Annotated in this window: 47 protein-coding genes and 4 pseudogenes (1 of these 51 only partly in view); 19 read left to right on the plus strand and 32 right to left on the minus strand. The window is 69.7% G+C overall.

Annotation, left to right across the window (positions count from 1 at the left end):
- On the plus strand, positions 1–440 hold the 3' portion of the coding sequence (locus ACF1B9_RS06310) for a peptidoglycan recognition protein (protein WP_391739391.1). It extends 250 nt beyond the left edge of the window; the window shows 440 of its 690 coding nt (coding positions 251–690); the start codon falls outside the window, past its left edge; the stop codon is at positions 438–440.
- 313 nt (positions 441–753) lie between these two features.
- Here ACF1B9_RS06310 and ACF1B9_RS06315 read toward each other — a convergent pair.
- Positions 754–1212, minus strand: a pseudogene (locus ACF1B9_RS06315) (TNT domain-containing protein); the annotation flags it as partial.
- A 588-nt stretch (positions 1213–1800) separates the two neighbouring features.
- Here ACF1B9_RS06315 and ACF1B9_RS06320 point away from each other — a divergent pair.
- Together ACF1B9_RS06320 and ACF1B9_RS06325 are read left to right on the plus strand one after the other, a co-directional pair.
- Positions 1801–2358: a hypothetical protein gene (locus tag ACF1B9_RS06320; RefSeq protein WP_391739392.1), complete on the plus strand. Its 558-nt coding sequence runs from the start codon at positions 1801–1803 to the stop codon at positions 2356–2358.
- Positions 2359–3200: 842 nt separating this feature from the next.
- A complete protein-coding gene (locus ACF1B9_RS06325; protein ID WP_391739393.1) occupies positions 3201–3938 on the plus strand; it encodes an SAM-dependent methyltransferase in 738 nt (245 codons plus the stop codon).
- A 177-nt stretch (positions 3939–4115) separates the two neighbouring features.
- Here ACF1B9_RS06325 and ACF1B9_RS06330 read toward each other — a convergent pair whose 3' ends face one another.
- The gene (locus tag ACF1B9_RS06330; RefSeq protein WP_376277279.1) at positions 4116–4631 is read right to left on the minus strand and encodes a lytic polysaccharide monooxygenase auxiliary activity family 9 protein; all 516 of its coding nucleotides are present in this window, start codon (positions 4629–4631) and stop codon (positions 4116–4118) included.
- A 313-nt stretch (positions 4632–4944) separates the two neighbouring features.
- Between ACF1B9_RS06330 and ACF1B9_RS06335 the strand changes: the two genes are divergently transcribed.
- Positions 4945–5412: a DUF1348 family protein gene (locus ACF1B9_RS06335; RefSeq protein WP_391739394.1), complete on the plus strand. Its 468-nt coding sequence runs from the start codon at positions 4945–4947 to the stop codon at positions 5410–5412.
- Positions 5413–5578: 166 nt separating this feature from the next.
- Here ACF1B9_RS06335 and ACF1B9_RS06340 read toward each other — a convergent pair whose 3' ends face one another.
- Positions 5579–6094, minus strand: coding sequence for a DinB family protein (locus tag ACF1B9_RS06340; protein ID WP_391739395.1), 516 nt, complete (start codon positions 6092–6094; stop codon positions 5579–5581).
- A gap of 174 nt (positions 6095–6268) precedes the next feature.
- Positions 6269–7048, minus strand: a complete 780-nt coding sequence (locus ACF1B9_RS06345; protein ID WP_391739747.1) for a tyrosine-protein phosphatase — start codon at positions 7046–7048, stop codon at positions 6269–6271.
- A 158-nt stretch (positions 7049–7206) separates the two neighbouring features.
- On the opposite strand from ACF1B9_RS06345, the gene ACF1B9_RS06350 reads away from it, so the two are divergent.
- Positions 7207–7860 carry a YoaK family protein gene (locus ACF1B9_RS06350; RefSeq protein WP_391739396.1) on the plus strand — a complete coding sequence of 218 codons (654 nt, stop codon included), beginning with the start codon at positions 7207–7209 and terminating at the stop codon, positions 7858–7860.
- 351 nt (positions 7861–8211) lie between these two features.
- Here ACF1B9_RS06350 and ACF1B9_RS06355 read toward each other — a convergent pair.
- Both ACF1B9_RS06355 and rpmG read right to left on the minus strand, forming a co-directional pair.
- A pseudogene (locus tag ACF1B9_RS06355) lies at positions 8212–8415 on the minus strand (50S ribosomal protein L31); the annotation flags it as partial.
- Between the two features lie 69 nt (positions 8416–8484).
- Positions 8485–8649 carry a 50S ribosomal protein L33 gene (gene rpmG / locus ACF1B9_RS06360; RefSeq protein ID WP_326763837.1) on the minus strand — a complete coding sequence of 55 codons (165 nt, stop codon included), beginning with the start codon at positions 8647–8649 and terminating at the stop codon, positions 8485–8487.
- Between the two features lie 523 nt (positions 8650–9172).
- Here rpmG and ACF1B9_RS06365 point away from each other — a divergent pair.
- A complete protein-coding gene (locus ACF1B9_RS06365) occupies positions 9173–10609 on the plus strand; it encodes a PP2C family protein-serine/threonine phosphatase (RefSeq protein ID WP_391739397.1) in 1437 nt (478 codons plus the stop codon).
- A 173-nt stretch (positions 10610–10782) separates the two neighbouring features.
- Here ACF1B9_RS06365 and ACF1B9_RS06370 read toward each other — a convergent pair whose 3' ends face one another.
- Complete coding sequence (locus ACF1B9_RS06370) at positions 10783–12282, minus strand: hypothetical protein (RefSeq protein ID WP_391739398.1); 1500 nt, start codon at positions 12280–12282, stop codon at positions 10783–10785.
- Between the two features lie 230 nt (positions 12283–12512).
- Here ACF1B9_RS06370 and ACF1B9_RS06375 point away from each other — a divergent pair, with 230 nt between their 5' ends.
- The gene (locus ACF1B9_RS06375; protein WP_391739399.1) at positions 12513–13649 is read left to right on the plus strand and encodes an aminoglycoside phosphotransferase family protein; all 1137 of its coding nucleotides are present in this window, start codon (positions 12513–12515) and stop codon (positions 13647–13649) included.
- Between the two features lie 71 nt (positions 13650–13720).
- Here ACF1B9_RS06375 and ACF1B9_RS06380 read toward each other — a convergent pair.
- The 5 genes and pseudogenes from ACF1B9_RS06380 to ACF1B9_RS06400 all read right to left on the minus strand — a co-directional run.
- Positions 13721–15007, minus strand: a pseudogene (locus ACF1B9_RS06380) (ThuA domain-containing protein); the annotation flags it as partial.
- Positions 15008–15673 (minus strand): ABC transporter permease, encoded by a 666-nt coding sequence (locus ACF1B9_RS06385; protein WP_391739400.1) that lies wholly within the window; start codon positions 15671–15673, stop codon positions 15008–15010.
- Positions 15670–16686 (minus strand): ABC transporter permease, encoded by a 1017-nt coding sequence (locus tag ACF1B9_RS06390; protein WP_391739401.1) that lies wholly within the window; start codon positions 16684–16686, stop codon positions 15670–15672. The genes ACF1B9_RS06385 and ACF1B9_RS06390 overlap by 4 nt, the downstream gene beginning before the upstream one ends.
- Positions 16683–16808, minus strand: coding sequence for a hypothetical protein (locus ACF1B9_RS06395; protein WP_391739402.1), 126 nt, complete (start codon positions 16806–16808; stop codon positions 16683–16685). The genes ACF1B9_RS06390 and ACF1B9_RS06395 overlap by 4 nt, the downstream gene beginning before the upstream one ends.
- Positions 16809–16813: 5 nt before the next feature.
- A complete protein-coding gene (locus ACF1B9_RS06400; protein WP_391739403.1) occupies positions 16814–17773 on the minus strand; it encodes a sugar ABC transporter ATP-binding protein in 960 nt (319 codons plus the stop codon).
- A 165-nt stretch (positions 17774–17938) separates the two neighbouring features.
- On the opposite strand from ACF1B9_RS06400, the gene ACF1B9_RS06405 reads away from it, so the two are divergent.
- The gene (locus tag ACF1B9_RS06405; protein ID WP_391739404.1) at positions 17939–19126 is read left to right on the plus strand and encodes an ROK family protein; all 1188 of its coding nucleotides are present in this window, start codon (positions 17939–17941) and stop codon (positions 19124–19126) included.
- An 83-nt stretch (positions 19127–19209) separates the two neighbouring features.
- Here ACF1B9_RS06405 and ACF1B9_RS06410 read toward each other — a convergent pair whose 3' ends face one another.
- Positions 19210–20541 (minus strand): N-acetylmuramoyl-L-alanine amidase, encoded by a 1332-nt coding sequence (locus ACF1B9_RS06410; protein WP_391739405.1) that lies wholly within the window; start codon positions 20539–20541, stop codon positions 19210–19212.
- A 387-nt stretch (positions 20542–20928) separates the two neighbouring features.
- Between ACF1B9_RS06410 and ACF1B9_RS06415 the strand changes: the two genes are divergently transcribed.
- Positions 20929–23142: a germacradienol/geosmin synthase gene (locus tag ACF1B9_RS06415; protein ID WP_391739406.1), complete on the plus strand. Its 2214-nt coding sequence runs from the start codon at positions 20929–20931 to the stop codon at positions 23140–23142.
- On the opposite strand, the gene ACF1B9_RS06420 is transcribed toward ACF1B9_RS06415, so the two are convergent.
- The 9 genes and pseudogenes from ACF1B9_RS06420 to ACF1B9_RS06460 all read right to left on the minus strand — a co-directional run bounded on the left by ACF1B9_RS06420 (position 23118) and on the right by ACF1B9_RS06460 (position 31318).
- Positions 23118–25520 (minus strand): glycoside hydrolase N-terminal domain-containing protein, encoded by a 2403-nt coding sequence (locus ACF1B9_RS06420; RefSeq protein WP_391739407.1) that lies wholly within the window; start codon positions 25518–25520, stop codon positions 23118–23120. The two genes, ACF1B9_RS06415 and ACF1B9_RS06420, sit on opposite strands and share 25 nt — an antisense overlap.
- A gap of 150 nt (positions 25521–25670) precedes the next feature.
- Entirely contained in the window at positions 25671–26171 is a 501-nt protein-coding gene (locus ACF1B9_RS06425; RefSeq protein ID WP_018550733.1) for a hypothetical protein, read from the minus strand.
- A gap of 112 nt (positions 26172–26283) precedes the next feature.
- Positions 26284–26685: an ACT domain-containing protein gene (locus tag ACF1B9_RS06430; protein ID WP_391739408.1), complete on the minus strand. Its 402-nt coding sequence runs from the start codon at positions 26683–26685 to the stop codon at positions 26284–26286.
- A 10-nt stretch (positions 26686–26695) separates the two neighbouring features.
- Positions 26696–26889, minus strand: a pseudogene (locus ACF1B9_RS06435) (hypothetical protein); the annotation flags it as partial.
- Between the two features lie 106 nt (positions 26890–26995).
- Entirely contained in the window at positions 26996–27238 is a 243-nt protein-coding gene (locus ACF1B9_RS06440) for a DUF397 domain-containing protein (protein WP_391739409.1), read from the minus strand.
- 110 nt (positions 27239–27348) lie between these two features.
- On the minus strand, positions 27349–28515 hold the full coding sequence (locus ACF1B9_RS06445) for a thiolase domain-containing protein (RefSeq protein WP_391739410.1): 1167 nt from the start codon (positions 28513–28515) through the stop codon (positions 27349–27351).
- On the minus strand, positions 28508–29560 hold the full coding sequence (locus ACF1B9_RS06450; protein WP_391739411.1) for a thiolase domain-containing protein: 1053 nt from the start codon (positions 29558–29560) through the stop codon (positions 28508–28510). Before ACF1B9_RS06450 ends, ACF1B9_RS06445 begins: the two co-directional genes overlap by 8 nt.
- On the minus strand, positions 29561–30502 hold the full coding sequence (locus ACF1B9_RS06455; protein ID WP_391739412.1) for a Zn-ribbon domain-containing OB-fold protein: 942 nt from the start codon (positions 30500–30502) through the stop codon (positions 29561–29563). It lies immediately after the preceding gene.
- A 15-nt stretch (positions 30503–30517) separates the two neighbouring features.
- Positions 30518–31318 carry a crotonase/enoyl-CoA hydratase family protein gene (locus ACF1B9_RS06460; RefSeq protein WP_391739413.1) on the minus strand — a complete coding sequence of 267 codons (801 nt, stop codon included), beginning with the start codon at positions 31316–31318 and terminating at the stop codon, positions 30518–30520.
- Between the two features lie 166 nt (positions 31319–31484).
- On the opposite strand from ACF1B9_RS06460, the gene ACF1B9_RS06465 reads away from it, so the two are divergent.
- The 3 genes from ACF1B9_RS06465 to ACF1B9_RS06475 all read left to right on the plus strand — a co-directional run bounded on the left by ACF1B9_RS06465 (position 31485) and on the right by ACF1B9_RS06475 (position 35563).
- Positions 31485–33113 (plus strand): acyl-CoA synthetase, encoded by a 1629-nt coding sequence (locus tag ACF1B9_RS06465; RefSeq protein WP_391739414.1) that lies wholly within the window; start codon positions 31485–31487, stop codon positions 33111–33113.
- Positions 33114–33371: 258 nt separating this feature from the next.
- A complete protein-coding gene (locus ACF1B9_RS06470) occupies positions 33372–34439 on the plus strand; it encodes a nitrous oxide reductase family maturation protein NosD (RefSeq protein ID WP_391739415.1) in 1068 nt (355 codons plus the stop codon).
- 35 nt (positions 34440–34474) lie between these two features.
- Complete coding sequence (locus ACF1B9_RS06475) at positions 34475–35563, plus strand: methyltransferase (protein WP_391739416.1); 1089 nt, start codon at positions 34475–34477, stop codon at positions 35561–35563.
- Between the two features lie 88 nt (positions 35564–35651).
- On the opposite strand, the gene ACF1B9_RS06480 is transcribed toward ACF1B9_RS06475, so the two are convergent.
- The 7 genes from ACF1B9_RS06480 to ACF1B9_RS06510 form a co-directional block, all read right to left on the minus strand.
- Positions 35652–35984 (minus strand): TcmI family type II polyketide cyclase, encoded by a 333-nt coding sequence (locus ACF1B9_RS06480; RefSeq protein ID WP_351085860.1) that lies wholly within the window; start codon positions 35982–35984, stop codon positions 35652–35654.
- Between the two features lie 74 nt (positions 35985–36058).
- Positions 36059–36538, minus strand: coding sequence for an SRPBCC family protein (locus ACF1B9_RS06485; RefSeq protein ID WP_391739417.1), 480 nt, complete (start codon positions 36536–36538; stop codon positions 36059–36061).
- 1 nt (position 36539) lies between these two features.
- On the minus strand, positions 36540–36797 hold the full coding sequence (locus ACF1B9_RS06490) for an acyl carrier protein (protein WP_361451372.1): 258 nt from the start codon (positions 36795–36797) through the stop codon (positions 36540–36542).
- A 15-nt stretch (positions 36798–36812) separates the two neighbouring features.
- Positions 36813–38063, minus strand: a complete 1251-nt coding sequence (locus ACF1B9_RS06495) for a ketosynthase chain-length factor (protein WP_391739418.1) — start codon at positions 38061–38063, stop codon at positions 36813–36815.
- Complete coding sequence (locus tag ACF1B9_RS06500; RefSeq protein WP_351085868.1) at positions 38060–39328, minus strand: beta-ketoacyl-[acyl-carrier-protein] synthase family protein; 1269 nt, start codon at positions 39326–39328, stop codon at positions 38060–38062. The genes ACF1B9_RS06495 and ACF1B9_RS06500 overlap by 4 nt, the downstream gene beginning before the upstream one ends.
- The gene (locus tag ACF1B9_RS06505) at positions 39325–39759 is read right to left on the minus strand and encodes a cupin domain-containing protein (protein ID WP_351085870.1); all 435 of its coding nucleotides are present in this window, start codon (positions 39757–39759) and stop codon (positions 39325–39327) included. Before ACF1B9_RS06505 ends, ACF1B9_RS06500 begins: the two co-directional genes overlap by 4 nt.
- 74 nt (positions 39760–39833) lie before the next feature.
- Complete coding sequence (locus ACF1B9_RS06510) at positions 39834–40955, minus strand: SchA/CurD-like domain-containing protein (protein ID WP_391739419.1); 1122 nt, start codon at positions 40953–40955, stop codon at positions 39834–39836.
- Positions 40956–41224: 269 nt separating this feature from the next.
- Here ACF1B9_RS06510 and ACF1B9_RS06515 point away from each other — a divergent pair, with 269 nt between their 5' ends.
- Both ACF1B9_RS06515 and paaK read left to right on the plus strand, forming a co-directional pair.
- Positions 41225–42853, plus strand: a complete 1629-nt coding sequence (locus tag ACF1B9_RS06515) for an FAD-dependent oxidoreductase (protein WP_391739748.1) — start codon at positions 41225–41227, stop codon at positions 42851–42853.
- Positions 42854–43232: 379 nt separating this feature from the next.
- A complete protein-coding gene (gene paaK / locus ACF1B9_RS06520) occupies positions 43233–44522 on the plus strand; it encodes a phenylacetate--CoA ligase PaaK (RefSeq protein ID WP_391739420.1) in 1290 nt (429 codons plus the stop codon).
- A gap of 126 nt (positions 44523–44648) precedes the next feature.
- Here the strand turns inward: paaK and ACF1B9_RS06525 are convergent, their stop codons facing one another.
- Positions 44649–46148 carry an acyl-CoA synthetase gene (locus tag ACF1B9_RS06525; protein ID WP_391739421.1) on the minus strand — a complete coding sequence of 500 codons (1500 nt, stop codon included), beginning with the start codon at positions 46146–46148 and terminating at the stop codon, positions 44649–44651.
- 150 nt (positions 46149–46298) lie between these two features.
- Between ACF1B9_RS06525 and ACF1B9_RS06530 the strand changes: the two genes are divergently transcribed.
- A complete protein-coding gene (locus ACF1B9_RS06530; RefSeq protein WP_391739422.1) occupies positions 46299–48713 on the plus strand; it encodes a penicillin acylase family protein in 2415 nt (804 codons plus the stop codon).
- Positions 48714–48978: 265 nt separating this feature from the next.
- On the opposite strand, the gene ACF1B9_RS06535 is transcribed toward ACF1B9_RS06530, so the two are convergent.
- Entirely contained in the window at positions 48979–50529 is a 1551-nt protein-coding gene (locus ACF1B9_RS06535) for an acyl-CoA synthetase (protein WP_391739423.1), read from the minus strand.
- Complete coding sequence (locus ACF1B9_RS06540) at positions 50526–51635, minus strand: NAD(P)H-dependent flavin oxidoreductase (protein ID WP_391739424.1); 1110 nt, start codon at positions 51633–51635, stop codon at positions 50526–50528. Before ACF1B9_RS06540 ends, ACF1B9_RS06535 begins: the two co-directional genes overlap by 4 nt.
- Positions 51636–51817: 182 nt before the next feature.
- On the opposite strand from ACF1B9_RS06540, the gene ACF1B9_RS06545 reads away from it, so the two are divergent.
- The 4 genes from ACF1B9_RS06545 (at position 51818) to ACF1B9_RS06560 (ending at position 56817) form a co-directional block, all read left to right on the plus strand.
- Positions 51818–53668 (plus strand): serine hydrolase, encoded by a 1851-nt coding sequence (locus tag ACF1B9_RS06545; protein ID WP_391739425.1) that lies wholly within the window; start codon positions 51818–51820, stop codon positions 53666–53668.
- A 314-nt stretch (positions 53669–53982) separates the two neighbouring features.
- Complete coding sequence (locus ACF1B9_RS06550) at positions 53983–54864, plus strand: phosphotransferase (protein WP_391739426.1); 882 nt, start codon at positions 53983–53985, stop codon at positions 54862–54864.
- Between the two features lie 256 nt (positions 54865–55120).
- Positions 55121–56341 (plus strand): MFS transporter, encoded by a 1221-nt coding sequence (locus ACF1B9_RS06555; RefSeq protein ID WP_391739427.1) that lies wholly within the window; start codon positions 55121–55123, stop codon positions 56339–56341.
- A gap of 110 nt (positions 56342–56451) precedes the next feature.
- Entirely contained in the window at positions 56452–56817 is a 366-nt protein-coding gene (locus tag ACF1B9_RS06560; protein WP_391739428.1) for an EamA family transporter, read from the plus strand.
- Positions 56818–56882 lie beyond the last annotated feature (65 nt).

Genomic DNA, 56882 nt, shown 5'->3' on the forward strand with positions numbered 1-56882 from the left:
GAACCATCTACGAAGGTCGCGCCGGTGGTGCCGATCGACCCGTCATCGGATCCCACACCCTCGGGTTCAACCAGGGCACGGCGGGAATCGCCGCGATCGGCACTTTCGGGCCGGGGACGCCGGTACCGGCGGCCATGGAGCACGCGATCGCTGCCCTCGCCGCCTGGAAGCTCGGCTTGAGCGGCGTCGACCCCACCGGCAAGGTGCGGCTTACATCCACCAATGACGAGAGCCGCTACGCCAGAGGAACTTCAGCGGAGTTCGACGCCATCTCAGGACATCGTGACGGCTTTGCCACCAACTGCCCTGGGGAAGCGCTGTTCGCGCGGCTACCCGCGATCCGGGACATTGCTGCCGGCCTGCAGGGGAGGTCTCTTCGAGCGCGCTCGGGCACCGGCCTGCCCGCGAACCTACGGAGTGTTCGTCACGGCGGTCGCTGACGACCATCACGTCGTGGTACGGCACGAGCGCGGGTCCGAGCCCTGCGCAGCGGCGTGAGAACCGAGGTCCGATTCAGAGGAGAAGGCGGAGCAGACACGCGCAGGCCGTGTGTTCACTCGGGTGGCGGGCGATGACCCCGTACGCACGCCGTTCGTACACACCGGTCTCCCCCATCCCATCGGATGCCTGCCGCAGGAACAGGAAATCCGTGCGGGTGGGATCGGTGCGTGAACGCCCTCGATGCGGCAGTAGCCGTCGGCTACTCCTGCCGCGCTCAGCGCCGCGTACAGTTCCCGGCGTTCCACGCTGACGCTACGCGCCGACGAGCGTGAGGCAGGAGTGCTCCAGCAGCCACTCGACGTTCAGCCGCTGCCCCTGGCCCGGATCGAGAAAGACCGCGTCGAGCTTGCTCTGCCGACCGTCTCCCGGCTGCTCGAACCACGGGGCGATACTGCCCTGCCACACCCGGCACGGCTTGGCAACCTGGTAGAAGCGGTTGTCGCAAGCGACTTCCGCCTCACGGGTGTTGAGGCTCTGCGGCGGCAGCGCACACTCTGCGTACGAGTCACCGACGGGCGCCAGGCAGCCGTCGTGCTCAGAACCGAATCGGTCCAGACGCCGCCCCCGGCACAGCTTGGTCGGATCCTTGCCGATCCGGCCGTTGACCTCAACGAAGCCGTCATTGGTCGAGTACTTCCAGCTGCCGGAGTCGGCGGGACCTTCCCAGTACTTCCTCAGGAACACCTGCGGGGACGCCGCTCCGCTCCGCCGACGGCTCCCGGCCTCCCCCACTCACAGCACCAGCACGACCTGACCTGGATCAAAAGGAGGGACGGCGCGTGGCTTCCGCACGCGCCCGCTCCCACTCGGGCCCGTCGCAGTCTCACGCATGCGCGGCATGTCACGGTTCATGCCGCCGAAGTCGGCCGTGGATCGCCGCGGGTGACGGCCCGGCGTCCGCCCAGCCTGGCGCCTGCGCCGGGGCGGTCGGGGGGCGAGCCCGCCGAAGCTGCGCTTCATCAGCACCGTTGTTGCAGGTCGGGGCGTGGGTGGTGGGCGTTCGGAAGTGTTGGTGTGACGCGGTTTCGGCGGGTGTCAAAGACAGACACGCTGGCGCCAGGGTGACCCGGAATCAGGAAGTCGCCCGGACAGACCAACCAATCAGCAACTCGCTGATTTTTCAGTCAAGTTGGACATTAATAATATTATCCGGAAATAGCATTTGGCGTACTCCTTGTCCCTCAATAGGAGATCCACCCCCCTTCACCAATGCATCCGATATGACAGGTATGTGGACCGTCAGTACGTTCAATCACGGGTCGACTGCTCAGTCGGCCTCTCTGAGACAGGAGAAGTGACATGGTTACCCGTTCCACCGTTGTTACTGCCGCGGTAGCGGCAGCCGCGGCCCTGGCCGCCACCGGCATCACCTACGCGTCGGCCGCCACTTCCGAGCCGGCTCAGGCCGCCCCCGTCGTCCAGCAGGCCGCCGCCCCCGTTTCGGCCCTCACCGGCGGCGACGCCGGCAAGGGCAACGAGGGCAAGGGCAACGAAGGCAGGGGCGAGGAAGGCAGGGGCGAGGAGGGCCGTGGCTTCGAGCGCCGTGGCCACGAGGAGGAGCGCTTCGAGGGCCGGATCCACATCAACGAGCGCACCTACTCCGACGAGCGCGGTGGCTGCATCACCGTGGTCAGCGGCCTCGGCTCCAAGAGCCTCAACATCCGCAACGACAGCCGCCGGACCGTCGAGGTCTTCCGCGGGGCCACCTGCGACAACGGTGCCCCCATCGCCACCGTCGGACCTCACAGCTCCAGCGACGGCGTCTTCCCGGGCCACGTCCGGGGCGGCGTCCACGTCCGCGACGGTGTCGTGGGCAGTTTCCGGGTGATCGACCACCGCCACGGGGGCAAGTGGTAACCGAGTCACTCGCCTGACACGGAACCCCGGCCCGCCGGAATCGGGCCGGGGTTCCCGCCCGGACACCTCTGTTCGGCCCCCCACACCTGACCAGCGCTCGCGAGCCCATTCGCCCACCGGGCCGGACCGGACGGCAAGGCGTTTCCTGCCAGGCCACATCAGCCGGACCGTACACGGCCGGCGACCACGGGTCACCGGCTTTCGGCATGCGGCATGCGGCAGGCCCCCTCGGCAGGGTCCGGCCATCGGGGCGGCACGACATGGCACCGGCGTGGCAGACGCCGTCCACGTCCCGGCCGCCCCGGAATCCGGTCACCTCACGACCGCTCACCCCGCGGGCCCTCCCGAGCCGGAGCACGAACTCGCACCCCCGGCACCTGTTACGATCCGGGGGTCCACGCCCCGGAAATCCCATCCCGCAAGCAGGCGCCGCGTGTTCATCGCTGCCTGCAGGGAAGGCCGCTGCCGATGCGCCCGCCGACGATGCTGATCGCACTCTCCGGAGCGGTACGGCTGGTGGCAGCCTTGCTTCCTGACCGTAAGCCCATGGAGCCGGTACCGGAGCCGGCCGGCCTCCCGGAGTCGGCCGCTCTGTGACCGGGGCGGACGGACTTCGCTCGCCCGAGGAATCGGCCGCCCCGGAAGTACGCTGTGGTCCGTCGGCTCCGGGAAGATCGACCACCGTACGGCCGCCGGACCCCGTCCGCTCCCGCTCCGGCATCGCCGGGCTTTTCAACGCCGCGTCCGTCGCCGGTCGCTGTGATTCGGTTGCTGTGCGGCAGGGGCCCGGTCCACGGGAGAAATGGCATGCGTGCGGCCCATCCTGCTGTCAGGCTGTGCCGGTGAACCGTGAACGGATTTCCAGACTTGCCCATGCCGGCCACCCCATCAAATCCCCACTCGATGACGACTCCGTGAGGCAACTGCTGGCACACGGCGTCCCGCACGGCGACGCGCGCGTACTCGACCTGGGCTGCGGCAGCGGGGAATGGCTGCTGCGCGCCATGACCACGCACCCCAACCTGACGGCCGAGGGCGTCGACGTCTCCGAGGACGCCCTTCGCCAGGCCCACGATTCCGCCGTCCGCCTCGGCGTCCAGGCCCGTCTCGCACTGCATCACCAGGAGGCGGCCGACTTCCGTTCTGCGCACTCGTACGACCTGGTGACCAGCGTAGGGGCCACCCATGCGTTCGGCGGCCTGCTGCCTACCCTCGCGGCCGCTCGCAAGCACCTGGCTCCGGGGGGACGTGTCCTGATCGGTGACGGATTTTGGGAGCATGAGCCCACACCGGAAGCCGTCGAGATGCTCGGGGACTTCACCGACCTCGCGACCACCATGGACCGCGTCGTCGCCGACGGGTGGACTCCCGTCCACGGGCATGTCAGCTCGCGCCGTGAGCTGGACGACTACGAGTGGGCCTGCTGGGGGTCGCTGGCCTCCTGGGCCCTGGACCATCCGGCCGACCCGGACAGCGTGCAGGTACTGGAGACCGCCTCGGCCCGTCGCACCGAATGGTTGCGCGTCTACCGGAACACATGGGGCTTCGTCAGCCTGGTCCTGCGTCGGACCTCCGACTGACCCTGGACAAGTACGACGTTCGGCCGCGCTCGAAAGGGACTCGGCCACGGCCGCCACGGTCGACCAGCAGCCCCCGGGCGAGGAGTGGTCACCGCAACGCTTTCCGGCGGCAGACGTCCAATCGGGCCAGGGGACGGTACCGGCACCCGTTCCGGGGCACCGGTACCGTCTCGTCGGTCAGCCGATGTTCACGTCGATGCAGGCGTAGAAGGCATTGGCGGTGTCGGCGATGTTCCAGACAGCGAGGACCTTCTGCTTGCCCGTCAGTCCGCCGAAGTTCACCTGGTGAGTGACGGTGGCACCGGGCTGTGCCCCGTTGTCGTTGAACTCGGCGACCTTCCGGCCGCCCGCGAAGTACTGCCACGTGCTCGTGGCGTGCCGAGCGGTCAGGACCCACTGGAAGGACGTGGTCCCGCTCACCGGGGTGACCTTCCACCCCTTGGAGTCGTTGTCGAGTTCGGCGAACCGGCTGTTGCCTCCGCTGCAGCTGGTGAGCCCCTTGGGGCCTTCCACGCTCTGCGGCTCGTACTTGATGTCACCGCAGCTCACGGTCCCGGCAGCACACTGGGCCTGGCGACTCGGAGGTGACGAGATGTATCCATGGGCATCGGCGGAACCGGCCGGAAGGCTCAGGGCCAGTACAGGTGCGAGCAAGGCACCGATGGCTGCGGCTGTCTTCCTTTTCGCGTGCATGCTTCTCCTTCACATGAGGCGTCGCTGCGCACGATCGGGCTGTGGGGACCCGACCGGTGGCAGGCCGGCCTCTCCAGTGTGGGGGCCAAGAGGCGCGAAGGGCTCGGCAAGATCCACCACCGCGTACGCCGTGAAGCAGGAGGTGCACGGAAGGCGGCCTTGCGCTTGGACCAGACCATAGCCACCGACGCGCACGCGTCAAGGGCGTCGGCTCGGCGGGCGTCGACAGCCACAGCGACTTTCGGACGGCGCGCATCGGGCCCACACTCTAGGGTCGGGACCGGCACCGAGATCAGGAATCACAGGAGAGACCATGACAGTACGTCCCCCGGTCCCGCCGTTCACGCGTGAGTCGGCTGCCGAGAAGGTCCGGCTGGCGGAAGACGGCTGGAACTCCCGGACACCGGAGAAGGTGGCACTCGCCTACACCGAGGACTCCCGGTGGAGAAATCGCGCGGAGTGGGTCACCGGACGTGAGGAAATCATCGCGTTCCTCGCCCGGAAGTGGGCCAAGGAGCTCGACTACCGGCTCATCAAGGAACTCTGGGCGTTCGAGGACAACCGGATCGCGGTGCGGTTCGCGTACGAGTGGCATGACGACTCGGGCAACTGGTACCGCTCGTACGGCAATGAGAACTGGGAGTTCGACGCGAGCGGGCTCATGAGCGTACGGCACGCCTCCATCAACGACGTACCGATCCGGGAAGCCGACCGGAAGTACCACTGGCCGATGGGCCGGCGACCGGACGGTCATCCCGGACTCGGTGACCTCGGCCTCTGATCGGCCCCGCTCCCCCGGTGACCCGTCGACCGGCCGCCTCGGAGCGTCCGGCGAGCCGTCGGCCCCCGCGCCGGGCCGGGAGCGTTCGCCTGGATCCGGCCGGGTCCGGGTGCCGCGCTCGCCGATCCGGCCTGATCCGGACGGAACGCCCTGGCTCAGTGGCGCATCACGCTCCCGTCACACCGTCGGTGCGCTCGCGCAGAAGATCGGCGTGGCCGATGTGGCGCGCGTACTCCCCGATCATGTGGACGTGGACCATGCGGAGCGAGTACACCTCGTCGGCGTGGGTGAAGGTGTCGTCCAACGAGGCGTCGGCGACGATCGTGTCCGCCAGCCGGCATTCCTCGACGAGGCGCGCGTAGTCCTCGGAGGCGCGGGCCGGGTCCAGGTCCTCGAAGTCCGCGTCCTTGCCCTTCCCCGGGTCGTACATCGGATCGAGCGTCTGACCGGCGAACCGCTGCCGGAACCAGACGCGTTCGACCTTCGCCATGTGGCGGATCAGGCCGAGGAGCGTGAGGTTGGACGGCGGTACGGTCTGTTCGGCCAGCTGTTCCCCGGTCAGGCCGGCGCATTTGCGCAAGAGGCTGCTGCGGAACCACGCAAGGTAGCCCGTGAGCATCTCCCGCTCACCCGCCACGAGTGAACCGGGTGTGCGCTCTACATCAGGTGCTGTCCATGTCATCCCATGATCTTGCCTGGCGCGCATCGGATCGGGCCAGGCATTTCACATGTCGGCGACGGGCTCCGCCGGCCGGGGGCGTAACGGTGTGGTGATCCCGACGGCCGCTTCGGTGAGCGGCACGCAAGCCGGTCTGCGCGGACGTACATCACCCCATGCGGACCGGCGTGCGCCGGTTCAGTCGCTCCGGACCGTCGTGCCGCTCCCGCCCGGCCCGTCTTCGTCGACGGACACGAGGAGGTTTCTGCGCAACGCCGCCACCAGTTCCCCGTCGACCCCCAGGAGTTCGGTGGCATAGCCGTGGACGGAGCCGTGGGTCGCGGCGAGATCGGCCAGGAAGAGGCGCATGACGTCGGCGGGAGCCCTGCCGAACCCGGGCCAGTCCGGTTCCTGGCCGGCGTGGTCCGCCCGCCAGTCGGCCAGGAGCCGTTCGGTGACGAGCTCGGTGAGGGTGAAGTCGGCGACGACGTCGTCCTCGGACACGCCGAGCAGGGACAGAACGAGCGCGGCGAGCAGCCCGGTGCGGTCCTTGCCGGACGCGCAGTGGAAGACGGCGGGTGCGCTGTCCTCTGTGGCGATCACGTCCAGTGCGCGGCGGAGTTCAGCGACTCCGTCATGGGCCACTTCCGTGTACCGATCGGCGAGGAAGCGTCCGGTCTCCACCCCCGGCCCCAGGGCCGCCTGGTCGTAGGGCCGGTGCTCGATGCTGAGGTGGTGGTACCGCAGTCCCGGTGCGTGGGGTACGCGCCCCTTGGCGGCGATCTCCCAGTCGTAGCGCAGATCGATGACCGTGCGGACGCCGAGGCCGAGGAAGCGGTCCCAGTCCTCGTCGCGGAGCTTGCCCAGCGAGTCGGAACGGTAGAGCCGTCCCCAGCGGACCTGACGGCCGCCGTCCGCCCGATACCCGCCCATGTCACGGAAGTTGTGCAGTCGCTCGAAGGCTATGTGTCTGTTCACCATGCAGAACCTACGCCGACGACGATCTGCGCGTCGGTGTGGTGCGAATGCTCCGCCGTGCGGATCCACAGGAGTGACGATGCCCGGTCGTGCCTGACTCGCCGCGCCGGGCAGGCGGTGTGCACCTGCTTCGGCGGGGCTGAGTCGAGAATGCAGACGTGTCTACTCCTGTTCTCCCCGCCATCGGGCGCGACCCGTGGAGCGAATGGGCTCTGCTGCTTCTCTCGGCCGCTTCCGGGGCCGCGGATGCGTTCGTCTTCATCTGTGTCGGCCAGGTCTTCGCCGGGGTGATGACCGGGAACCTGGTGCTGCTGGGCGCTTCTGCCGCCGGTGTCGGGGAGCACGGGGTGGCCCTGCGGGTGATCACCGCGCTCGTCGCGTACGGCATCGGCGTCATGTGCGGTGCGTGGATGAGCGAGCGGTGGCGGTGGCCTCTGCCGTGGATGCTGCTGATCGAGGTGGCGCTGCTCACCGCGGGAGCCGTGCTGTGGTGGCTGGGCCTGATCACCTCCGTAGGGGACCTGCTGGGGCTGCTGGTGCTCATCGCCGTGGCCATGGGCATTCAGGGCCGCATCCGGGCTACGCCCACCAACTACTTCACCGGCACGCTCACGTCCTTCGTCAGCCGCCTGGCGCTGCGATCGTGGGACCGGGGGGACCGCTGGGTGGCCGGCCGGCTGACCGCGGTCGTGGCGGGTGCGGCCGTGACCGCCCTGGCGGTACGGCTCTGGCCGGGCGCCGCGGCCACGGTGGCCGTGCTGCCGGCGGCGGGTGCGTTACTGATCGAGGCGGTGCCCAGGAAGCTGCCGTGAGGCTGGCCGCAGTCCGGGCCGGTCCATCACTGCATGGTCACGGGGGCACGTTCCGCGACGCAATCCCGTACGTGGGCTGCGGCCTCCACCTGGCGGCGGTGTCGATTCCGCGTACGTGGCTCAGGACCAGCCCCTCGACGTGGGGCCCGGCGTGATCCGACCACCGTCCATGGGACAAACAAAAGAATGCCCCGGCCGGATCGGGGGAATCCAGCCGGGGCGGTTCGGGTGTGGGCGCGATACACGACATCCACATATAGGTGAACGATAAACCATCGCGCCGCGTTCCCAGGACCTCGCGCCCAGCACTGTGATGCAGAGCACGGAATCACCACTTCAGGGTGGCGCCGATCAGCCTGCCACGGGCGTCCGGCCGCCGTAGCGACGGGTGAACCGTTCGATGCGGCCGGACCTACCCAGCACCTGCTTGGTCCCGGTGCAGAACGGGTGACTCGCCGACGAGGTCTCCACGCCGACGACGGGACGGCTCAGGCCGTCCTCCCACGTCACCCGCACATCCGAGCTCACGGGCACGGTCGAGCGGACCAGAAAGGCCGCCCCGCGGCGTGGTCACTTCACGCGTGTTCCTTTCCTGGTGCCGCGAGAGGGCCGGACGAGCCGGGGTCAGCGTTCCTCACGGAAGAGGACGTGCCGCCCCACGGCGGGATCGAACTTGCGCAGGACCAGCCGGTCAGGGTTGTTCCGGCGGCTCTTGCGCGTCACATAGCTCTGCCCCGTTCCGGCCGTCGACCGGAGTGTCACCACGGGGCGGGCCTCACTGCGGGCCATGTACGCCTCCAGACTCTTCCTCGACCCCGATTCCCCCGGTGGGAATGGGTGTCGTTTTCGTTCTGGTGTCGTAACGCGAGAGAGGCAGGCCGCATTCCCTTCCCGCCGGGCCGGCCCAAGACCACACCACCCGCCGGGGCGTTCGAGGGCGATCCGACCGGGATCCGCACCCGAGCCCACCGCGCCCGCGCCGCCACCAACCGACGCATCCGGGCCGGATGCCGCGACCACCACCCCCGAAGGGGGCTCCTTCGCGTACGCCCCCCGCCTCGGCCGGACGCGCCGTTCGGGGACTGCGCGCGCGGGCGCGCGACCATCCGCGCGCGCCGGGCGACTTGCATCAACTCCCCGCGACAGCAAGGCTGTTCGACGGATCGAAGCCCCGCACCGCCTGTGGCATATGCCAGAAGCAACACCGTATCGAGTGTTGCCAAATCCCTTACGAGCCCCCGCGGCCTGTGCGACAGTCGTCTACGGTCCACTTTCCAGACCTGGTCGCGCCGCGCCTGTATCGGAGTACGAGATGCCGTCCCATCTGTCCGCGGACCGCCCTGCCCCCCAGCCGCCCGAACGACATGCCGTCGACGCGTTGATCAGCCGGACCCGTCGGCTGCGTGGCGACGTGGATGCCGTGCGGCGGGACACGGTACTGATCGACGAGGAAGACGCGCAGATGCGCTGGCAGCGTGCGCTCTGTGACCTGGCGGTCCATCACCTCGACGACCTCGGCACGCATCTGGGACAGCTCAGAGAGGGCCTTCCGCCGGAACAGACCGCGGACGCTCCGGCACTCGACACCTCGGACGAGACCCTCGGCCGGTCGGAGCACGGTTCCCTCATCGGCAGGGTGGGAAGCGCCGAGTGGAATCTACTGACCGACGAGGTCACCTGGTCCGAGGAGCTGTTCCAGATCTTCGGCAGATCCCCGGAGATGGGGTCGCTCTCGCTGGACGAGCTCCCCTCCCTGCTCCTTCCCGAGGACCAGCCCCTGCTCACCGCCATGGTGACGGACTGCCTGGTCGACGGAAGGCCGATAGACGGTGAATTCCGCGTCCTGCGGACCGACGGTCGGATGCGCACGCTCCACATGATGGGTGAGCCCGTCCTCGACGCGGACGGCTGCACAGCCTCCATGTGGGCGGTCCTGCGCGATGTCAGCGATCTGCGGCGCAGCCAGCAAGCAGTGCGCACGAACCACGACTCGCTACGACGTCGACAGCACAGGGCACAGACCGAGCACCGGATGGCGGTCGAACTGCAGGAAACCGTGCTGCCGCCGTGGCGCGACTCGCTGCGGCTCCCTTCGCAGGGGGTGGGCGCGCTGGATGTCGCGGCCCACTACCTCCCTTCTCGGTCCAGCTCGCTGATCGGCGGAGATTGGTACGACGCGCTGGAACTGCCGGACGGCCGGACCGTCCTCACGGTCGGTGATCTGACCGGCCACGGCATCCAGGCCACCTCGGCCATGGCGATGCTGCTGGGTGCGCTGCGTGGGATGGCTGTGGCCGGCATCGAGCCGGGGGCCCTGATGGGACATCTCAATCAGTTACTGGAATCCTCCGTCCAGCCCGCCCTCGGCAGCGCGGTGTGCTGCCGTTTCGAGCCGTCCACCGGCGTCCTGACCTGGGCGCAGGCGGGGCACCCCGCACCGTTGCTGTTCCGCGACGGAAAGGGGCGCCCGCTGCTGCCACCGAACGGGGTCCTGCTCGGCGCAACCTCCGGTGTCGCGTACGAGCAGGACGAAGTGCACCTGCTGCCCGGTGACGTGCTGGTCCTGCACACCGACGGACTGAACCGCCACAGCGACCGGGATGCGGGGCCGGACGCCCTGCTCGCACTCGCCCCCCGCTTCGCACAGGCCCGTACGGCACGGGAGTGCGTACGGTCGGTCGTCACGCAGTTCGGTGGCACCGAGCGCCTGGACGACGCGTGTGTGCTGATCGCCCGCATCGAGGCATAGGGAACAGCCGCACCTGCGCGAGGACAGCGGGCACACGGAACACCCGACACGACACGGTCCGCAGCCGACGAGCCGCGAGTACCGTACTCGACAATGCGACGGCCGGACTGTGATCGGTCGATCAGTCGGTGGTCGGACGTGATCAGCGCCCCCTCATCGCGGGGCCCGCATGTTCAGATCTCCGACGAGCGCCTGGGCTGCCTGATGATAGAGCTCTGCGGCAGGGCGAGCTTGATCTCCTCGCGCAGGTCCTCGATCTTGGCGTAGCCCGCGAACTGGCCCGTCAGCCGGTACATCTCGCGCAGCCGGTCCCAGGTACGGTGCGAGGAGGTCTCCCCCATCGTCACCAGGGCGAGCCGCGCATAGCGGTCGGCCTGCTCGGGGTCGTCCGCGATGAAGCATGCCGAGGCGAGTGAGATGTAGTCGAAGATCTTGGAGCGCTGGCGTCCGTTGGCCCGGAGCTCCAGAGCCTGTTTGGCATGGCGCTGGGCCACGATCGCCGCCGACGGGTCGTGTTCGGCGAGCGTACGGAACGCCAGGGCCTGCATGCCGTGCAGATCCGCCTCGTCGAACAGCTGCATCCAACTGGGCGGCGGCACATCGCTCTTGTCCGATACGAAGAGCTCCTCGGCCTTGCCCAGTGTGCGGCGCATCGCCTGGCCGCGGCCCATGGACGCCTGCGCCCAGGCCTCGATGGTGTGCAGCATCGCCTGAGTGCGTGGCAGAACCATGTCACCGGAACCGGACTTGGCGAGCTTCATCAGGTCCAGGGCGTCGTCGGGGCGGCCCAGGTGGATCATCTGCCGGGCCGCCCTGGAGAGTGCCTCACCCGCTCGCGGGCGGTCGCCGCCCTCGCGCGCCGCGTGGGCGGCGATGACGAAGTACTTCTGGGCGGTGGGTTCGAGGCCGATGTCGTGGGACATCCATCCCGCGAGCACCGCGAGGTTGGCGGCGACGCCCCAGAGGCGGCGCTGAAGATGGTCGGGGTGACGGTAGGCGAGCATGCCGCCCACCTCGTTGAGCTGGCCCACCACGGCCTTGCGCTGGAGTCCGCCGCCTCGGGACGCGTCCCAGGCGCGGAACACCTCGACAGACCGTTCGAGCGCCTCGATCTCCTCCGACCCGATGGGCGCGGCCTCGTACCGGTCGAAGCCGGCGGGATCCGCGTACAACGGGTCGTTGGTCCGTGGGGCATCGGCCGCCAGCACAGGGTCGGTGTGCAGCCAGTCGTGCATGGGGCCGGTGATGGTCGATCCTGCGGCGAGCGCGGCGCCCGCGCTCACCAAGCCGCGTCGGTTGAGCATGAGGTCCATTCCCGTGAATTCGGTGAGGACCGCTGCCGTCCGCTCGGGCGCCCACGGCAGTCCGTCGGGATTGTGCTGCGTCCCGACCTCTCGCCGTTTCCCCACACGCCCGCGTCGGCCGAACCCGAGGTCCTCGATGGTCACGACACGACCGAGCCGCTCGGTGAACAGGGCAGCCAGCACCTTGGGCACAGGATCGCGGGGGGACTCCCCCATGTCGATCCAACGCCTCACCCGCGAGGTGTCGGTGGCCAGTTGCGGGTGGCCCATGGCCGCCGCCTGCCGGTTCACCATTCTCGCGAGTTCGCCCTTGGACCAGCCGGCAAGGCCGAACAGGTCGGACAGGCGGGTGTTGGGTTCTCCGGTCACGTCAAGCCCCCAGGTTCTCGGCTGTGTCGACAGTAACCCCTGTCAGATGCCTTGCGACTATTCGCCAGGGTTCGCCAGGGTCCGCCAGATGGTCTGCCACCCGCGCGCCGGTGTCAGGTAGGAAAGCGCCACCCCGCCCGGCAGCCCTAGGTACTCCCCAGGGTGCCGAACGGCCGCCGGCCGGGGCGGTGCACGCAACTTGTCGGCGTGCGAAGGGATCTGTCTCGCCCATGTACACAGCATCGTCCTCCGTGACCGCCCCGCCCCGGCCGCTTCGTCCCCTGGGGGCGGGCGGCGGACCGTACCTCGCTCCGCATGCCGCTCCCCCGGCACCCGGCACGGTTCGGCCGCGGCGGCCGGCGGGACTGGGCGGCCCGCCGCTCAGCGGCCGGCTGGACCTTTCCGGTCCGCAGGGCGCTCAGCTGAGGATGGTGATCGCCTCGGTGCACCGCATCTGTCCGGAGTTCAACCCGGTGCAGGTGCTCCGCCGCAGCGGCCGTTCGGTGCTCCTCGTCGGGTCCACCGGACGCACGACCGCGGTCGCCAAGTGTTTACTGGACCACTCGCCCGCGTGGTCGGAACGCTTCCAGCACGAAATAGCTGCATATCGGGCGTTCGTCCGGCACCGCCCGCCGGTGCGGGTGCCTCGGCTCATCGCGGCCGACCCGGAGAACTGCACCCTGGTGATCGAGCGCATGCCCGGCCGGGTGGCGGCGCTGACCCGGCATCCGTCGGAGGCTCCGCCCCGTGCCGATGTACGGGCCGCGCTCGGTGCGATCGGTCGGATCAACGCCTGGCGGCCGGCTCCGGGTCTCTTCGACGCACCGCTGGACTACGCCTCGCGGGTCGCCCGCTATCACGAGCTGGGGCTGTTCACCGACCGCGATCTGGGCGACCTGCAGAAGCTGCTGCACGGTCTGGCCCATGCGGGCGGCCGTCAGGGCATGGGGCAGTTCTGTCACGGTGACGCATTGCTCTCCAACATCCTGCTGTCGCCCACGGGTCCGGTGCTGGTGGACTGGGAGCACGCGGGCTGGTACCTGCCGGGCTACGACCTCGCGACGCTCTGGGCGGTCCTGGGCGACGCACCGGCGGCGCGGCGGCAGATCAGTCAGCTGGCGCAGGCCAAGGGGCCTGCGGCGCGGGACGCGTTCCTGGTGAACCTGATGCTGGTGCTGACGCGGGAGATCCGTACGTACGAGACGGCTGTCCAGCGGGCGATGCGGGAACCGGTGCCGGCGGGCACCGGTCAGGACCGGCCGAGTGGCCTCTCGTCGAGCGAGGAGCAGCGGCTGCTGCTGCGCCGCCTGCACGACGACTGCGCGATGGCCCGCCGGGCCGTACGTGCCGCGGTCGGCACACGCTGACCCTACCGAGAAGGGACACGCGCTACGGGTCCGGTGCCGACACACCGGCCCCGTAGCGCGTCGATGTGGTGTCAGGGACTCTTGAAGGCGACCGCGTCCACGTCGAACGCGTTGTTCTGCGGTGACGTGAAGACGAGATACAGCTTGTGCGTGCCCTTCAGCTCCTGGACGGGCACGGCCGGGGTCTCCTGATAGTTGTCCCATCCTCCGGTGTTGGGGACGGGGGTGGTGGCGAGCAGAGGACCGTCGGGCGCGTCCGCGCGCAGTTCGATCGCGCCCACCCCGTACGGCGAGGACAGCCGATAGCCGACCGAGCCGATGCCTTCGACGCTCATCGGGTCGAAGGCGACCCAGTCGCCGTTCGAGACGTCTCCGATCCGTTTGCCGTTCTCGGCGCCTTCCTGGGCGACGAAGCGGGAAAGCCGGTTGACGTCCTCGGTCGCGCCCGCCAGGGCGTAGTAGAGGTAGATCCAGTGGTTCTTCTTGAAGTCGGGGTCGAGTTCCATGCCGACGAGCCCGTCCTCACCGCCGGCGTAGACGTCGAGCTTGCCCGCGGTGGTGGTGGCGTGGGTCGCGGGGTCGTAGACGTTCACCTCGCCGCTGCGCTGGATGTAGAAGACCCGGCCGTCCTCGGCGACGTCGAGCTCCATCGGGTCGGCGGTGTTGTCGTCGAGGGTGACCTTCTCGTAGCCGCTCCAGACGGTGCCGCCGCAGTCGCCGGGCTTGTTGCCCGCGGCCCACTTGACACCTCCGACGACATGGGCGCGGAAGGCGGCTTCGCTGTACGAGGGGGTGTCGTGGCCCATGGCGGTCGCCCAGACCCTGCCGCCCTCGGTGGTGCGGCACCAGGAGATGGGGTGGTCCGCGCCCCTGGCGGAACCGCCGGGGTTGTAGGTGGTTTCGTCGGCGGTGACCAGCACGTGGACATCGCCGCGGGGGTTCCTGTCGAAGTTGTACCACTCCTCCGGCCGCTCCCAGCGCTCCGGGAGTCCCGCGGTGGAGGGGTGGACGCGGTCGGCGACCTTGGCGGTACCCCGGAGCACTCCGGGCGAGTGTGCGGGCATGTGGACGCCGCCGTTGATGGCCTCGTCCCACCAGGGGAAGGTGTCCTCGATGCCCATGTCGAGGGTGTTGTGGATGGCGACGACGCCACCGCCGTCGCGCACGTATGTCCGCATCGCTTCGCGCTGGGCTTCGGTGTCCCAGACCATGCCGGAGTTCTGCAGCATGACGATGACGTCGAAGTCCTTGAGCTTGGCTTCGTCGAAGACGGCGGGGTCGGCGGTCTCGACGAGTGCGAAGTTGTTGGCGGCCGCCTCCTCCTTGAACATCTGGATGCCTGCGGGGATGGAGGCGTGCTAGGCGATGGTGCGGGCGCGCGCGACCCGGACCCCGGCCAGGGCCGCGACGCGTTCGCTGTCACCGGTGGCGAGGAGCGTACGGCCGAAGTCGGAACGCATCAGCCGGACGGCGAGGAGACCCGCGACGACGCAGACGAGGACGGCCCAGGGCAGCCAGCCGAAGGCCGTGCCGCGCCCGAGCCTGCGAAAGGCCGTGGGCAGCGCGCCGTGCGGGGAACCGCCGGTCCAGAAGAAGACCGCGCCTTCGAGGATCAGCATCATGCCCAGCGTGGTGATGAACGACGGCACGCGCAGCAGGGTGGTGATCAGTCCGCTGACGAGACCAGCGAGGGCTCCGGCGAGCAGCAGCACCGCGGTGACGAGCAGCCAGGGCGCGCCCGGGAACGAACCGTACAGTTCGGCGGCGACGACCACCCCTGCCGTGACGATCGCTCCGACCGACAGGTCGAACTCCCCGCAGACGATGACCAGGTACTGGCCCGCGGCGAGGATGACGAGGGGCGCGGCGCGCTTGATGAAGGCGAGGAAGCGGTCGGGTTCGTAGAAGCCCGGGTCGGTGAGGGCCAGCGCGGCCAGGAGCACGGCGAGCAGGACGTAGACAGGTGTGCCGGTGGTGAGGGCACGCAGGACGCGACGGCCGGCGGGTGCCTGTGCGGTGGTCATGCGGTCCTCTCCCGCGGGGTGCGGCGGCCTCGCGCGTAGAGGGCGACGGCCGCGATGATGACGACACCGCGGACGACGTTCTTGAAGAACGGGTCGACGGCGAGCTGGTTGAAGACGCTGTCGAGCACGGCGAGGACGAGGACCCCGCCCAGGGTGCCCGCCACCCCGCCGCGGCCCCCGGCGAGCGCGGTGCCGCCGAGCACGACTGCGGCGATGGACTCCAGGTCGTAGCGGGCCTCCGTACCGGCCCAGGGGGCCCCGGCGCCGAGTCGTGCGGCAAGGAAGAGGGCGGCGGCTCCGACGCAGAGGGAGCACAGGACATGGGCGACGACGGCGGTGCGCCGGGTGCGGACTCCGGACAGCCGGGAGGCGTGCTCGTCGCCACCGGTCGCGTACATGTGGTGGCCGAGCCGCGTTCGACGGGTGATCAGCCAGAGCGCGGCGGCGACGGCGAGAAGCAGGAACAGGGAGACGGGAACCGGTCCGATCCGGTCGTAGCCAAGATGCTGGAAGGAGGCGGGGACCTTGCCGGCGGGGCCGGTGCAGTTGTCCTCGATCCAGCCGCGCAGGATGAAGGCGGTGCCGAGGGTCGCGATGAACGCGTTCACCTTGAGGCCGGTGACGATCAGTCCGTTGGCGAGTCCGACGGCGGTGCTGAGCGCCAGGACGGCGAGGACCGCCACGAGTACGCCGTCGCTCTCCATCGTCTCCGCTGCGACGAGGGTGCCCAGGCTGATGAGGTGGGCGACGGACAGGTCGAGCGATCCGGTGAGGATGACGGCGGACTGGCCGACCGCGACAAGTCCGAGGGCGACGCAGTTCTGCAGGATCGTCACCACGTTGGTGACGGTCAGGAAGTCTCCGCCTCGGGCCGCGACCGCGATCCAGCCGAGGAGGGTGACGGCGAGGGCTGCGAGCCAGACTCCGGCCACCGGCCCGGCCGCGCGCGGCCGGGCTGTTCGCCCCGGGCGGCTGCGGGGCCCGGTCGTCGGGGCGGGCCGAAGCGCGCTCATGCGGCTCCCTCCCGTGGAAGGCCGCCGCCGGTGGCGAGGCGCATGACGGCTTCCTCCGTGGCGCCGGCGGGGAGTTCGCCCGCGAGACGTCCTTGCGACATGACGAGGATCCGGTCGCTCATACCGATCAGTTCCGGCAGTTCGGAGGTCGCCCGTCGACGGTCATGGTGCCCGTGGTGAAGGGGTCCACGCCGAAGAGGGCACGGGCGAGGGTGGTGCGGCCCGAGCCGTGGAGACCGGCGACGCCGACGACCTCGCCGGCCCGCAGGCTCAGTTCGATGCCGGAGAGCCGGGCGTTGCCGCCACCGCTGACGGTGAGCCTCTCCGCACCCGCCTCGCCCGGTCGAGCCCTGGGCGGGTAGTAGGTGCCGAGCTCCCTTCCGACCATGGCGCGTACGACCGTGCCCGCGTCGGTGTCGCGCGTGGTGAGCGTGGCGACGCGGCGGCCGTCCTTGAGGACCGTGATGCGCCAGGAGAGTTCGAAGACTTCGCGGAGCCGGTGCGAGATGTAGAGGATGCCGATCCCGCGGGCGGTCAGGCGGCTTATGAGTGCGGCGAGTTGCTCGACCCCGTGGTCGGCGAGGGCGGCGGTGGGTTCGTCCATCACCAGGATCCGGACGTCGGATGCGAGAGCCTTGACGATCTCCACGGTCTGCATACGTGCGACCGACAGCTCATGGACGGGGGTCCGGGGGGTGATACCGGTCCGGTCCAATTCCGCGAGAAGTTCGGCGGTGCGCCGTTCCATGGCGCGCCGGTCGACGAGCCCGTACCGGGTCGGTTCACGGCCGAGGAAGACGTTCTCGGCGACGGTGCGGTGCGGGAGCAGCGCGAACTCCTGGTGGCTGATGCCGATTCCGGCGGCCTGGGCCTGCGCCGGATGGCTGAAGGAGTATGCGGTTCCGTCGATGGTGAGGGTCCCCTCGTCGGGTAAGTGCTCGCCCGCGAGGATCTTCATCAGGGTCGACTTCCCCGCGCCGTTCTCCCCCACCAGGGCATGCACTTCTCCGGCTTCGAGGTCGAGCCCCACCCCGTGGAGCACACGCACTCCGAGGAAGCTCTTGGACGCACCGTGCATCTTCAGCATCGAATGACTCCTCGCTCAGCGGTCTGCAGAGCAGAGTCGTGACGCACCTTAGGACTGTCAGAGGCTCAAGCACCTTTGTTTTCAACCGACTTGGCATGGGCTTATGCCGATGACCGAACGCTGGATGCCTTGTGAGCAGCAAAAGTCGTCCTTAGGGTGACTGCCATGTCTCCGCTGTCGGATCGCACGTCCGCTGCCTCCTCGCACTCACCGGGCGAGGTACTCGCGTTGATCAGTTCAGGAACGGTGGCGACCCGTGCCGACATCGCCCGGATCACCGGGATGGCCCGTTCGACGGTCTCCCAACGGGTGGACGCGCTGATCGCGCACGGCCTCGTGGACGAGGACGCCGACGGCGGGTCCACCGGCGGTCGCCCGCCGCGCCGGCTGGCGCTGCGCACCCGTGAGCACGCGGTGGCCGGGGTGGATCTGGGGGCCTCGCACTGCAGGGTGGCGCTGATGGACATCGGCGGCGCGACCCTGGCGGTCCAGGAGGAGCCGATGTCGATCGGTGACGGCCCGGACTCCGTACTGCGGCACGTGGAGCGAACGGTGCGCACCCTGCTCCAGGAGGCGCACCGGGAGCCGGGAACGCTGCGGCCCATCGGTGTCGGAGTGCCGGGGCCGGTGGAGTTCTCCACCGGACGTCCTGTCGATCCGCCGATCATGCCGGGCTGGCACCAGTACCCGATCCCGGAGTTCTTCGCCGCCCGCTTCGGGGTGCGGGCGCTCGTCGACAACGATGTGAACGTGATGGCGCTGGCCGAGCAGCGACGCGCCTTCCCGGACTGCCGCTACCTGTTGCACATCAAGGTCGGTACGGGAATCGGCTGCGGGATCGTCGCCGACGGCGAGCTGCACCGGGGTGCGCAGGGATGTGCCGGCGACATCGGCCACATCCGTGTCGCGGACCTCGACGGTCCTTGCCGGTGCGGCAATTCGGGCTGTCTGGAGGCTGTCGCGGGCGGTGCGTCGCTGGCGGCGAAACTGGTCGGCCTTGGGCTCGATGCGACATCGGGCAGCGATGTGGTGCAGCTGGTGCAGTCCGGGAACCGGGACGCCGTACGGATGGTGCGGGAGGCGGGGAGGGCGGTCGGCGAGGTCCTCGCCGGACTCGTGAATTTCTTCAACCCGGACACGGTGGTGATGGGGGGCGCACTGGCCGCCGTGCACGATCAACTGCTCGCCGGTGTACGGGAGGCGGTCTACCGGCGCTCACACCCGCTGGCCACGCAACTGCTGCGCATCGAGCCGAGCCGTACGGGTGAGAACGCGGCGGCGGTGGGGGCAGGGATCCTCGCGATCGAGCACGCGCTCTCTCCCGCGCAGGTGAACCGCCAGGTAGCGGGGTGACCTCTCGTGCCCTCTTCGTGAACGGATGCCGTTCACGAAGAGGGCACGACGCGTACGGTCACGCTGTCGGACCGCGAGCGGCCTCAGTGCGCGCGCACGATGTCCACGTCGGACGCCTTCACGAAGGCGACCCGGTGGCCGATCTGCACCGTCACGTACTTCTCCTTGCCGCGGAAGTAGGCGTGGTCGAGCGGGTAGGAGGCATCGATCGTCGGGGCGTAGAAGAAGCCCGTGGGTGCCTCACCGCCACCGGGGTAGGACTGGCCCGCCTTGATGGTGTACTGCAGCGGCGAGCCCACCCGCTGGTCCGTGAAGTCCGCGGGGTACTCGGACTTCTCCGGGTACGCCACCCCGTACACCGGCACCTCGGTGCGGCCGGCCTTCGGCCTGACCACGTAGCCGGAGGTGGGCGTGGTGGTCCGGGTGTGCGCCGGGGTCTGGAACCAGGCCTTCTGGCCGTACCACCAGATCGCCGTCCAGCCCGGGGCGTGGTCCGCGACGACGGCCTGCTGGGTTGCGCTGATCTTGCTGCCCCAGTCGGCGGCGCAGTTCGTGCCCGGTGAGCCGTCGGTGTGCAGGCCGGGGTCGGAGAAGAGCGGTGCGTCGGTGGACGGCGCGCTGTGCAGCGGGACGGCGCTGGAGCCCTGGACCGGCAGGTCCACACCCTTCTCGCAGTCCCGGAATGCCTGCTTGTTCTTCTTGAAGTCCCGGCTGACGGTGATGAGTTCGCTGCTCTTCGGGGCGCTCGGGACGGTGGGCTTGCCGAGCAGCGTCATGAAGTGGTTCCAGTCCCAGTACGTGCCCGGGTCCCAGTGCATGTTCTTGGTGCCGGATGCGCTGGTGGGCGGTACACCGTCGTGGCCGATGATGTGCTGGCGGTCGAGCGGGATGTCGTACTTGGCTGCGAGGTAGCGCACCAGCTTGGCGGTCGAACGGTACATCTGCGGGGTGTACCACTTGGCACCCTCGACGGCGACACCCTCCTGCTCGATGCCGATGGAATGGCTGTTGACGTACCAGTTGCCCGCCTGCCAGGCGACGTCCTTGCCCTTGACCATCTGGGTGACGTGGCCGTCGCCCGAGCGCACCACGTAGTGGGCGGAGGTCTGTTTCAGCGGGTTCTGGAAGATCTTCAGGGTGGTGTCGAAGTCTTCCTCGGTGTCGTGCAGCACGATGAATCTGATCTTGTTGGTGTGCGGCCGGTCCGAGGTGTCGTAGTTCCCGTACGTCTCCTTGTCGGTGGGGTCGCCCGTCTGCTGGTAGGCAGCCGGTACCCAGTCGCATGCGAGCCCGCGTGGGCATTCCGGCCGCACCCCGTCCGCACCGGCCTGCGCCGCGGGACTGAGCAGCGCCATGCTCAGGGCACCGACCGTGGTCAACGCGAGTGCGAGTCCGGTCCTCTGCTTGGACGTCATGACAACCCTTCTTGGAGCCGTGCGTGATGGAGCCGTGCGTGATCCGATCTCACTGTTCCGCCGTGCGCGCACACTCTCCGACCTGAGATGACAGCACGTCAAGAGGCCAGTGGGGGGAGCGAACCGAGCCAGTGGACCAGACCACTGGCGGGGTGCCTGACCTGCGGTCGGAAAGAAGACGGGCACACGCTGACGACCACACGACCCGGGGTGCACGGGACCGGCGACCGGTCGGAGACTCTCGCTCACCGGCCACGAACGAGCGCACTATTTATGCGACTAATCCCGGATGTGCGTGCCCCGAACGGACGAAGGGTAGTGCTCGCGCGGACACCACCGGTCCGTGCGGCCTTCGCCGTACGGAGATCTCGGAAAGGCCGGACGCACATGGCTCAGCCCTTCACCCTGCCGGACTTCTACGTTCCGTATCCGGCACGGCGCAACGCCCATGTCGAGGAGGCGCGAGCGCACACCAAGAAGTGGGCACGCAGCACAGGAATGCTGGAGGGTTCGGGAATCTGGGAGGAGAAGGATCTCGACTCCCACGACTACGCGCTGCTGTGCGCGTACACCCACCCCGACTGCTCGTCCGAGGCGCTCTCGCTGGTCACCGACTGGTACGTGTGGGTCTTCTTCTTCGACGACCATTTCCTGGAGCTGTTCAAGCGCACCCGCGACCGTGAAGGCGGCAAGCGGTATCTGGACCGATTGCCTGCGTTCATGCCGATGGACCGCGGTGCTCCCATGCCGGAGCCCACGAATCCGGTCGAGGCGGGACTGGCTGACCTGTGGGCACGGACGGTGCCGGGCATGTCCGACGCCTGGCGGGTCCGGTTCGCCGAGGCGACGAAGAACCTGCTCGACGAGTCGCTGTGGGAGCTCGCCAACATCAACGAGGGGCGCATCGCCAACCCCGTCGAGTACATCGAGATGCGCCGCAAGGTGGGCGGCGCCCCGTGGTCGGCGGGACTCGTGGAGTACGCGGCGGGCGCGGAGGTACCCGAGTCGGTGGCCGGCGAACGCCCGCTACGGGTGTTGCGGGACGCCTTCTCCGACGGCGTGCATCTGCGCAACGACCTCTTCTCGTACCAGCGGGAGGTCGAGGACGAGGGGGAGAACAGCAATGGCGTGCTGGTCCTTGAGCACTTTCTCGGCTGCTCCACCCAGGAGGCCGCCGAGGCGGTGAACGATCTGCTGACGTCACGGCTCCAGCAGTTCGAGAACACCGCGCTCACCGAACTCGGCCCGCTCTGCGCGCAGAAGGAGCTCGACCCGGCGGACACCGCGGCGGTTCTGACGTACGTCAAGGGGCTGCAGGACTGGCAGTCGGGCGGCCATGAGTGGCACATGCGCTCAAGCCGCTACATGAACGAGGGCGGGGCCGGTCAGGCCGCGCCCAGCTTCGGTATGGCCGCGGCGTCGATCCGGTTCACTCTCCGCTCGGAAAGGGCCCGGCTGCGCAGCCACACCCATGTGCCCCATCAGCGTGTCGGCCCGTCCCTGCTGCCCGGTTTCGAGCTGCCGTTCGGCACGACACTCAGCCCGCATCTGGACGGGGCGCGGGTACGGATCGTCGACTGGGCGCGTCGCACCGGAATCCTGGAAGCTCAGCCGGGCGTGCCCGGATCGCACATCTGGGACGAGGAGCGGCTCGTCGCGACCGATCTGCCGTTGTGCGCGGCGGGTCTGCACCCGGACGCGACGCCGGAGGAGCTGGATCTGTCCTCCCAGTGGCTGACCTGGGGAACGTACGGGGACGACTGGTTCCCCGTGGTGCACGGGCGGCCCCGTGATCTGGCGGGGGCCCGGCGCGCCAATGAGCGTCTGTCCCTGTTCATGCCCCTGGACGGGTCCGCGACGCCCGAGCCGGTCAACGCACTGGAGCGGGGGCTCGCCGATCTGTGGGCGCGCACCTGCGCGCCGATGGACGCGAGCGGGCGCCGGGCGTTCCGGAAAGCGGTCGAGGACATGACCGCGAGCTGGGTGTGGGAGCTGGCCAACCAGGTGCAGAACCGCATCCCGGACCCGGTGGACTACGTCGAGATGCGACGCATGACCTTCGGCTCCGACCTCACGATGAGTCTGTGCCGGCTGGGCCACGGCAGGAAGGTGCCGGACGAGATCCACCACAGCGGTCCGCTGCGTTCGCTGGAGAACGCGGCGGCGGACTACGCATGCCTGATGAACGACCTGTTCTCGTACCAGAAAGAGATCGAGTACGAGGGCGAGGTGCACAACGGCGTCCTGGTCGTGCAGAACTTCTTCGGCGTGGACTATCCGACCGGGGTGGCGATCGTGCACGACCTGATGAGGTCGCGGTTGCGTCAGTTCCTGCACGTCGCGGAGCAGGAACTCCCGGTGCTGTACGACGACTTCGGGCTCGACGCGGAAGCGAGGGAGATCCTGGACGGGTACGTGCGGGAGCTCAAGCACTGGATCGCGGGGATCCTGATCTGGCACCGGGGCTGCCGGCGCTACCGCGAGCAGGATCTGCGGCGGGGCACCGGCACCCCGTGGCGACTGGGGGGTCCCACGGGGCTCGGTGTGTCGGCGGCGCGGGTGACCGCGCTGTTCGCTCAGCCCTCGGCCTCCAGCGTGTAGCGCCCGCCCGCACGCGCCTTGAAGACCTTCTCGCCGCTCGCGAACAGCGTGCTGCGGACGGTCGCTTCGCGGCTGCGGCTCGCCGTGATCACCACACGGCGGGCCTGCCCCGCGGCCCATTCGATGTCGACGGTGAAGCCGCCCCGGGCGCGCAGTCCGCGCACCGATCCGTCCGGCCAGCTCGCCGGGAGGGCGGGGAGGATCTCGATGGCATCGTGCTGGCTCTGCAACAGCATCTCGGCGATACCGGAGGTGGCGCCGAAATTGCCGTCGATCTGGAACGGCGGGTGGGTGTCCCAGAGGTTGGGCAGGGTGGAGTTCTTCAGCTGTTCCGCGAGCATCCTGTGGGCGTGGTCGCCGTCGCGCAGCCGTGCCCAGAAGTTGATCTTCCATGCCTTGGACCAGCCGGTGCCGCCGTCGCCGCGCGCGCGGAGGGAGACCTTCGCCGCTTCGGCCCACTTGGTGCCGGGTTCGATCTGGCGGCCGGGGTGGAGGCCGAAGAGGTGCGAGACATGGCGGTGGGTGTCGGCCGGGTCGTCCCGGTCGGTCTTCCACTCCTGGAGCTGGCCCCAGGCCCCGATCCGAAGTCCGGGGTCGAGGCGGTCGAGGGCCGCTTCCAGGCGGCCGCGGAAGGCGGGGGCGTCGCCGAGGATCCGGGCAGCCTCCAGGGTGTTGGTGAGGAGGTCGTGGACGATCTGCTGGGACATCGCCGCACCGGCGGTGAAGTCTCCGTGCTCGGGAGAGTAGCTGGGGGTGACGACGAGCAGTCCGTCGCGCGGGTCGGTGCGCAGATTGGCCAGCCAGAACTCGGCGGCTTCCTTCATGGCCGGGTAGGCGGTGGAGCGCAGGTAGTCGGAGGAGCCGTTGAACCGGTAGTGCTCGTACATCTGCTGGGTGAGCCAGGCGGCGGCCTCCGGGAACCAGAAGGCGGTGGACCAGTCATGGACGCCGGTGAAGCCGTACGGGTTGGTCTCGTTGTGCACGACCCAGCCGGCCGTCCCGAACATCTCCTTCGCCGTCTTCCGGCCCGGGGCGCGCATCGCTTCGATGTAGCGGTCGTACGGTGCGGTGGTCTCGGCGAGGTTGGTGACCTCGGCGAGCCAGTAGTTCATCTGCAGATTGATGTTGCTGTGGTAGTCGGCGGACCACGGCGGAGTGGTGGAGTTGTTCCAGACGCCCTGGAGGTTGGCGGGCAGCGATCCGGCCCGCGAGGAGGCGATCAGCAGATAGCGGCCGTACTGGAAGAAGAGCGCCTCCAGGGCCCGGTCGGCGGGGCTCGTGCCGTCCGTGTACCGGGCGAGCAGTTGATCGGTGGGCAGGTCGGGCAGTTCCTGGCCGATGTCGAGGGTGACGCGGTCGAAGAGGGCGCGATGGTCGCGCACATGGGTGTCGCGGATCTTCTCGTACGAGGTCCGGACGGCGGAGTCCACCGCGGCGGCGACCGCCCTGTGCGGGTCTTCGCCGCGGTAGGCCGGATAGCGGTCGGCGTAGTCGGTGGCCGCGACGAGTACGAACCAGGCGCTGTCGGCTCCGGTGACGGTGAGGGTGCCGTCCGGGCCGGCGGTGACGGTGCCACCGCTGGTCCGGACACGGATCTGGGCCTCGAAGCGCAGGCCGTTGTCCTTCAGCGCACCACGTACAGTGAGCCGGTCCTTGTCCGCCGTGGCGGTGTAGTCACTGCGCGGCGAGCTGTACCGCAGGGTGAACGACACCTGTCCCGGACGGTCTGCACCGAGGCGCCCCGCGATGATCCGGCCCGGATGGGAGACGAAGAACTCCCTTGTGTGGGCGGCTCCTTGGTGTCTGTAGGTGACGGCGGCAAGAGCGTTTCGCAGATCGAGGGTGCGCCGGTAGGAGGTGTCGGCTGCGGCCGGGGCGTTGCGCAGATCCAGCCACAGATCACCGAAGACCTGGTAGGCACCGTAGCCGCGGCGCGCCTGGCCGAGCTCGGCTGCGACGGCGTCCGGGTCGAGAGCGCCCTGACCGTCGAGGCGCTGCTGGACGCCGGTGAGGGCGTCGGGTCTGGGGGTGGTCCAGTTCCCGAAGTCGTAGCCCTCTGCGGAACCGGGGCCGCCGGTCCACAGCGTCTTCTCGTTGAAGGTGAGCCTCTCGGATGCGAGCGTCCCGTACACGCTCGCGCCGAGAGCGCCACCGCCGATGGGCAGGGACTCACGCTCCCAGCCGGCGGCCGGAGCGTGGTACCGGAGCGTCGGTTCCACCGATGTCCTCGGGTGGGCGGAACTCCTCACTCCCCCCGATTCATCGGAGGTGCCGGCAGCTACTGCCGTGCCGGAGGTGGCGGGGATCCCCAGCGCCAGAACGCCGGTTGCGCCTATGACTGTCTTCACTGTGGTGCGTCGCGTCATCCCGGATGTCATGCGGCCGACGGTAAAGGTCCGACGATTGCTCCGGCAAGGCACATGACAAAGCGGCCTCATGGACAGAGGCCGCGAACACTTGGACAGATGGACGAGGTGGGTGTTCCGCAGCCGCCCGTCGGGCACGGGCGGCCCAGGCGAAGGGCGGAATCAGCCCTGCTGGAACAGTTCGGCCGGCAGGGGCTTCAGCAGGGTGTACAGATCGTCGGTGATCGGCCGGTCCCAGCTGGCGATGGTGACGAGCACCCCGTCGCTGCGGTCGAACTGGACGCAGGAGATCCGGCTCTCGGAGAGCTTGACGCGGCGGACGATCAACAAGTTGTCGCCCTGCATCACGGGCATGTCCTCGGTACCGGTGACCTCGACCGGTTCGTCGTTCTCCAGCGCGAGCAGAAGCTGGGCGACCTCGAACGGAACCTGGCCCTCCTCGGTCTCGCGGGCGGGCGAACCCTCCGGGAGATTGCCGATGATCATCGCGGGGCCGCGGCCGCCGAACAGGTCGTAGCGCAGAAAGACGCCCTGACAGCTCCCGTCGGGGGCGGGCAGCAGGCCGGCGCCGAGGTTTCCGGGCCAGTCCCCCGGATCCATGGCCAGGACGTCGAAGTCGGGGCCCGCGGGTGTGGCGGCGCTACGGCGGCGGAGGAAGGACATGCAGACATGTTACGTGTCCGGGCTCACGTTGCGGAGCCGGGTCCGCGCAGGCCGCGGCACGGTCGGGGCCGCGGCCCGGCGCACCGGCCCCGAAGCCTCCGCGGCCCCGCCGTCAGCCGGACTCCGCGGCCAGCGCCTCCAGGACCCCGACGGCCTCGTCGGCTCGGTCGTACGGAACGAACAGGTGATCGTGATGGAAACCCGCCACCACATTGCAGCTCAGCCCGGCATCGGTGAGCGCCAGGGACACGGCGGCGGTGAGCCCCACCGCGTCCAGCGCCGAGTGGACACGGAGCGTGATCCAACCCGCCACGTAGTCGTAGCGCAGACCTGCCGAGACGGCTTGCTCCTCGGGCAGCACCAGGGTGAGCCCTTCGGGCTCGGCGACCGTGACGACCGGGTCGACGCCCTCGGGCACCGTTTCGCGGGGGGCGGTGGTGAAGACATAGCGGCCGGGGTTCAGTTCCGGCCGCATGCTGCTCAGCAGGGTTCGAAGATCGCGCTCGCCTGTCACACCCACCACGCTACGTGGCGCGGTGACGTTCATGGTGGCGTACGCCCCGGGCGCAACTGCCGCAGGACGGCCTGCACCACTCCTGGCGGGGATGTTCCTCCTTGACGAACAGCGCACGCGGCGTGGGGCGTGGCAGGCGCGCAGCACCACACGGTCCGGTCCGGCGAGGAATCCGATGGCCGCGCGGGCGAGGGCGACGGGCAGGGTGTTCCGTTCCACGATTGCGCCGGTCGGGTGGTCACGGGCGACAAACGACAAGGGTCGGCTGAGCGAGCTGTTGTGGCACCGAAGCGCGCCGGGCGTCCGGCGCTCAGGTGAGGTCGAATTCGCCCTCGCGGGCGTTCACCACAAAGGCACGCCATTCGGCCGGGGTGAAGATCAGTGACGGGCTGCCGGGCTTACCGGCGTTGCGCATCGCGATGAATCCCTCGACGAAGGCGATCTGGACGTCGCCCGCGCCCTGACTGCCCGACCGCCAGTCCGCATTGCTCAGGTCCAGGTCCGGCTTGTCCCAGCCCGCGAAGGGCTGCTGGGTGGTGGTGCTCTCCGCCACGTCGGCTCCTCCCGCTCGATCGTCCCGGGCCGAAGCCTAGCCATCGTCGGCGGCCCGGGACAGGCCGCCGGGGAGGCTTCCTCCCGTCCGGGACGGCCAGCGGCCGGCGGTCAGCGGGTGGAGGGCTCGGCTCCGACCAGCCACATGGAGAAGAACTGCGACCCGCCGCCGTAGGCGTGGCCGAGCGCCTTCCGTGCCCCCGTCACCTGGTGCTCGCCCGCCTGCCCCCGTACCTGCAACGCGGCCTCCGCGAAGCGGATCATGCCGGAGGCGCCGATGGGATTGGTGGAGAGCACCCCGCCCGACGGGTTCACCGGGAGGTCGCCGTCGAGCGCGGTGACGCCGGACTCGGTGAGCTTCCAGCCCTCCCCCTCGGCGGCGAAGCCCAGGTTCTCCAGCCACATCGGCTCGTACCAGGAGAACGGCACGTACATCTCGACGGCGTCGATCTCCCGTCGCGGGTCGCTGATGCCGGCCTGCCGGTACACGTCGGCGGCGCAGTCCTTGCCCGCCTGCGGCGAGACGAAGTCCTTGCCGGCGAAGAGCGTCGGTTCGCTGCGCATCGCGCCGCCGTGCACCCAGGCGGGCGGATGCGGCGAACGATCCGCTCCGGCCCGGTCGGTGAGGATCATCGCGCAGGCCCCGTCGGAGGACGGGCAGGTCTCCGAGTAGCGGATCGGGTCCCAGAGCATCGGTGCGGACCGGATCTTCTCCAGGGTGATGTCCGGGTCGTGGATGTGCGCGTACGGATTCTTCAGCGCGTTGCGGCGGTCCTTGTAGGCGACGAGGGAACCGACCGTGTCGGGCGCCCCGGTGCGGCGCATGTACGCCCGGACGTGCGGGGCGAAGAAGCCTCCTGCTCCCGCCAACAGCGGCTGCTGGAAGGGGATCGGCAGCGAGAGGCCCCACATGGCGTTGGACTCGGACTGTTTCTCGAAGGCGAGTGTGAGGACGGTGCGGTGCACCCGTGCGGAGACCAGGTTGGCGGCGACCAGTGCGGTGGAGCCGCCGACCGAGCCCGCGGTGTGCACCCGCAGCATCGGCTTGCCGACCGCGCCGAGCGCGTCGGCGAGATACAGCTCCGGCATCATCAGGCCCTCGAAGAAGTCGGGGGCTTTGCCGATGACGACGGCGTCGATGTCCGTCCAGGTCAGCCCGGCGTCCTCCAACGCGCGGACGGCGGCCTCGCGGACGAGTCCGGCGATGGAGACGTCCCGGCGGGCCGACACATGCTTCGTCTGGCCGATGCCGATGACGGCCACGGGCTCCTTAGGCATGAGCGCTCTCCCCTTCGAGTACGGCGACCAGGTTCTGTTGCAGACAGGGCCCGGAGGTGGCGTGGGCGAGCGCCCGGTCGGACTCGCCGCGGTGGATGCGGGCCGCTGCCTCGCCGAGGCGGATCAGCCCGGCGGCCATGACGGGGTTGGCGGCGAGCGCGCCGCCGGACGGGTTCACGGTGACGCCGTCGTCCAGTCGGAGCGCCTTGCGCAGCACCACTTCCTGGGAGGTGAAAGGCGCGTGCAGTTCAGCGGTGTCCACAGGCCGTTCGAACACCCCGGCCCGCTCGGCGGCGAGTCGAGTGGAGGGCGATTCGGTCAGTACGCGGACCCCGAGGCTGTGGGCCTCGATACGGTGGTCGATACCGCGGACCCAGGCGGGGCGGGCGCACAGGGCCCGTGCGGTGTCACCGGCGGCGAGGACGACGGCTGCCGCGCCGTCACAAACCGGTGGGCAGTCGGCCGTCCGCAGCGGCTGCACGACGTACGCGTCGGCCGGGACCGGGCCCGCCGTCCGGGCGTGCGGATTGTCCGCGGCGGCGGCGCGGCTCCGGGCGGCGATCGCCGCGAGGGCGGCCTCGTCGGTGTCGCCCGCGTCGATCAGTGCCTGCGCCTGGAGCGCGGCGAGCGCGACGGAGTCCGGCCAGAGCGGTCCGACGTAGTACGGGTCGAGCTGACGGGTGAGGACGTCGCGCACCTCACCGGGCGAGGACTTGCCGTAGGAGTAGACGAGCGCGGTGTCGGCCTCGCCCGTCCGGATCTTCACCCAGGCCTCGTACAGCGCCCACGCGCCGTCCATCTCCACATGGGACTCGGAGATCGGTGGGTAGGCGCCGACGCCGTCGAGCGCTATGGTGAAGGAGAAGGCCCGTCCCGCGAGATAGTCGCTCGACCCGGAGCAGGTGAAACCGATGTCGCTCGCCCTGAGACCGGTCGTGTCCAGGACCTGGTGGAGGACGGGCATCAGCATCTCGACTTCGGAGAGTTCGTCGGTGCGCCTGAGGTGGTCCGTCTGCGCGAAGGCGACGATCGCTACGTCTCGCATCTACAGCAGCTCCTTGTACGCGTCGTAGTCGGCGTCCGGCTCTCCGGCCGGCCGGTAGTGATCGGGGTGCCGCCCGCCCTCGGTCCAGACCGGTTCGACCCGCAGGCCCATGCGGACCTGGTCGTACGGGATACCGCCGATCCGTGCGTGCAGTGCGAGGTCGGCCCCGTCGAGAGCGATGTGCGCGTAGACGTAGGGGACTTCGATGTCGAGATTCCTGGCTTTGATGTTGACGATGCAGTACGTGGTCACGGTGCCGCGCGGGCCGACCTCGACCTGTTCCGTGGTGGCGACGCCACAGGTGGGGCAGGCGCCGCGGGGCGGAACGTACACCTTGGCGCAGGACGGGCAGCGCTCGCCGACGATGCGCCGCTCGGAGAGCGCGTTGATGTAGGCACCTTGGGCACGGCCCGGTGTGTAGCGGTAGTCGAGACGGGCCGGGGTGACGATGCCGTGGACGGGGTCGGCGAACTCCGTGCCGCGCGGTACGGGTTGGCCGGCCTCCCCGTCGTAGGACTCGAAGCAGGCGATGTCCGTGATGGCACCGGTCCGTTCGGGCGCCCAGCGGATCCGCACCCGCATGCCGGTACGGACGGCTTCGGGGCCGGGGGCGGCAAGGGCGTGCAGCAGGGCGGTGTCGGCTCCGTCGAGCCTGACGAGGACCCAGGCGAAGGGGGTGTCGAGGGGCTGACCGCGGCGCGGGGCGGGGTTCCAGGCCCAGGTGGTGACAGTGCCGGTGTCGGCGACGTCGGTCAGCTCGCGGATCTCCTCAGCGGTGACGGGGTCGTACTCGACCGGTGGGACGAGGACCTTTCCCCCGCTGGTCCGGACGCCGAGGACGGTGCGTTCGCGCAGTCCGGTGAGGAAGGCGCTCTGGACGGGGCCGAGGGATCGGGTGAAGGGGAATTCGAGCACCAGCGGTGCGCTGAGGATCTCGGGCACGGTTGCCTCCTTGGCTCAGGCGCGCCGGTAGACGGGCGGGCGCTTCTCGGCGAAGGCACGGGCGCCTTCCTTGGCGTCGGCGGTGGCGAAGACGGTCCAGCCGCGCTTCAGTTCGGCGGCGAGGCCCTCGGCCTCGGTCATCTCCGCGGTCTCGTACACGGACGCCTTGACGGCTTCGACGGCGAGCGGGCCGCAGGCGTTGATCCGCTCGGCGACTTCGAGGGCCTGCTCCAGTGCGGCGCCGTCGGGGACGACCCGTCCGATCAGCCCGATGGCGGCCGCCTCCTCGGCGCTGTACGGACGTCCGGTGAGGAGCATTTCGAGGGCGTGGGTCCGGGGGATCTGGCGCGGCAGCCGTACCGTCGACCCTCCGATGGGGAAGAGGGCGCGCCTGACCTCGAAGAGCCCGAAGGTGGCGCTCGCCCCGGCGATGCGGATGTCGGTGCCCTGCAGGATCTCGGTGCCGCCCGCCACGCAGTGGCCCTCGACGGCGGCGATGACCGGCTTGCGCGGTCGGTGGTGGCGCAGCATCGCCTTCCAGTGCAGATCGGGGTCGGCGGTCATCCGGTCGCGGTACTGCTCGCCCTCCATCCCCTTGCCCGCCAGGGCTTTGAGGTCCATGCCCGCGCAGAAACAGCCGCCTGCCCCGGTGAGGACGACCGAGCGGACCGTGTCGTCCTCGTCGGCCGCCAGCCAGCCGTCGTACAGCCCGACCAGCATCGGCAGCGAGAGGGCGTTCTTCGCCTCCGGCCTGTTCAAGGTGAGCACCAGCGTGGCGCCCTCGCGCCGCACGGTGAAGTGTTCCGTACCACCCATTGCCTGCCTCCCGTCTCAAGACCTAGAACAGGTTGCAGTAGGTGGGGGTCCAGTTCAATAGTTTGCTGACAGTCAGTCAGATTTCTTCGGTGGCCCCCTTCCCACTTGTGCCTCCCGGCGCTCTAATGACCGCCGAGCCAGTCAGCATCCGGGGTCAGGAGGAACGGTGGAGTACAACCTTGCCGACCTGTTCGAGTCGGTCGTCGACGCGGTCCCGGAACGCGAGGCGCTCGTCTACCTCGACCATCCCGGTACGGGTGCGGAGCGCAGGCTGACGTACGCGGAGCTGGACGCGGCCGCCAACCGCCTCGCCCACCATCTGATCGAGGCGGGCATCACGCCGGGCGAGCATCTGGGGCTGCATCTCTACAACGGAGTCGAGTACCTCCAGACGGTGCTGGCCTGCCTCAAGGCCCGCATCGTTCCGGTCAACGTCAACTACCGCTACGTCGAAGAGGAGTTGGTCTACCTCTACCGTGACGCGGATCTGGCGGCGCTGGTCTTCGACGCCGAGTTCGACGAAAGGGTCTCGGCCGCCGCGCCCAAGGCTCCGACCCTCCGTCATCTGGTCCGCGTGGGGGCTTCGGTGGCGGGCGTCCGCGGTCCGGACACGGTGGCGTTCACGGACGCCGAGGCGTCGGGGAGCCCGGAGCGCGGCTTCCCACCACGCTCGGCGGACGACCAGTTCATCATCTACACCGGAGGCACCACAGGAATGCCCAAGGGCGTGATGTGGCGCCAGGAGGACCTCTTCTTCTCCGGCCTCGGCGGCGGCGCGCCGACCGGTGAGCCGGTGAAGTCCCCACTGGAACTGGCCGAGCGGGTGGCCGCGGGCGGTGACGGGATCACCTTCTTCCCCACTCCCCCGCTGATGCACGGCACCTCCACGCTCACCGCGTTCATCGGATTCAACTTCGGGCAACGAGTCGTGATCCACCGCAAGTTCGTCCCGGAAGAGGTGCTCCGCACGATCGAGAAGGAGAAGGTCACCAGCGTGTCCCTGGTGGGCGACGCGATGCTGCGGCCGTTGATCGACGCGCTGAAGGGCCCGCTGAAGGGCACCGACTGTTCGTCGATGTTCTCCATCTCCAGCTCGGGCGCGATCATGTCGGACTCGGTGCGTGCCGAGTTCCAGGCCTTGGTGCCGACGGTGATGCTGCTCAACAACTTCGGCTCGTCGGAGTCCGGGTTCAACGGCACGGCGACGGCCGACTCGGGGCCGAAGAACGGGTTCCGGCTCCAGGTCAACTCCCGTACGGAAGTGGTCGATCCGGTGACGTACGAGCCGGTCGCCCCGGGCGAGCTGGGGAGGATAGCCCAGCGTGGCCATGTGCCGCTCGGCTACTACAACGATCCGCGCAAGACCGCGGAGACGTTCTTCCACCGGGGCGACGAGCGCTGGGTCCTGCTCGGCGACATGGCGACCGTCGACGCGGAGGGCATCGTCACGGTTCTCGGCCGGGGCTCGCAGTGCATCAACACAGGCGGGGAGAAGGTGTACCCCGAGGAGGTCGAGCAGGCGCTGAAGGCCCATCCGGATGTGTACGACGCGCTCGTCGCCGGCGTGCCCGACGAGCGGTGGGGGAACCACGTCGCGGCGGTGGTGCAGCTGCGGGAGGGGGCGCACGAGCCTTCGCTCGACGATGTCCAGGCGCACTGCAGGACCCGCCTGGCCGGCTACAAGATCCCTCGCAGACTGGTGATCGCCCGGCAGATCCAACGCTCCCCGAGCGGCAAGGCCGACTACCGGTGGGCCCGCTCGGTCGTGGCGCCCCGGCGCGGGAACGAGGACTGAGGACCGGGCGCGGGGCCGCGAGCGGGCCGCGGCCGGGTCGGGGCCGGCGAGACACCCGAACGGCGGTCGGCCCGGTTCACCCGGCGGCCGACCGCTCGGCTCCGGCCCGGATCACCCGACTGCGCCGTGGTACGTCCGGGCCGGCCGCGGAGCACCGGGCACCGGGCACCGGTCCCGGCGTAAGCCGTTCGGGCGCGTACGGTCTCCAACCGCTCACCCTATGTGGCAACAGGGGGAAAACGCCCATAGCTTCGGTTCATGAGGAAACGACACTTCAAGAGCCTCGTCCCGGTCGTGGTCGCCTCGACCGCGGGACTCGGCGCGGCAATTCCGTCCGCCTCAGCCGCCAACGCCCACGTGGTGCGGCCCGGCCAGTCGATCCAGAAGGCGGTGGACGCCGCGCAGCCGGGTGACACCGTCGTCGTCCTGCCCGGCACGTACCGGGAGAGCGTCCTGATCACCAAGCCGCGTCTCACCCTGCGCGGCTCCGGCGACCGCACCGTCATCCGGCCTGCCGCGAAGAACGCGCCGTCCGCGGACGCGTGCGTGAAGACCGGCAGCGGCGTCTGCGTCCTGGGCCGATCGGGCCGGACCGTCGACGGCGTGACCATCGATTCGCTCGCCCTCTCCGGATTCAAGAAGAACGGTGTCTGGGCCTCCTGGACGGACCGGCTGTCCGTCCGGCGGGTGACCTCCGAACACAATGGTGTCTGGGGCATCGCCCAGGAACGCTCCACCCGCGGCGTGTTCACGGGCAACACCGCCCGCGCCAACGGCGACGCGGGCATCTTCGTCGCGAACACCGTCGACGAGGAGGGCGGTGCCACCGACACGCGCGGCACCGAGCTCCAGGACAACACGCTCAAGGACAACCGCATCGGCTTCACCGCCAGGCGCGTCAGGAACCTGTCGGTCCACGACAACACCTTCACCGGCAACTGCAGCGGTGTGTTCGTCGTGGGCGACGAGGGCAGACCGCAGGCCGGAGCCATGACGATCCGGGCGAACCAGATCACCGGCAACAACAAGTTCTGCGCCGCCACCAAACGGCTGCCCGCCCTGCAGGGTTCCGGCGTCGTGCTCACCGGGGCCGCGGACACCCAGGTCCGTTCGAACACCATCACCAACAACGTGGGCGCCACGCCGCTCTCCGGCGGCATCGTGCTGTTCAAGAGCTTCGTGGGCACGAAGAACACCGGCAACTCCGTCAGCGGCAACGTCGCGCTCGGCAACAAGCCGGCCGACCTGGCCAACGGGGACACCGGCAAGGGCAACACCTTCGCCGCCAACGTCTGCACGAAGTCCACACCGGCCGGGATGTGCTGACCGGCGCACCCCCGTACGAGGAGAAGCGAACCAGCATGACCACTGTGAGTCCCACCCCCGCCCCCACTCCCACCTCGACAGCCGTCCACGCCGCCCTGCCGCACCCCGTCACACCGCCTCAGCCGGCCATGCAGCTGCGCGAGATCGTCTTCGGAGCGGCGCGCGCCGCCGCCGTGCGCGCGGCGGCCCGGCTGGGCGTCGCCGACGCTCTGGGCGAGACGCCCGCGTCCGCGCAGGAACTCGCGGCGCTGGTGAAGACCGAGCCGGTGCCGCTGCGCAGGCTGCTCCGCGCCCTGTCCTGCTACGGGATCTTCGCCGAGACCCCGGACGGCGACTTCGCCCACACCGAGATGTCCCGTCTGCTGCGCGAGGACGACCCGAACAGCCTGCGCTACATCTCACTCTGGTGCACCGAGCCCTGGACCTGGGAGGTCTGGCCGCACCTCGACGACGCGGTGCGCACCGGCAGGAGCGTCTTCGCGGACGTGCACGGCAAGGGGTTCTTCGACTACCTCCATCAGGACGCCCACGAGTCGGCGCAGGTCTTCAACCGGGCCATGACCACCTCCAGCATGCAGTCCGCGCTGGACGTGGCCGAACTCCTGGACCTCACCGGGGTGTCGACGGTCGCCGACATCGGCGGCGGCCAGGGGCACGTACTGGCGAGCCTGCTGGAGAAGCACCCGTCGCTGCACGGCACCCTGATGGACCTGCCCGGTGTGGTGGCGCGTGCCGATGCCCGGCTGCGGGACGAGGGGCCGCTCGTCGGCCGGACTCGCATCGTGGCCGGGGACTGCCGCGAGGCCATCCCGGTCGCGGCCGATCTCTACATCATCAAGAACATCCTGGAGTGGGACGACGACAGCACCCGCAGAACACTGCGCAATGTCGTCGCCGCGGCCCGCCCGGGAGCCAGGGTGGTCGTCATCGAGAACCTCGTCGACGACACCCCCTCGATGCGGTTCACCACCGCGATGGACCTGCTGCTGCTCCTCAATGTCGGCGGAGCGAAGCACACCAGGGAGAGCCTGGTCGGCCGGATCTCGGATGCCGGCCTGCTGATCGGCAGGGTCGTTCCGGTCAACCCCTACCTCCACGCCTTCGAATGCGTGGTCCCCGGCTGATCGCCCCGTCCGGGTCGCCCATCCCCGGGAACGACAAATCGCCCCGGGTCCGGCCGAGAGGCCGGACCCGGGGCGATTTGTCGTCTCCTCAGGCGGTGGTACCGCGTTCCCAGTGGTAGAACTCCTGGGCCATGGCGTCCTTGGGCCCGCGCCAGGTCTGCGGGTCGTACGCGCTGACGTAGGCGGTGAGCTTCTCGCTGATGTCCTTGAACGCCGGGTGCTCGGTCACCTTGGCGATCTCGGGGCCCGGTGGGCGCTCCGATTCGATCAGGTGCAGATAGACGTCACCGAACTGGAAGAGCTTGCGCCTGGTGACGCCGACGAGGTGCGGCAGTTCACTGCTGTCGGACTCGGCGAACAGATCGGCGATGTCAGGCGCGGAACCCGGCGCCATCCGGGCGACGATCAGAGCGTGGTGCATCGTGGAATGCCTTTCTGGTTCCGGCCCGGCACCCGGACTGCCGGGTGCCGGGCCGTGGGGCGGCGGAGGGCGGGTCAGCCGGCCGAGACCGAGGCGGTACGGCGCTCCCGGGCGCGCTGTTCGATCTTGTCCCGGATGAGTTCCATCTGGACCTTGGAGTTGCGGTTGATGTTGTCGGTCATCCACGCGTCGTCGACGGGTGCGTCGGGCCGCATCGCGAAGTCCTGCGCCCAGCGCAACTTCGTGCCACCGGGCACCTCCGAGTACTCCCACCGGATGTCCATGTGCTGGAACGGGCCCGGCTCGACGCGGCGGGCCAGGACCATGCGGCCGGCCCGGTCGACGGTCCGCTCGGAGACCCAGCTCCAGACCTTGTCGTTCTCGTCGGGGTGCATCGTCAGGCGGAACTTCGTCCTGTCGCCGTCCCGTTCGATCACCTCGACCGAGGCGTACTCGCTGAACAGCCGCGGCCAGTTCTCGAGATCGTTCGTCACGTCCCAGACAAGGTCCAGGGGGGCGGCGATGGTGATCTCGTTCTCGGTGTGTCCGGACACGTCAGGCTCCTTGCATGAGGGTGTTGTTGACGAGGTCGAGAAATTCCTGCGGGGTCTTGCAGCGGTCGGCGTCGGTCGGCAACGCCCGGCCGTGCCGGTTCTCCAGCACGCCCACGATGCCGAGGAGACCCAGCGAGTCGAGGCCGAACTCGTCGAAGGCGGACCCGGGGCGCTTCTCCATGTCACGCGGGTCCACGGTGAGTCCGGCGCCCTTCTTCATCAGGACGGCCAGTTCCGCATAGGTCAGTCGTTCGGTCATGAGGACTTCTCCTTCTCACGATTGGGTGTCGGTGGAGCGCCGCAGCACCATCGCCGCGTTCGAGCCCATGAGCCCGCGGCTGAGCACCAGCGCCGTTCGGAGTTCGGCCGGCCGCGCACTGCCGGTGACGACGTCAAGGTCGTGGCATACCTCGAACACGTTCGGCGTGGGCGGTATCAGCGCGTTCTCCATGGAGAGCACGGCGGCGGCCGTGTCCAGCACCGGCGCCCCGCAGTAGGCGCGCCCGATGCCGGTCTTGGGCGCCGTCACCGGTACCCGTCGGCCGTGCGCGCCCAGTGCGTCGGCGATCGCCAGCGCCTCGGCACGGTCGGCCGCCGGTACGCCGAGGGCGTCCGCGAAGACGACGTCGATCTCGTCCGGCGCGCAGTCCGCCTCCCGCAGGGCGCCGATGATCGCCTGGGCGAGCCCCTCCCGGGACTCCTCCCATCGGGACGCTCCGGTGAACGTGGCGGCGTGCCCCGCGAGTTCGGCCCGGACCCGTGCACCGCGCCGACGCGCCGACTGCTCCTCCTCGACGACCAGCATGGCCCCGCCCTCGGCCGGTACGAAACCACAGGCGTCCGAGGTGAACGGCCGGTACGCGCGGGCGGGGTCGTCGCTGCGGCTCAGGTCCTCGTACCCGAGCTGACAGACGACCGAGTAGGGAGCCAGCGGTGCCTCGGCCGCGCCGACCACCACCGCTTCGGTACCCCGCCGGATCGACCGGGCGGCGTGCGCCAGCGCGTCCAGACCGCCGGCCTCGTCGCTGGCCACGACCGCGCACGGCCCCTTGAAGCCGCCGCGGATCGAAATCTGGCCGGTGCTGGCGGCATAGAACCAGGCAATGGACTGGTAGGGGCCCACGTAGCTGGGCCCCTGCCCCCACAGCCGCTGGAGTTCACGCTGCCCGAACTCACCGCCGCCGGACCCTGCCGCCGTCACCACGCCGACGTCGTACGGCGTCTTCTCGTAGTCGGCACGGCCCAGCCGGGCGTCGTCCAGGGCGATGTCCGCGGCGGCCATCGCGAAGTGCGTGAACCGGTCGGTCTGGACGACGAACCGCTCCTCGATCTGCTCGACCGCCTCGAAGCCGCGCACCTCGCCCGCGACCCGCAGCGGCAGATGTTCGCACCCCTCGCGGGTGACCCGGTCAAGAGCGCTGAACCCTTCGTGCGTCCTCTTCCAGAAGGCCTCGGTGTTGATGCCGTTGGGAGCGACGACACCGATGCCGGTGACGACGGTGCGCCGGGCTTTTCGCGTTCTCATGGTGTCCTCCCACCTGTTCGTGTCAGGGCCACCGCGGACTGGAAGCCACCGAAGCCGCTGCCGACCGACAGGACGCTGCGCAGCTTCAGGGGGCGCGCGGTGCGCGGCACGTAGTCGAGGTCGCACTCCGGGTCCGGGTTCTCGTAGTTCGCCGTCGGCGGCACGGTCTGGTGGACCAGCGCGAGGACACAGGCGGCGATCTCTATGGCCCCGATCGCCCCCAGCGAGTGACCGACCATGGACTTGATCGAACTCATCGGCACGTCATGGGCGTGCGCACCCAGCGCCCTCTTCACGGCGGCCGTCTCGTGCCGGTCGTTCTGCTTGGTGCCCGAGCCGTGCGCGTTGACGTAGTCGATCTGCGAGCCGTCCATCCGGGCGTGGTCGAGGGCCCGGTTGATCGCCTCGGCCATCTCCAGTCCTTCGGGGGTCAGCCCGGTCATGTGGTAGGCGTTGCCGAAGGTGGCATAGCCCGAGATCTCGCAGTACACGGTCGCACCGCGGGCGCGCGCGTGCTCCAGTTCCTCCAGGACGAGCACCGCTCCGCCCTCACCCATGACGAAGCCGTCGCGGCGGGCGTCGAACGGCCGGGAGGCGTGTTCCGGGTCGTCGTTGTTCGGTGAGGTGGCCTTGATCGCGTCGAAGCAGGCCACCGTGATCGGGGTGATGGGTGAGTCGGACGCCCCGGCGACGCAGACGTCGACGCGGCCTTCCTCGATGGAGTGGAAGGCGTAGCCGATCGCGTCGAGACCGGAGGTGCAGCCCGTGGAGACGGTCTGCACCGGGCCGTGCGCGCCGACCTGTTCGGCCACCGCCGAGGCGAGGGAGCTGGGCGAGAAGGCCCGTTCCAGATGCGGGCCGGCCGGCCGGTGGTCGACGTCCCATCGGGCACCGCTGCCGCTGACGGCGACGTAGTCGTGCTCCAGCCGGGTGGTGCCGCCGACCGCGGTGCCCAGCGACACCCCCATCCGCCAGGGGTCCACCTTCTCCGGGTCGAGACCCGCGTCACCGAGGGCCTCCCTGGCGGCCACCATCGCGAACTGGACGTACCGGTCCGACCTGGCGATCTGGTCCGCTTCCAGTCCGTGCGCCGCCGGGTCGAAGTCGCACTCGGCGGCGATGCGGGAGCGGAAGCCGGCCGGGTCGAAGAGCGTGATGCCCCTGGTCGCGGTGCGTCCGTTCGCGAGGAGGTCCCAGAAGGCCGGTACGCCGATGCCGCCGGGGGCCACGACGCCCACGCCGGTGACCCCCACGCGGCGGGTCATGAGGCGGCCTCCGTTCGTTCCGGCGGCGCGACGCGCTCGGCGGACTCCGTGTGCTCCGTGTCGACGTGGCCGAGTTCGGGGCGCGGGGCGAGCGGGCCGAGGTGGAAGACCATGCGTGCCTCGACGTCGCCGACGTTCCGGAATCGGTGGCGTACATGGGGAGGGATCAGCAGGCCCTGGTCGGGCCGCATCCGGTGCGGTTCACCGTCGAGATCCACCTCCAGGAGACCGTTCACGACGTACACGAATTCCTCGGAGTACGGGTGGTAGTGCTCGCCGATTCGGTCACCGGGCTGGACGATGGCCAGCCCCATGAAGCCGCTGGTGGCTCCCACCGCTGTCGGCGTGAGCATGGCGCGAAGGTCGCCCCCGCGCCTGCGGTTGGGCTGCGTCTCACTGAGATCCACGATGCGTGGCCGGTGCGTGGTCATGACTGCTTTCCTCCTGGCACATTGCGCGTTGTATTGACGGGTTGAGCGAGAACCCCCCAGGGCGGATGCGCGGTTCAGGAATCCATGGCCCGCCGATCGGTGATCAGGGTCATCTCGGACTGTGCGAGGAAGTGCGAGATCCCCTGGTCGTTCGTGGGCACGGCGTTCGCATCGCCGTCGAGGAGACGTCCGAGTCTGGCCACCTTGCCGGGGCCGTCGATGCCGGCCGCCTGAGCGGGCTGCGTGTCGATCGGTTCGGCCGCTTCGAGCAGGCGGACCACGACGTCGTCGCGCTGGAAGATGGTGCTGCTGTCGATGATGCTCGCCGGGTCGTCGGCCGCCTCCTCGTCGTGGCCGGCGAGGAGCCGGGCGAGTGCCATGCCGCAGCCCTCCTTGGCCTGGTAGAAGAGCGCGTGACGGCTGACGTCCTCGGCCTTGTGGCGGCCCGCGGTCACGTGGTGGACCGTCGGGAGAGCCGCTCGGGTGAAGAACATCCGGGCGGAGTCCGGGTCGCTGAGGTCCCGGTCCTGCTCCAGATACGGGTTGATGGCCTCTTCGACAGCCCTGACCTCGGGCTGCCGGGCGACGTGGCGGAGGGCCGCGAGAAGGTCGCCCTCCACCTCGACCGCCCGTACGACGCGGTTTCCGTGCATGAAGAGCGAAGTACGGCGCAATCGGGTGTCTTCGTCGACACGTGCGCTCGGGGACTCGTAGTCGGCCAGGATCTTCGCCACGATGTCCTCGGTGCCGGGCTTGACGGTGAAGGTGAGCGCGTGGCGCACCACCCCGTCGCCCAGTCGGGGTGACGCCTGCAGCCTTCCTTTGATCGCCTCCGGTGCCAGCTCGAACGCCTTCCCGGTCTCCCGCAAAACGCTGAAGCGCAGCGAACGGGTGTCACGCACGCAGCTGTGCAACGGCTGAACCGTCGCGACGTGCTCCTCGCTGTTCACCCAGGCGAGGAACGGGGGTGCGCTCTCCCATTCGCTGGTGATCAGCCATTGGGAGGGGTTCTCGATGGACTGGCACAGCTGGTCGCTGATGTGCCCGGGGACGGATGCCACCTGATTACGCAGGTGTTCATACGCCTCCAGGAACTGCTTCTGGGCTCCGTCGTACAGGTCCAGCAGCAGCACGACCCGCAGCCTGGAACCGTCGAAGGCGGACTGGGAGATCCGTTCCGAGAGGGTGGTGGTCATCTTTCGGTCTCCTTCGAGACGGTGTCGTGGGCAGGCCGGATGGCGTGCCGTCAACCGTCGGTTGGCGAGTGGATGCGGAGCGGGGACTCTCCCGACGGATGCGAGCGGCCCGTCCTCGCTCACCGCGCGCATCGTCTCCGTGACCGATCGTGAAACGCTGGTCCGGGTGGCGCGAGATTTATGAACCGTTCAGGTGAGCGACCGTCCGAACCACTCCGAACAAGGGCATGGAACAAAGCATCCGAACGGCGTCCGAGCTGGAGCAACTGATGAACGAGAACGTCGACATCCGCGTGCCGGTCCTCATCGTGGGCGGCTCCCTGGTGGGCCTGTCCGCCTCACTCTTCCTCGGCCGGCTCGGGGTCGAGCACCTGCTGGTCGAGAAGCACCGGTCCACCTCGACGCATCCTCGCGGGCGCGGCAACAACGTGCGCACGATGGAGTTGTTCCGTACGGCGGGCGCCGAGCCCGGCATCCGGGAGGCCGCCTCGGTCCTTGCCGACAACCACGGCATTCTGCAAGCCGGTTCGCTCACCGGGGACGATCAGGAGTGGCTGTTCAAGGAGATCGACCCGGGGGGCGGGCTGGCCCGTTTCAGCCCGGCCGGATGGTGCCTGTGCAGCCAGAACGACCTGGAACCCGTGCTGGTGAGACTTGCCCGCGAACAGGGCGGTGACCTGCGTTTCTCCACCGAGATGCAGAGTTTCGACCAGGACGGTACGGGGGTGGACGCTGCGCTGAAGAACCGGGAGACCGGAGAGCACATCAGCGTGCGTGCGGACTACCTCATCGCGGCCGACGGGCCGCGCAGCCCCATTCGTGAGCAGCTGCGCATCGACCGTACGGGGCCCGGTGATCTGTTCCACAACGTGAGCATCACCTTCCGCTCCCGGCAGCTTGCCGATGTGCTGGGTGACCGGCGCTTCATCGTCTGCTATCTCACCAACCCCGCTGCGGACGGCGCCCTGTTGCCGGTGGACAACGAGAAGGAGTGGGTGTTCCACGCGCCGTGGCAGCCCCAACTGGGCGAGACGCTGGAGGACTTCACCGACCAACGATGCGCCGAGCACATCCGTACGGCGGTCGGCGCACCCGGCATCGACGTCGAGATCACCGGCAAGGCTCCGTGGCACGCCGCGGAGCGGGTCGCGAATCGGTACGCGTCCGGCAGGGTCTTCCTCGCCGGGGACTCGGCCCACGAGATGTCCCCGACCGGGGCGTTCGGCTCCAACACCGGCATCCAGGACGCCCACAACCTGGCCTGGAAGCTCGCCGCCGTCCTGAAGGGCGAGGCGGGCCCGGGTCTGCTGGACACCTATGAGGCGGAGCGGATGCCGGTGGCGCGGGCGACGAGCTCACGGGCCTCGGCGCGCTCCAGCGAGCACAGCCACCCGGGATACGCCGCGGCGCCGGGTGTGGGCGGCGGAAGGCAGGGCGGCATGCTCACCGTGGCCCTGGGCTACCGCTACGTCCGCGGCGCCGTGCTCGGAGCCGACCCGGAACAGCCGGTGGTGCCGCGAGGAATGCAGCTGAACGGCGAACCCGGCAGCCGCGCACCGCATCTGTGGGTCCGTCAGGAAGGTGTGCGCAAGTCCACTCTCGATCTGTACGAACAGACCCTCGTGCTGCTCACCGACGGCGCGGACGTGGTGTGGCGACAGGCGGCGGCCCGGGTCGCCGACCGGCTGTCGGTGCGGCTCCGGACGTACGGCATCGGCTCGGGCGCCGATCTGGAGCCGGAGAACGGGGCCGACTGGGCGGAGCTCCACGGAACGACATCCGAAGGCGCCGTCCTGGTGCGTCCCGACGGCTTCGTGGCCTGGCGCTCGACGGGTGCGGTGACCGATGCCGAGGCCACGCTCCAGGAGGTCCTGACCTCGCTCCTGCACCGCCCCTGACCACCGCGGCGGACGACCGCGAAGCGCCCGGGACCGGCCGGGCACGCCTGATTCCCTGCGAGATCCGATCGGCGGACGGTACGCACGAAGTGTCCGGCGCCGACGACGACGTACGAACGGTGTATCCGCCCGGCCGTGCGAGCCGACCGGTCCCGAGCCTTCCGACGGGCAAACCCGTCGGCGCGGGGCGGCTCCCCGTCGTCCCACCCCGCGAGAACGAGGGCGCGGTCGTGTTCGGCACGGCCGATCAGTACCGCCGGACGCCGCTTGATCGAATGGGGTGCGTCATCCCTCTTGCCATCGGGCGGGACATCCTGAATTACTGCTTCCGAACGATCGACCGAATGATCGGTCGTCTGCTCGGAAGAGGGAGATCCGGATGACGGCTCTGCTGGACGAGGCGGAACGAATGGGCCGAGACGAGCTGGAGGCTCTCCAGCTGGAGCGGTTGCGGGCGACCCTGCGCCATGCGTACGAGAACGTCGGCCACTACCGGGCCGCGTTCGACCGGGCCGGGGTGGGTCCGGACGACTGCCGTACGCTCGCCGACCTGGCCCGTTTCCCCTTCACGACCAAGGCGGATCTGCGGGACAACTACCCCTTCGGCATGTTCGCCGTCCCCGAGGAACGCGTCCGGCGGATCCACGCGTCCAGTGGCACGACGGGCCGTCCTACCGTCGTCGGGTACACGCAGCGTGATCTCGACACCTGGGCGGACATGGTCGCCCGCTCGATCCGGGCCGCCGGCGGCCGTCCCGGGCAGAAGGTCCATGTGGCGTACGGGTACGGCCTGTTCACCGGCGGCCTCGGCGCGCACTACGGAGCGGAACGGCTCGGCTGCACGGTCATCCCCGCCTCCGGCGGCATGACGGCCCGCCAGATCCAGCTGATCCAGGACTTCCGGCCCGAGATCATCATGGTGACGCCGTCCTACATGCTGACGCTCCTCGACGAGTTCGAGCGGCAGGGCGTCGATCCTCGGACGACGTCCCTGAAAGTCGGGATCTTCGGTGCCGAGCCGTGGACGGAGGAGATGCGGCGCGAGATCGAGGAGCGGTTCGCGATCGACGCGGTCGACATCTACGGTCTGTCGGAGGTGATGGGGCCCGGGGTGGCCCAGGAGTGTGTGGAGACGAAGGACGGGCTGCACATCTGGGAGGACCACTTCTATCCGGAGGTCGTCGACCCGTTCACCGGCGAGGTGCTGCCCGAGGGCGAGGAGGGCGAGCTGGTCTTCACCTCGCTCACCAAGGAGGCCATGCCGGTGATCCGTTACCGGACGAGGGACCTGACCCGGCTGTTGCCCGGCACGGCACGGGTGTTCCGGCGGATGGAGAAGGTCACCGGACGCACCGACGACCTGGTGATCCTGCGCGGGGTGAACGTCTTCCCGACCCAGATCGAGGAGATCGTGCTGCGCACACCGGGCGTGGCACCGCACTTCCAGCTGCGGCTGACCCGCGAGGGCCGCCTCGACGCGCTGACGGTACGGGCCGAGGCCCGCGCGGGGGCCACGCCCGAGCAGCGGACGGCCGCCGCGGAGTCGATCACGGCGGCCGTCAAGGACGGGATCGGGGTGTCCGTCGGTGTCGAGATCGTCGATCCCGGGACGCTGGAGAGGTCGGTGGGCAAGTTCAAGCGGATCGTGGACGAGCGCGGCCGGAGTTAGGGTCTTTCGTCCGGGGCCGCTCGCTCCGATCGTGTACTCGCCGCGCGCCCCGGGCCGCGGCTTGTGTGCGGGGGCGCGGGGGGATCCTGAGCCCCCGCACGCCCCGCAGGACAGCCTCCGGGTCTCCTATGCGAAGCGATCGCGCAGTTCCCGCTTGAGGATCTTGCCGCTCGCGTTGCGCGGCAGCTCGTCCACGAAGAAGACCCTTTTCGGGGCCTTGAAATGGGCGAGCCGCTCGCGCGCGTGGCCGATGAGTTCGGCCTCCGTCGCCTCCCCGCGCGGGACGACCACGGCGGTGACGGCCTCGATCCAGCGCTCGTCGGGCAGCCCGACGACGGCGGCCTCGGCGACGGCGGGGTGGGTATAGAGGGCGTCCTCGACCTGCCGGGAAGCGACCAGGACACCGCCGGAGTTGATGACGTCCTTGACTCGGTCGACCACGGTGAAGAAACCCTCCGTGTCGCGCACGGCGAGGTCGCCTGAGTGGAACCAGCCGTCCCGGAAGGCTTCTGCGGTCTCCTCGGGCTTGTCCCAGTAGCCGCTGCACAACTGGGGCGAGCGGTAGACCACTTCACCGGCCGTGCCGTCGGGGACCTCCTTGCCGTCCTCGTCCACGACCCTGGCCTCGACGAAGAGGACGGGCCGGCCGCAGGAGTCCATCCGGCCCGCGTGCTCGTCCGGTCCGAGGACGGTGGCGAGCGGGCCGATCTCGCTCTGCCCGAAGCAGTTGTAGAAGCCGAGCGCGGGCAGTCGTTCACGGAGCCGCTGCAGTACGGGCACCGGCATGATCGAGGCGCCGTAGTACGCCTTGCGCAGACCGCCGAGTTCCCGCGTGGTGAAGCCGGGGTGCCGGGAGATGCCGATCCAGACGGTCGGCGGGGCGAAGACACTGTCGGCCTGCCCCGTCTCGACGAGGTCGAAGATCCGGTCCACATCGGGGGTGTCGAGGATGATGTTCGTCGCCCCGACCGCCAGATAGGGCAGCAGGAAGACATGCATCTGCGCGGAGTGGTACAGCGGCAGTGAGTGCACCGGCCGGTCGGTGGCGCGCAGATCGAGCGCGGTGACGGCGCTGACGTACTCGTGGACGAGTGCCCCGTGGGTCATCATCGCGCCCTTGGGGAGTGCGGTGGTACCCGAGGTGTAGAGCAGTTGGACGAGGTCGTCCGCGGCCGGTGCGCGTTCCGGGGCGAAGGGGCGCGGGGCGGCGACGGCATCGAGAAGGGAGTCCGGTGCGTCGCGCAGCGCGCGTACGGGGAACGCGCCCGGAATCCGGCCGGCCAGGGCCGGGTCGATGAGGACGAGGGCGCTGGCGGACTGTTCGAGGATGTATGTGAGGTCGTCGCCGGTCAGGTTCTGGTTCACCGGCACATGGACCAGCCCCGCACGGGCACAGGCGAGGTAACCGATCAGATACGCGTCGGAGTTGTGCGCGTAGGAGGCGACCCGGTCGCCGGGGCGCAGCCCGTGCTCGCCGGTGAGGACCGCCGCCGCGGTGCTGACGGCCGTGTCCAGCTCCGCGTACGTCCAGGACCTCTCCGTGTACCGCAGGGCGGTGCGCTCGGGGGTGCGGCGGGCGCTGCGGGCCACGACGCCGTCGACTGTGCTGCTCCGTACACCTGTCATGGCGCGATCCTGTGCGGCTTGAACCCGGCGGTCAAGGGGTCGGATGCCGGCCGGGATGTTGACAGGGGTGCGGGCATGCTGGCTGAGTGACGCGTGGTGACTCGAACCCTCGGGCAACCACCTTTCTCATGCGCATAGTTGGGAGGACCGTTGCACCTCCGTGACCGTCTCAGACTTCTTGCGATATCCGGACTCGCGCTGTTCACCGTGTCCGCTTCGCTGCCGCCCGCCCCGGCCGACGGCTCGCGCACGCACCGTCCGTCGGGCGGCGGGCTGACCGCCGTGATCCGGTACACCGAGTACGGCATCCCGCACATCGTGGCCAAGGACTACGCGAATCTGGGCTTCGGCAACGGCTGGGCCCAGGCGGCGGACCAGGTGTGCACGCTCGCCGACGGCTTCGTGACCCTGCGCGGTGAGCGGTCCCGGTACTTCGGTCCGCAGGGAGCACCGGACGGTTCGCTGTCGTCCGCGACGAAGAACCTCTCCAGCGATCTCTATTTCCAAGGGGTCCGTGGCAGTCACACCGTGGAGAAGCTCCTGGCTCTGCCCGCACCGGCGGGGCAGAGCCAGGACGTCAAGGAGCTGGAGCGTGGCTGGGCGGCCGGGTACAACGCGTGGCTGGCACAGAACCGGATCACCGATCCGGCCTGCCGGGGCGCCGACTGGGTGCGGCCGGTGACGGCGCTGGATGTCGCGACGCGTGGCTTCGCACTCTCCGTGCTCGGCGGTCAGGGCCGCGGCATCGACGGCATCACGGCCGCCGAGCCGCCCGCGGGGGCCTCGGGTGCGCCCGGCGTTCCCTCGCCGGGCGAAGCGGCGGACGCGGCGCGGCGGCTGCTGTCGACGCAGAACGCGGACATGGGTTCCAACGCGGTCGCCTTCCGTGGCAGTACGACGGCGAGCGGGCGCGGCCTGCTGCTCGGCAATCCGCACTATCCATGGCAGGGCGGCCGGCGGTTCTGGCAGTCGCAGCAGACGATTCCCGGCGAGCTGAACGTGGCGGGGGGCTCGCTGCTCGGCTCGCCGACGATGTCGATCGGCCACAACGCGAACGTCGCGTGGAGCCACACCGTGGCCACTGGTGTCACGCTCAACCTCCATCAGCTCACCCTCGATCCGGCGGATCCGACCACATATCTGGTGGACGGCAGGCCCGAGCGCATGACGAAGCGCACGGTGTCGGTGGCGGTGAACGACGGCGATGTCGTCATGCGCACCCAGTGGTGGACCCGGTACGGTCCGGTCGTCATCTCGCTCGGTGCCGGGCTGCCGCTGCCGTGGACGGCGACGACCGCGTACGCGCTCAATGACCCCAACGCCTCGAATCTGCGGTCCTCGGACACCGCACTCGGATTCAGCAGGGCGCGCGGCACCGCGGACATCCAGGCCGCGCTGCGCCACACCCAGGGGCTGCCCTGGGTGAACACCATCGCCGCCGATTCGTCCGGGCATTCCTTCTTCTCGCAGTCACAGGTGCTGCCGAGGATCACGGACGAACTCGCGGCACGGTGCTCCACCCCGCTGGGCAGGGCAACCTATCCGTCCTCCGGGCTCGCCGTACTGGACGGTTCGAGGAGCGACTGCGCGCTGGGATCGGACCCCGACGCGGTGCAGCCGGGCATCTTCGGGCCGGGCCGGATGCCCACCGTCAAGGACGCCCCGTACGTCGAGAACTCCAACGACAGCGCCTGGCTGACCTACGCGCAGACACCGCTGACCGGCTACGAGCGGGTCTTCGGCTCGATCGCGGACCCCCGGTCGATGCGGACCCGGGGCGCGATCGAGGACGTTTCGGCGATGGCGGCGAGGGGCCGGCTCACCGTGGCCGATCTGCAGGAACAGCAGTTCGCGAACCGTGCCCCGGCCGCAGACCTGAGCGCCGCGGACCTCGCGCGGGCCTGCGCCGCACTGCCCGGCGGCGGCGCGGTGGGCACCGACGGCAAGGCCGTCGACGTGTCGGCGGCCTGCGACGTGCTGCGGCGCTGGGACCGGAAGCTCGACACGGAGAGCCGCGGCGCGCTGCTCTTCGACCGGTTCTGGCGCAGGGCGGCGACGGTCTCACCGGCCGAGCTGTGGAAGGTGCCCTTCTCCCCCGCCGATCCGGTCGGTACGCCGAACACGCTGAACACCTCGGCGCCCGGCGTCACCAGGGCACTCGCCGATGCGGTGGCCGAACTGCGGGCGGCCGGGATCGCCCTGGACGCGCCGCTGGGCCGCCACCAGACGGTCGTGCGCGACGGGAAGCGCATCCCGCTCGGCGGCGGTACGGAATCCCTCGGAGTCTGGAACAAGACCGAGCCGGTGTGGGACGCGGCGGCCGGCGGCTATACGGACGTCTCGGCCGGCTCCAGCTACATCCAGGCGGTCGGCTGGAACGGGACCGGATGCCCGGTGGCACGCACCCTGCTCACGTACTCCCAGTCCTCGAACCCGAGGTCGCCCCACTACAGCGACCAGACCGAGTTGTATTCCGGTGAGCGGTGGGTGACGTCCCGATTCTGCGAGAAGGACATCCTGCGCTCGCCCGTGCTGCGGGTGGTGCGGGCGAGCGAGCGCCGGTAGTCCGGTGCGGTGCGTCCGGCCCCTGCCCTCCACCGAGGTGGCCGGAGGCCGGGCGCGAGCCGCCGCGGAGCAGGTGCCCGGTGCGGGACGGGGCGGGAGGGCACGATTCGCTCAAGCGCCGTCGGCGCGGGTACGGATGGCGAGCAGCGCGGCCATTGTTGATCTCCGAAGAAGGTGCGGTGGTTGTTCACCCTCGATGCGGGTGATGCGCGCGAAGCCCGTACGACCACGGCGCGGGGCGGCCGGCGCGGAGGCGGACCGTGGTTCACAGTGCCCGGCTGCGCCCTTCCCAGTACGGGTCGCGCAACCGCCTCTTGTACAGCTTGCCGTTGGGGTCGCGGGGCATCGCCTCGATGAAATCGATGCTCCTGGGACGCTTGTACGCGGCCAGGTGGTGTGCGCAGTGACTCAGGATCTCGGCGGCGAGCGTGTCCCCCGCCCCCTGTCCCCCGGCCGGTTCGACCACCGCCTTGACCTCCTCGCCCCAGTCGGGGTGAGGAATGCCGAAGACGGCGGCGTCGGCGACCGCGGGATGGCTGAGGAGCACGCCCTCGATCTCGGCGGGGTAGATGTTGACACCACCGGAGATGATCATGTCGATCTTGCGGTCGCGGAGGAAGAGGTAGCCGTCCTCGTCGAGGATGCCCAGGTCGCCGACGGTGAAGAAGTCGCCGATGCGGTTCTTCCGCGTCTTCGTCTCGTCCTTGTGGTAACTGAAGCCGCCGGTGTTCATCTTCATGTAGACGGTGCCGAGTTCGCCCGGCGGCAGACGGTTGCCGTCGTCGTCGAAGACGGCGAGTTCGCTGATCGGCCAGGCTCTGCCCACCGTGCCCGGCTTCTTCAGCCAGTCCCCGGCGGTGGCGAAGGCGCCGCCGCCCTCGCTCGCCGCGTAGTACTCCTCGACGCATCCCCCCCACCAGTCGATCATGGCGCGTTTGACGTGGTCAGGGCAGGGCGCTGCGCCGTGAATGGCGTGGCGCATGGCCGTCACGTCGTAGGTCCGCTTCACCTCGTCGGGAAGGGCGAGGAGGCGGTGGAACTGGGTCGGGACCATGTGTGTGTGGGTGCAGCGGTGGGTGTGGATGAGCCGCAGCATCTCCTCGGGGGTCCATTTGTCCATCAGGACCAGTGGGTGCCCGATGTGCAGGGACGCGCTCGCGAACTGGAGGACGGCCGTGTGGTAAAGGGGCGAGCAGACCAGGTGGACGTTGTCGTCGAAGGGATTGATGCCGAAGATGCCGAGGAATCCACCGAGATGGCTCTCCTCGGGAAGCTTGCCGGAGAGCGGACGCCGGATGCCGCGCGGTCGGCCGGTGGTGCCCGAGGTGTAGTTCATGACCCAGCCGAGGGTGCGGGCCTCGGGCGGTGCATCGGACCGGCCTTCGAACAGTTCGGCGTACGGGCGGAAGCCGTCGATGGTACCCACGGCATAGCGATGGCTCGCCGGGAGTCCCGCCTCGTCGGCGGCGGATCCGGCCGCCGGCGCGAACCGCTCGTGGGCGATGAGCACCCTGGCGCCGGAGTCGGAGAGGATCCAGGCGATCTCGGGGCCGACGAAGTGGTGGTTGACGGGTACGAGATAGAAGCCGGCCTGGGTGGCGGCGAGATGGGCGGTGAAGAACTCGACACCGTTGGGCAGGACGACCGCGAAGGCGTCGCCCCGTCGGAGGCCGGCCGCCCGCAGTCCGTGGACCAGGCGGTTGGCCGCGGCGTGCAGCCTGCCCGCCGTCCAGCTCTCGCCGTCGGGCGCGATCAGGACCGTGCGGCCGGGATCGGCGGTGGCCTGGGCCCAGAAGCCGTGGGGCGGCCGGTTCATGAGGCGCTCCGTCCGGCGATGAGGTTGATCCGGTCCACGGCACGCTCGAAGCCGCGGGTCAGGTCGTCGAACACGGCCTGGACGCTGCGTTCGCTGTTCATCCTGCCGACGATCTGGCCGACGGGGGTGCCGAGCAAGGCTCCGGTCTCGTACTTCTGGATGCGCGAGACGGCCTCGGCCACCAGCAGCCCCTGGAGCGGCATGGGCAGCGTGCCCGGACCCGACGGATCGTCCCAGGCGTCCGTCCACTCGGTACGGAGCTGGCGTGCGGGCTTGCCGGTCAGCGCACGGGAACGGACGGTGTCACCGGAGCCCGCGGCGAGAAGCTTGCGCGTCAGCGCGCGGGAGTGGAGGTCGGCCTCCTCCGTGGTCAGCCAGAGCGAACCCAGCCAGACGCCCTGGGCCCCGAGGGCGAGTCCGGCGGCGATCTGTTCTCCGCTGCCGATACCGCCGGCGGCCAGGACGGGGAGCGGCCCCACGGCATCGACCACGTCCGGCACCAGGACCATGGAGGCGATCTCACCGGTGTGGCCGCCCGCCTCGTATCCCTGGGCGACGACGATGTCGATGCCCGCGTCCGCGTGGTGGCGGGCGTGCTTGGCGCTTCCGGCGAGCGCGGCGACGAGCACACCCTGGTCGTGGGCGCGCCGCACGACATCGGCCGGTGGCGATCCGAGGGCGTTGGCGAGGAGTTTGATGGGGTGGTCGAACGCGACGTCGAGCTGGTTGCGCGCGACCTCCTCCATCCATCCCGTGATGCGCCAGCCCGACTCGTCCCCCTCGGCGAGCTCGGGTACGCCGTGCTTGGCCAGGGTGTCCTGGACGAACTGGCGGTGCCCGGCCGGGATCATCGCCTCGATATCGGCCTCGGTCACCCCCTCCACCTTCTTCGCGGGCATGACGACGTCGAGGCCGTACGGCCTGCCGCCGGCGTGCTCCTGCATCCAGTCGAGATCGCGGGCCAGGTCGTCGGGGGCGGTGTAGCGGACCGCGCCGAGCACGCCGAATCCGCCGGCCCGGCTGATGGCCGCGGCCACGGCGGGGAACGGCGTGAAGCCGAAGATGGCGTGCTCGACTCCCAGTTTCTTGCTCAGCTCCGTCTCCATGGGCCGCAGGATGCCGCAGTCGGACATTCGAGGGAAGACATTTTCTGATGCAGTGTCAGATTCTTTGTGACACCGGGGCGCTCCATGACGGCGGTGGTGACAGTAATCTCTGCGGCGGAAGGAAGTTTCACCACCGGACGAAGTTTCGAAAATTATTTTCAGGCAGCGGGAAGGGGTTCCGGATGAGTCAGGACGCGGCCGGCAGAGGGGTCAGCCGACGCAGGCTGGGCGGTGGGATGCTGGCTCTGGGCGGGGCACTCGCCCTGGCGCCGATCCCCTTCGCGGAGCGGGCGGCGGCCATGGAGTCGGAGGCGGAGTCGTCGGGTATGCGCACAGAGGCCGGAACGAGCGCGGCGTCGACGCAAGGACAGCCGACGTTGCGGCGCGGATCGGCCGCTCGTGCCGGGTTGTTGCAGGGCCCCCTGGACCAATTGGTCGCCGATGCGGAGAAATTCCTCTCCGCCTCCCCCAAGCACCCTTGGTACGCGGGTGCGGTGCTGCTCGCCGGGCGGGGCGGCACAGTGGCACTGCACCACCCGATCGGCAAGGCCGTGCGCTACGCGGCTTACGACGAGAAAACCGACACGGGGGTGGAGTTCCCGCCCGACCAGCAGATCGCGATGGCCGAGGACACGATCTTCGACCTGGCCTCGGTGTCCAAGCTGTTCACCTCGATCCTGGCCGTGCAGCAGATCGAGCTCGGAACACTGGAGCTGGAGGCGAAGGTCGCCTCGTACCTGCCCGAATTCGCCGGGGGCGGCAAGCAGGACATCACGGTCCGTCAGCTTCTCACGCACACCTCGGGGTTCCGTTCCTGGATTCCGCTGTACAAGGCGCCGACGCGGGAGGGAAAGCTGGAACTGCTGTGGAACGAGGTGCCGGCCAACCCGCCCGGCACGGTGTACCTCTACTCCGACCTCAATCTGATCTCGTTGCAGCTGGTGCTGGAGAAGATCACCGGCCGCACGGAGGACGTACTGCTCCGTGAGCGGATCACCGCTCCGCTCGGGATGCAGCGCACCCGATACAACCCGCCGGCCGCCTGGAAGCCGAAGATCGCCGCGACCGAGGACGCGCGGCTCCCCTGGTCCGGCCTCGACCGCGGACTGGTCTGGGGCGAGGTGCACGACGAGAACGCCTACAGTCTGGACGGCGTGGCGGGCCACGCGGGGGTCTTCTCCTGTGCCTGGGACCTGGCGATCCTCGCCCGTACGCTGCTCAACGGCGGGGTGTACGGCCGCGCGAGGATTCTCTCCGCGGAATCGGTCGATCTGCTGTTCACCGACTTCAACACCGCGTTCCCCGGCGATGCGCACGGACTCGGTTTCGAGCTGTACCAGCACTGGTACATGGGGGCGATGGCGACTCCTCGTTCGGCGGGCCACACGGGATTCACCGGCACCAGTCTGGTCCTGGACCCGACGACCGACTCGTTCCTGATCGTCCTGGGCAACTCGGTGCATCCTGTGCGCAGTTGGCGCTCCGGCAGCGCGCCGCGCGTCGCCACCGCCAATCAGATGGCGCGCGCCGTCGCGGTCCGTCCCACGCGGGGACGCACGGCGTGGTTCTCCGGACTGGCGAGCGCCACGACGGCCACGCTCACACTGCCCGCGCTGCGACTCGCGTCGTCACGGGCGACGCTGAGTTCGGCCCTGTGGTGGGACACCGAGCCGGGGTCCGACTCCCTCTTCCTGGAGGCGTCGTCGGACGCCGGGGCGAGCTGGCAGCCGGTGCCGTTCACCACCGTACCGACGGCCGGTCATCACCGGCGTGAGCCCGATCCCCATCCGACGGGTTCGGTCTCCGGCTGGTCCGGCCGGGTCTGGCACCGCCTGGACGCGGATCTCGCCGCGTGGCGCGGCAAGGAGGTGCGGCTGCGGTGGCGTTACGCCACGGACCAGCTGTACGTGGGACGCGGGGTGTACGTGGACGCCGTCCGGGTCGAGGACGGCGACCGGACGGTCTTCGACGAGGCCCGGTCCGGCGATGCCGCGCGCATCGAGGCGCTGGGATGGACCGCTTCCGCGGACTGAGGAGGACTGCACGGGGCGTGGCGGACCGGGAGGACCGGGAGGACCGGGGCGGATGGAACGGGCCACCGGGTCCGCCACGGTACGCGGCGGTGGACGACGGTGACCGGGTCCGTCATGGCCGTCCCGAACAGCACCGGAGGCGACCGTGCCGGGCCTGCCGGTTCCGTCCCGCTCCGGGCCGCCGTGCGCCGCGGCCGGTGACGCGCGATCGCCCCGGGGTCGCCGTGGATCGTCGACGCGATCGGTCCGATTCCGACTGCGCGGCATCGGCACCCGCTTCGACGGGGACGGGCCCGGGGACGGATGATGCTCCCATGACCCCATCCCCGTCGCCGCAGAACTGGACACGTGCCGGACGACTCGACGCCGACCGGCTGACAGAGGCGCTGTATGCCGAGGCCGGTGTCCGGGTGGTGGTCGAGGGGCCGTGTCCGGGGGGCGAGATCGGTGCCGCCTACGTCCGGTGGCCGGACGGTCACCGCTCCGTGCTGAAGTGGCGGCCGAACACGCGGATCGAGGATCTGGGAGCGGGGCCGCTGGCGGTGTGCGAAGTCCTGCTCGCGCAGGGGTACCCCTGCCCGTCGACGGAGTTGGCGGTCCAGGTGGACCACGCGGTCGTGCTGGTCCAGACATTGCTGGCGGGCACACCGGTGCGGTGTCTGGACCACCGTGGGCTGGATCGCGCCCTCGCCCTCAACGAGGCGCAGGCAGGACTGCTGGCCGGGCGTACGGATGTCCCGTCGATGAACCTGTACCTGCTCGACGACGGCCCCGGTTACTGTCTTCACGAGCCACTGCGTCGGCACAGTCGGCGCGGCGGTGATCTGGAGCGCCGGATCAGGTCGGTCGGCCTCGACCACCCTCTTCGGCTTCACGGGCACGACGTCGTGCACCAGGACTTTCACCAGGGCAACCTGCTCGCCGTCGACGGCTCGGTCGCCGGTGTCATCGACTGGGACGGCTCCGGCCGGGGCGACCGCCGTTTCGACCTGGTCACCCTGCGCTTCGGCTTGCACGCGAGCGAGCAGGCGCCCGGAGTCGTGAACCGCCTCGACGACATCCTGGACGGCCTGCCCGACGACATCCTGCGGCCCTCCTGGGCGCATATGAGCCTGCGGATGGCCGACTGGGCCATCCGGCACTTCGCTCCCGGGGACGTCGAGCACTGGCTCGATCTCGCCGAGCAGCGCGTGTGACACCCCCGTACGCGCGGATGGACCCGGTGCGGGTCCTGCGGCCCGGGTCCCGGGCCGCGGCAGGTTCGCACGGCGCACATGACACACCACACCTCGTGTTGTCCCCTGCGCAGTGACGGGGGACGCACCGGCGGCCTCGGGAGCGTTTCGGTTCTGCTGCCCCGTCCTCCCAGGGGCGGTCGTTCGCGCACCGCGTCGACCGCTCCCCCTCCCGCGGACAGGTAGGGTGCCCCGCTGGACCAACCTCGGGAGGATCATGAAGGCCGCTGTCACGCAACCGGTAACGTCCTTGACACCGCTGAGGGTTGCGGCCTTCCGGCGATTCGTGCTCGCCAATCTCGTCTCGACCACCGGGTCCGCGATGGCGCCCCTCGCACTCGCCTATGCGGTGATCGGGCAGGGCGGCGGAGCCGGCTCGCTCGGCGTCGTACTGGCCACGAACTCCGTCCCGACGATCGTCTTCACCGTCGCGGGCGGCGTCCTCGCGGACCGACTGTCGCGCAGCCGGATCCTGTTTCTGGGCAATCTCCTGTCCGCCGCGGCCCAGGCGACGCTCGCCGTGCTGGTGGCCACGCATCACGCGACGACCATGTCGATCGCCGCGTGCGGATTCGTGTCGGGGATCGCCGTGGCCTTCACCGCGCCGGCCGCGACGGGTGTGGTGGGACAGCTCGTCGCGGCGGAGCATCTGCAACAGGCCAATGCGCTGGTCCGGCTGCCCAACAACGCCGTGAAGGTTCTCGGGCCCGTCGTCGGAGGGGTGATCGTCGCGGTCGGCGGTCCGGCATGGGCCCTGTCGTGGGATGCGTTCACCTTCCTCGTCGCCGCACTCCTGCTGCTCGGGCTGCGCCTGGACGCGCCGGTCACGACCGCAAGCGCCCTGGCCGATCTGCGGGCGGGCTGGGCCGGATTCCGCGCGCGCACCTGGCTGTGGACGTACACCGCCGCCGGAACGGTCGTGGTCGCCGCATGGCTGGCGGGCTTTCAGCTCCTCGGCCCGGTCGTCGCCACGGAGCACTACTCGGGGGCGCGTTCCTGGGGGCTCGTACAGGGTGCTTTCGCGTTCGGCCTGCTGGCGGGCACGGTGGTGTGTCTGCGGTGGAGGCCGCACCGCCTGCTGACCGTTGCTGTCGTCGCTGGCTCCGGGCTCTGCCTGCCACCGACGGCCTTGGGAACGGGGCTGGACCTGCCCTGGGTGCTGCTCGGTGCCGTGCTCGCGGGCATCGGTCTGGATGTCGCCATCGTGGCGTGGAACACTGCACTCCAGCAGCACGTGCCACAGGAGGAGTTGGGCCGTCTGAGCTCGTTCAACGGTGTCGGAGAACGCGTCGCCATCCCGCTCGGCTACCTCGTCACCGCGCTCGCCGCACATGCCTGGGCCGATAGGACCGTGCTCCTGGTCTGTGCCGGTGCCATCGTGGCCGCCACGATCCTCAATCTCTGTGTGCGGGACGTGTACCGCGTCAATCGCGTCTGAGCGGGCAGCTGTGCACTCGACGGCGCACCCGGTGGGTAACCGTCTCGGACCGGCCCGGCGTCGTCCGGCTGGATGCCCGCCCGGCGGGACACGTCCTCGCTGTGCTCCAGATGCCTGCGTCCCTCCTCGCCGAGCTTGCGTCGTGCCCCTGGCGTCGCCGCGCGGGCATGGGCGTCGGCCCCGTCCTGCCGCTGCTGGCACTCGCCCGACGCGGCGGCCCCCTGTTCGCTCAGCTCAAGCCGGTCTGCGGGCTCGGCCTGACAGGTGGCGCCATCTCCTTGCTCGCCTACGGCCTCGTCATCTGGGCGCAGTCCCACGGCGACCTCGCGACCGTCGCCGCCCTGCGTGAAACCAGCATCCTCATCGCGGCGCTGATCGCCACGCTGCTCTTCCGTGAACGCTTCGGCCGTCTACGCCTCACCGCCGGCGCGGTCGTCCTCGCCGGCATCACCGTACTCGAACTCGCCCACCCCTGAAGTCGACGCCTCTTGCGACGCCTTTCCCAGGACGCCGCGCGTGCCGCCGCCGCCAAGTGGCAACT

Origin of the sequence: Streptomyces sp. NPDC014727 (genome assembly GCF_043083485.1) — a bacterium.
GTDB lineage: Bacteria > Actinomycetota > Actinomycetes > Streptomycetales > Streptomycetaceae > Streptomyces.

Coding starts and splice junctions, on each gene's coding strand:
- ACF1B9_RS06480 (WP_351085860.1), bottom strand. CDS start 35,984: ATGCACCACGCTCTGATCGTCGCCCGGATGGCGCCGGGTTCCGCGCCT.
- ACF1B9_RS06405 (WP_391739404.1), top strand. CDS start 17,939: ATGTCTCCGCTGTCGGATCGCACGTCCGCTGCCTCCTCGCACTCACCG.
- ACF1B9_RS06475 (WP_391739416.1), top strand. CDS start 34,475: ATGACCACTGTGAGTCCCACCCCCGCCCCCACTCCCACCTCGACAGCC.
- ACF1B9_RS06490 (WP_361451372.1), bottom strand. CDS start 36,797: ATGACCGAACGACTGACCTATGCGGAACTGGCCGTCCTGATGAAGAAG.
- ACF1B9_RS06460 (WP_391739413.1), bottom strand. CDS start 31,318: ATGGGTGGTACGGAACACTTCACCGTGCGGCGCGAGGGCGCCACGCTG.
- ACF1B9_RS06470 (WP_391739415.1), top strand. CDS start 33,372: ATGAGGAAACGACACTTCAAGAGCCTCGTCCCGGTCGTGGTCGCCTCG.
- ACF1B9_RS06555 (WP_391739427.1), top strand. CDS start 55,121: ATGAAGGCCGCTGTCACGCAACCGGTAACGTCCTTGACACCGCTGAGG.
- ACF1B9_RS06340 (WP_391739395.1), bottom strand. CDS start 6,094: ATGACATGGACAGCACCTGATGTAGAGCGCACACCCGGTTCACTCGTG.
- ACF1B9_RS06515 (WP_391739748.1), top strand. CDS start 41,225: ATGAACGAGAACGTCGACATCCGCGTGCCGGTCCTCATCGTGGGCGGC.
- ACF1B9_RS06500 (WP_351085868.1), bottom strand. CDS start 39,328: ATGACCCGCCGCGTGGGGGTCACCGGCGTGGGCGTCGTGGCCCCCGGC.
- ACF1B9_RS06445 (WP_391739410.1), bottom strand. CDS start 28,515: ATGCCTAAGGAGCCCGTGGCCGTCATCGGCATCGGCCAGACGAAGCAT.
- paaK (WP_391739420.1), top strand. CDS start 43,233: ATGACGGCTCTGCTGGACGAGGCGGAACGAATGGGCCGAGACGAGCTG.
- ACF1B9_RS06395 (WP_391739402.1), bottom strand. CDS start 16,808: ATGAGCGACCGGATCCTCGTCATGTCGCAAGGACGTCTCGCGGGCGAA.
- ACF1B9_RS06420 (WP_391739407.1), bottom strand. CDS start 25,520: ATGACATCCGGGATGACGCGACGCACCACAGTGAAGACAGTCATAGGC.
- ACF1B9_RS06495 (WP_391739418.1), bottom strand. CDS start 38,063: ATGAGAACGCGAAAAGCCCGGCGCACCGTCGTCACCGGCATCGGTGTC.
- ACF1B9_RS06390 (WP_391739401.1), bottom strand. CDS start 16,686: ATGAGCGCGCTTCGGCCCGCCCCGACGACCGGGCCCCGCAGCCGCCCG.
- ACF1B9_RS06365 (WP_391739397.1), top strand. CDS start 9,173: ATGCCGTCCCATCTGTCCGCGGACCGCCCTGCCCCCCAGCCGCCCGAA.
- ACF1B9_RS06385 (WP_391739400.1), bottom strand. CDS start 15,673: ATGACCACCGCACAGGCACCCGCCGGCCGTCGCGTCCTGCGTGCCCTC.
- ACF1B9_RS06425 (WP_018550733.1), bottom strand. CDS start 26,171: ATGTCCTTCCTCCGCCGCCGTAGCGCCGCCACACCCGCGGGCCCCGAC.
- ACF1B9_RS06510 (WP_391739419.1), bottom strand. CDS start 40,955: ATGACCACCACCCTCTCGGAACGGATCTCCCAGTCCGCCTTCGACGGT.
- ACF1B9_RS06375 (WP_391739399.1), top strand. CDS start 12,513: ATGTACACAGCATCGTCCTCCGTGACCGCCCCGCCCCGGCCGCTTCGT.
- ACF1B9_RS06535 (WP_391739423.1), bottom strand. CDS start 50,529: ATGAACCGGCCGCCCCACGGCTTCTGGGCCCAGGCCACCGCCGATCCC.
- ACF1B9_RS06545 (WP_391739425.1), top strand. CDS start 51,818: ATGAGTCAGGACGCGGCCGGCAGAGGGGTCAGCCGACGCAGGCTGGGC.
- ACF1B9_RS06525 (WP_391739421.1), bottom strand. CDS start 46,148: ATGACAGGTGTACGGAGCAGCACAGTCGACGGCGTCGTGGCCCGCAGC.
- ACF1B9_RS06550 (WP_391739426.1), top strand. CDS start 53,983: ATGACCCCATCCCCGTCGCCGCAGAACTGGACACGTGCCGGACGACTC.
- ACF1B9_RS06320 (WP_391739392.1), top strand. CDS start 1,801: ATGGTTACCCGTTCCACCGTTGTTACTGCCGCGGTAGCGGCAGCCGCG.
- ACF1B9_RS06330 (WP_376277279.1), bottom strand. CDS start 4,631: ATGCACGCGAAAAGGAAGACAGCCGCAGCCATCGGTGCCTTGCTCGCA.
- ACF1B9_RS06560 (WP_391739428.1), top strand. CDS start 56,452: ATGCCTGCGTCCCTCCTCGCCGAGCTTGCGTCGTGCCCCTGGCGTCGC.
- ACF1B9_RS06400 (WP_391739403.1), bottom strand. CDS start 17,773: ATGCTGAAGATGCACGGTGCGTCCAAGAGCTTCCTCGGAGTGCGTGTG.
- ACF1B9_RS06505 (WP_351085870.1), bottom strand. CDS start 39,759: ATGACCACGCACCGGCCACGCATCGTGGATCTCAGTGAGACGCAGCCC.
- ACF1B9_RS06540 (WP_391739424.1), bottom strand. CDS start 51,635: ATGGAGACGGAGCTGAGCAAGAAACTGGGAGTCGAGCACGCCATCTTC.
- ACF1B9_RS06335 (WP_391739394.1), top strand. CDS start 4,945: ATGACAGTACGTCCCCCGGTCCCGCCGTTCACGCGTGAGTCGGCTGCC.
- ACF1B9_RS06410 (WP_391739405.1), bottom strand. CDS start 20,541: ATGACGTCCAAGCAGAGGACCGGACTCGCACTCGCGTTGACCACGGTC.
- rpmG (WP_326763837.1), bottom strand. CDS start 8,649: ATGGCCCGCAGTGAGGCCCGCCCCGTGGTGACACTCCGGTCGACGGCC.
- ACF1B9_RS06415 (WP_391739406.1), top strand. CDS start 20,929: ATGGCTCAGCCCTTCACCCTGCCGGACTTCTACGTTCCGTATCCGGCA.
- ACF1B9_RS06450 (WP_391739411.1), bottom strand. CDS start 29,560: ATGCGAGACGTAGCGATCGTCGCCTTCGCGCAGACGGACCACCTCAGG.